This is a genomic window from Patulibacter americanus DSM 16676, assembly GCF_000420025.1.
Classification (GTDB): Bacteria; Actinomycetota; Thermoleophilia; order Solirubrobacterales; family Solirubrobacteraceae; genus Patulibacter; species Patulibacter americanus.
On the sequence record NZ_ATUD01000001.1, the window covers coordinates 1 to 57,671 of the forward strand.

Sequence of the window (57,671 nt, forward strand, 5' to 3'; positions counted from 1 at the left end):
TGACTCTAGCGCATCCGCTTCCGCCGTGCGATGCGACCTCAGTCACATCCGGGCTTCGCGCTGCGCCGCGGTCTCCAGCGGCTCGAGAAAGATACAACTTTTTCGCACCCGTGCGTCGCGACCCCTCCGCGCAGGGCCGATCGCGCCCGAATCTGCCGTTCCGGGACGCCGTACAGCGCAGTATCCTTCGGCTGTTCCGTGATTTGCGAATTTTCTTCCGTGAATCGGCGCTTCTGACCTTCCTGCGCGGCGGCAGGCGTCTCGAAGCGTCTCGTGATCCTGTTCCCGGTGTTCTCGGAGGCAAACGCCCCCGGTCCGCGCTGCCCCGAACGGTCTTCTCACTCCGGCGCCCTCAACGGCTCCTCTCACCCGGCGACCGCGGCAACGCGGTGCCTCGCGAGCCGCCCCCTCCCCGGGAACGGCCGTGGCGCGCCTTCCCCGGGGCCGGCCGTGGGTCGGTCGTGCCGCCCCGGGCCCTCCCTCCGCAGCCTCCGGCCCGCGGACCACCGGCGATCCCCTAGTACGCGCGGCCGCCGCCTTGCCATCGGCTGCGGGACTCGCCGCGCCGGCACACCGGGACCGGCACCGGCACCGGGACCGGCACCGGCATCGGAACCGGCACCCGCAACCGCAGTCACGGGTCGTCGGTCCGCTGGCCTCTCGTCCCGTCGATGGACGGTCGGCCTCAGCTCGCCTCCGTCTCCCCGTCCCCGAGCGTTCCCGGTCCGGCACGGAGCCGACGCCGGCACCCGCGTGCCATGCGTCCCTCTGCGGTTGGGTGGTGCCGTCGAGCGACCGAGCCGCCGGCTCGGCGCGCCACGGCTCTGATGCGCCTCGCGCATCCGTCCGCTGTGCGGTCCGCGGCGCGGACCTCGTCGTCGCGTCTCCCCCGCCAACGCAGCCGGACCCGAGTCTCGGTCGCGCCAGCGCCGTCCCGCGCGCCGTCGGTTGGGCCCGGGACTCGGCTCGAGGGGCAGCGCCGGCGCTAGGCGACCGGGAAGGTGCTGCGCAGCAGCAGGGCGACGTGCTCTGCGACGTCGGGGTCGAGGAGATCGGACCCCGTGGCGACGTCCATCGTCTCGCGCGCCGTCAGGAGCCGGACGCCGCGCAGGTCGATGCGCTGCGACCCCAGGCCGCCCGGGCGGAGCCAGTGCAGGACGCCGTGGACCGGGACGAGGCCCAGACCCGCCCGCTCGAGCGTCGCCCGAACGGTCTCCGCCTGCCACAGGCACACGTCGACGGCGGCGGAGCGGTTGCGTCCGCGGACCCGGAGGTCGATGCCGTTGCTGCGCACCCGGCCCGCGTAGTCCTTGGTGTTCGCCACCACGACGCCACCCGGTCCGATCAGCACGTGATCGATCCGCGCGGGGCTGTGGGGGATGCAGAGGTCGTGCAGGACGTGGACGGCGGGATGGTCGACGCCCAGGGCGCTGAACCGCCGGGCCGCCGTGGGGGCCGCTCCCCCGTGCATCGTCGCTCCGCCATTCCCAGCCGACGGGCCGTACGACGCCGGTCGCTGCCCCGGGACCTGCAGCCAGCCGCCGGTGTCGCTCGGCCGATCGTCGGCCTCGTCCCGCGGGGCCGTCCGGACCACCGGCGGCGCGTCTGGAACGCGGAAGTCGACGGGCAGCGACGGAAGATCCCCCGTGTCCAGGCGGACGCCCTCCCAAGCGGTGGGATCGCCCGCCGTGGGCGCCGGGCCGGCCGCGAAGGCGGCGACCGGCCCGGCGTCCCCGTGCCCCGCGGCCGCGCCGGCGGTCGTGCCGCGCACCGATCCCCCGGTGCTCCGGCGCAGCACCCACGCCGCACCGAGCACCACCGTGGTGAGCAGCGCGAGCGCGCCTGGGCGCAGCGAGATGGACGCTTCCCGGGCCTCGGGGGACGCGGCGGGCGCCCCCGGGATCCGGCCCGCACGGTCGGGCACGACCGTCGAGACCATCCGCTGCACCCGCGGGCGTTGTCCCCCGCGCACGGCGTAGGCGCAGAGGCGCAGGGCCCCCGGACCGCCGAGCGTGACCGCACCCGTCATCGCGAACTGCCGCCGGGAGCGCAGCCGGCGACCCGGAGCCGTGCCGGCGACCCGTCGCCAGCCCACCGCCCTGGACGCCGCCGTTCCCTGCAGCCGGCCGTCGGGGGCGACCGGGGGAACGGGGCAGGGCGCCGTGGCGGGGCGGACGCCCAGCAGCCGCAGCTGCGGGGCGGCGCCGCGCCGTCGCGGCGCGCGGCCGGTGATGCTCACCAGCGCGCGGTCGGCAGGTGCGTCCCCCGTGGGGGCACTGCGCCGCACCGCCATCCGCACGACGATCCGCTCACCCGGAGCGGCCTCGACGTCCTCTGCGGCGTCCGCGTCGCAGAGCACGCCGATCGCCACGGCGATCGCGCACAGCAGCGCAAAGCCCACCAGGGGGCCGAGCGCGCCGAAGGACGCGAGGGTGAGGCGGCGGGTCGTGGGTCGGTGGGGCACGCCCCGACGATCGGCCCGTCCCCCGCCTCACGCAGGAACGGAGCGGCCGGACGGACGCACGTTCGGGCCGCTCGTTTCGCAACCACTCCGCGCCCTGGCGGCGTCCGGGCGCTCTCAGGGCCGCCCGGGTGCAGGGCGCCGGCAACGCGCCGGACCCGTCCGGGCGTGGCGGCCGGCACCGGCCGCCACGCCCGTCCCGCGGTCAGAAGCGGACGCCGAGCTCCCGCGTCGCGCAGCTGTGGCAGCAGTCCGCGCCGTACATCTGCCCGGGCACGAAGCGCTCCCGGCAGCGTCCGCAATCGCGGAGGTGCTCGGCGCGGGCGGCTGCCGCCTCGTCGAGCGCGATCGCGATCTCGCGGCTCAGGTGCTCGGGACGCACGCCGGCGGCGAGGTGGCTCACGTCGCGCATCTCGGAGAAGGCGTCATCCGTGCCGATCCAGCCGACGTCGAGCCAGCCGACGAACAGCCCGGCCCGTGAGCGGGCGACGCCGAGGGTGTGGCCGGCGTCCGTCCACAGCCCGTCCTCCCCGGGGCGAAGGTCGGCCTCTTGGAGGATCTGCTCCACCGCGTCACGGCTGCGCCGGACCACGGGGGACGTTCGGGACACTTCAGGGGACCACCACACGGCCGCAAGACTAGCGGTCGAACGCGCCTCCGACGGGCCGTTTTTGCCCTTCGGACACGTGTCCTACGGCGGGTAGGGGATCCGCCGGACACGCGTGTGAGACAGGGATCGGACGCGTCGGTCCGTCACCCACGGGGCCCGGAACGATCCGGCGGCCACGGTGTACGGCGTGGGGCCGAGCCCCCGGTCAGCGGCGGACCGCGACGCTGGGGCGAGGCGGGACATTTCGCCCCGGCATCGGCGTCAGGCGCGGTGCAGGATCGGCTCGTCCGCGGCCCACACGACCCGGGCGATCTGCTCCGGGACGGGCTCCGTGTCGCGCGGCAGGCTGAGGGCGATGTCCGGCGTCGGCTCGGGCTCCGGCTCGTCCGGCAGCAGTACGAGGGCCGTCACCACGGGAGACGGCCAGCCCTCCACGCGGTCGATCGCCTCGACGCGGAAGCGGGTACCGCGGCCGAGGAACACGATGCCCTTCACGGCGTCGCCGGCGGAGTACCAGAGCGGCATGATCCGCACACCCGGAGGCAGCAGCAGCCGCACGATGGCCCGCCCCGGCTCGGCCTGCGTCATCGCGTGGCCCTGGTAAAGCGTGCAGTCGCAGAAGCCGAGGTCCTGCAGCGTGTCGCCGACGCGCAGCGGGCCGCCCGGGATCCGGTCGACGTCCTGATCCCACACGCGCCAGAGGACGAGTGGGTCCTCGAGCGGGTCCTGCTTGGCCAGGGCGGAGTCGAGCGCGGCGATCGCCTGCAGGAGCTCGAGCGGCGGGGTGGGGCGGTCGGGAGGCGTCATGCGAGTGGTGGTCGGGGACCGCCGGGGAGCTTTGCACCTCGGGTCGGGTCGGCGCGGGGAGCGGGGCGGCGGCCAGGGCGACCGGGGCGCGGGGGCGGTCACGGTCGCCGGGGCCGGGCCGCGGTCGGACGGTCACGGGGACCGGTCCGCGGTCGCGGAGTCGCGGAGGTCGCGGGGTCGCGGGGCGGACCAGGCCAGGCCCGGGCGGGCGCCGCTACGCCGTGGCCCGCCCGCGCGCGCCGCGGTGGAGCAGGGCGAACGTCGTCAGGGCGAGCAGCGCGACGACGGCCGAGAAGACCTCGCCCGCGGTCTTCAGGTTCGTGAGGGCCGCGAGCAGGCCGACGCCGACGACGGGGAGCGAGATCGCGACGTAGGCGACGACGAAGAACGTCGAGGCAACCTCGCCGCGGCGCTCGGCCGGTGTGGCCGAGGTGACCGACGCCAGGCCGGCGCGGAAGCTCAACCCCTGCCCCACGCCGGCGACCATCCCGCCGACGACGAGGAGCGCCATGGTCGTCGTCGTGACCGCGAGGCCGATCAGCACGACGCCGGTGGCGAGGGTGACGACGCCGATCCGCTGGGCGAGGTGCACGGCCACGCGGTCCATCGCGAGCTGGCCCGCCGCGGAGGACAGGAAGACCGCGAACACGACGAGCCCCACGAGCGCACGATGGTGGACGCCGAGCAGCTGCGTCATCACGGAGGGCGCCACTGCCGTGAAGAGCCCGAGGACCGCGAAGCCGGCGAACGCGCCGAGCGCGGCGGGCACGAAGACGCCGCGGACCTCGGCGGGGACGTCCGGCCGCTGCGGGGCGAACCGCGGGTGCTCCGCCCGCCGGCCCGGCTCCGGGATCGCGAGCAGCAGCGCGCCGAGGATCACGATCGCGACGAGGTCGACGACGAAGACGAGGCGCAGCGGCGCGCCGAACTCCTCCGACAGCAGGCCAGCCAGCAGCGGTCCGGCGCCCAGACCGCCCATGTTGACCAGGGTCGAGACGAGCGTCGCCCGCGCGTGGTTGCGCGGCCCGGCGAGCTCGAGCAGCGTCGCCGTCGCGGCGCCCGTGAAGATGCCGGCCGACAGCCCCGAGAGCACGCGACCGACGAACAGCGGCGCGGTGCCGTGGGCGAGCAGGAAGACGAGGGCGCTGAGCGCCGAGAAGGCGAGGCCGCCGAGGAGGACCGGCTTGCGCCCGATCTGGTCCGAGAGCGCGCCGAACAGCAGCAGCGCCGCGATCACCCCGACCGCGTAGGCGGCGAAGATCACCGTGACGAGGAAGGCGGAGAACCCGAACTCCTCGCGGTACAGCCCGTAGAGGGGCGTGGGCAGCGTCGTGCCCATCATCGTCACCGCGAAGGCGAGGGCGACCACCGGGAAGGCGAGCCGGGAGGCGGGACGGGACGTGGACACCGGGGGATCGTGACAAGCGCACGGTGGCGTGTCGTGCGTCGGATGACCGTCGTGCGCGCGGGCCAGGCGGTACGGTCGGCGCGTGACCGACTCGCTCTTCCGCCTCGTGTGCGCGCCCGCCGTGCTGACCGGCTCGCCCGAGGGCTGGGCCGTCGAGATGCTCCAGGGTGGCGAGGTCGCCGTGCTGCTCGGCGCGGACGGGCTCGAGGAGCTCGACGCCGTCGCCCGCACCCTGGACGCGACGACCGTCTCCGTCCTGCGCACCGAGGCGACGCCCGCCGAGCAGGAGCGCACCGTCATGACGCACGCCGACGGCCTCGCGCTCGTGTGGGTCGCCCCCGGGTTCGGCGACGAAGCGCGGGCCTGGGCCGAGAAGCGCGGCCCGATGACGCTGCTGGTCGAGGTCGACGGGGCCCTGCCGGAGGACGAGCGCCACCGCATCGAGCGGTTCGTGACGATCCTCAGCGGCCAGGCGGCGTAGGGCGGCGAACCTCGTCGGTGCCGGGCGGCTGGTGGCCGAGCCGGGAGCCGCCGGGCGGCGGGCGGCGGGCGGCGGGCGGCGGGCGGCGGGCGGCGGGGTCAGCCGCAGAGGCGGTCCGCGACCGCCGTCAGCGTGTCGCCCAGCGGCGCGTTCAGGACGACGTTCGCCTCGCCGTCGCCGCGGGTCGGGCTGAGGGTGACGATGCCGACGGGGGTGCCGTTCTTCGCCGCGCGGCGCACGAAGCGGTAGCCCGAGAACACCGTCAGGGACGAGCCCAGGACGAGCAGCGCCGGCGCCTGGTCCGTGAGTGCGAAGGCGCGGGTGACGCGGTCCTTGGGCACCGACTCCCCGAAGAAGACGACGTCCGGCTTGATCGTGTCCTCGCCGCAGACCAGGCAGCGGGGGACGACGAACCGCTCGACGTCGACCTCGTCCAGCGTCACGTCGCCGTCGGGGCGGATCTCGCCGGTGTCGGCGCCGTAGTCCGGGTTGTCGGCGCGGATCCGCTCGTCGAGCTCCCACCGGTTCGAGCGATCCCCGCAGGTCAGGCACACCACCTGCGAGAGCGTGCCGTGCAGGTCGATGACGTCCTCCGCACCGGCGCGCTGGTGGAGCTCGTCGACGTTCTGGGTGATGATCGCGCCGAGGTGGCCCGCCTGCTGCAGGCGTGCGACGGCGAGGTGGCCGGCGTTCGGACCGGCGGAGGAGAAGTTCTGCCAGCCGACGAAGGCGCGGGCCCAGTAACGCCGCCGCGCCTCGGACGAGCCGACGAAGTCGCGGTACTGCATCGGCGTGACGCGCCGCTTGCCGTCGGGCCCCCGGTAGTCGGGGATGCCGGACTCCGTCGAGAGGCCGGCGCCGGAGAGCACGAGGGTGCCGGGCGCCGTGTCGAGCAGGGCGACGACGGCGTCCAGGGTGCGTTCGGTGGTGTCGACGGCGGACACGGCTCCAGTATTGCGCGGCGCGGATCGCACCCCGGAGGTACGGGGCGGGAGGGCGTTCGGGTTGTGCGGGCGCCGCACGTCGGGCCGCGGGACGTCGGGTCGCGGCGCGTCGGGCCGCGGCGCGCGATCCGTTCCGCTGGTGGGGACGACCGGTGGCGCGTCAGCGGTGGCGGGCGATCCGCCGCTCCAGGCGTTCGTCGGCGATGTCCTGCCACGGGCCGATGTAGATCGCCAGCTCGCGGTAGAGCGGCTTGAGCCGCAGGTTGACCGCGTCGATCCGCGCCTGCTGGCCGCCGCGGTCGGTCAGGAGCACCCACTGGGCGAGGTTGCCGCCGGTGAGGACGGTGGCGGAGCGCAGGTGCGAGAGATCGACGGGCTCCCCCCAACCGCGGACGGTGCGGAAGTACAGGTCGTGCCCGTCGACGACCACGCGGCTGCGGAGCAGGGCGAGGAACAGCCCGCCCAGGCCGACGGTCCAGACGACGCCGAAGATCACGGCACCCGTTCCGCCGGTCAGGGCCACGCCGACCCCGATCGCCACCATCAGGATCCAGCCCACGAGCGCGACGACCCGCGGCCGGCCGACGACCCGGGCGTCCGGACCCGGAGCCGCGGCGACGCCACCGGGCCGGGATGCGAACGGGTCGGCGGTCGGCTGAACACCACGCATCCCCCGCGTGTTGCCGCCGAAGGGCGGGGGCGGTTCGTCGTCCTTCCGCCGTCCGAAGCCGGGACCCATCGCCGCACTATGACGCGCCCCCGTCGAGCTGGGCGAGGATCGCGGGCAGGTAGCCCTCGGCGTGGCCGACGGCGTTGGGGTGGAAGCTCTCGCGCAACGGCGCCGACAGGCCGTTGAGCCACTCGGGGTCGTCGCAGACCGCGTGGCCGTCGAAGGCCGGGATGACGTCGGCGAAGCGGAACCCGGCGGCGTTGGCCCGGTCGCGGAGCACGTCGCGCAGCAGGTCGGCGGTGCCGTTGAGGAGTCGCGACTCGGCGCGGCTGAAGAAGGTGACCGGTCCGCAGTCGATGCCGTTGAGCAGCCGGGGGTAGCCCGCCACGACCACGGTCGCCGCGGGGGCGCGTCTGCGGATCGCGGCGTAGAGCCGGTCCAGGCGCGCGGGGAGCGTGCGGCGGAGGAACCGGCGTGCGCGGTCGACGGGACGGGAGCAGCGCGCCAGCCAGCCGGGCAGGGCGCAGCGGGTGATGACGCCGGTGAACCCCGCGTCGTTGCCCCCGATCGTCAGGGTGATCAGGGCCGTCGCCGACGTGACGGCGGCGAGCTGCTCGCGCTCGACGTCCGGCACCGTCGCCCCGGAGCAGGCCACCGAGCGCAGCGCCGTTCCGGGACGCGCGGCCGCCACGAGCGCGGGGAACGCGGCGTCCGAGCGCCGGCAGGCCACGTCGACGTAGCTCCCGGTTCCGGTGCCGGACGAGTACGAGTCACCGAGGGCGACGTACTCCCCGGCCGCCGCCGGGGTCGATCCCGCCGCCAGGGCGGCCAGGACGAGCGAGGTGACCAGCGCACAGCAGGCCAGCAGCGGGACGACGGGGACGGGCGGGCGGCGGTGGGTGCAGGACATGCGGGCGGGACGGCCGGGGACACGGGAGGTCCCACGCTGGCGCCCGGCGACGTCCCCGAGCCCGTCGGCACCGGTTCGGTGCAGAGACGGGCCGGTGTCGTGGCGGCGGGTGCTGTCGCCCGGCGCACCTGACCCGTCCCGCGGGGCGCTTCCGCCGCCCCACGCCCCGCGCCGGCCCCGCCCTCAGCGGGCCGACGCCGCGAAGGCCAGCATCGCCACCGCGGTGAAGTCGATCGCCGGCTCCACCGTCTGCCAGGCACCGACATCGTCGACGTAGCGGGCACCCTTGCCGTCGAAGCGGCCCCAGCCGTCGGCGGGGGCCGAGGCGCACGGCTTCATCGTGTCGAACCAGTTGAGCTCGTCGAGCAGGGAGGCCTCGTTCGGGCCGTTGACGACCGCGCCCGTGACCTCGCCCTGGCCCGCCAGGTTCGCGACCTGGTGCTCCGGGCAGCGCGGGTAGAGCTCGCCGGCGCCGATCATGAAGCTCGAGCCCCACGCGTTGGCGCCGAGCGCCCATCCGCGCTGGCCCGTGCCGAAGGCGGCGTAGCGGCGATCGCCGGTGGCCTTTTCGTACATGCGTGCCGTGGCGACGAGGCCGAACGTGTGGGGGACGGAGTCGAAGTCCGTGTACGACGCGCCGGCGCGGAACGGATCCTTCGCGGCGACGGCCGCGGCGTCCCCGAGCTGTCGGCGCAGGTCGGCGGTGACCTGCGGGCCCACCGGGTCGCGCAGGCCCAGCAGGTCGACGTGGGCGAGCGCGCTGACGTCGGCGACCTCGAGGGTGCCCTTCGCCCAGGAGGCGATGTACCCCGTGGCCCACCGCGCGGCCTGCGCCTGCCAGTCGGCGGCGCGCGGGTCGCCCAGGCGCTTGCCGGCGAGCGCGAGCTCGACGGCGGCGAACTCCAGGTCGTCCTGCCAGGAGTCCTCGGGGTAGAACGCGGCGGGGACGGCCGTCGAGTTCTCCGTCGCCTTCGTGTCGGCCTGCGCGTAGATCGCGGCGGCCTTGCGGAGCCACACCGCGGCCTGCGCCTCGTCGCGCTCGTTCTGCGCGGCCAGGGCGAACGCCGCGGCCGTGCGACCCGCGAGGCTCGGCGCGATCGGCCCGCCGGGCGTGTTCGCACGGAAGACCGGGCGGTGGCTGATCGTGTAGTCCGGCGACCCGGGCTTGGCCGTGCTCCGATCGTCGTCCTCCGGCAGGCGCCACACGTCGTGGTCGGTGCGGACGGTCTCGTTGCCGTTACCGATCCCGACCTGTGCGTAGAGCGTGCGGGTCTCGTCGTCCCACATCCGGTCGAGCCAGCGCAGGCCGTGCTGCGCCTCGGCGGCGAGGCCGGGAACGTCGGGGGCGGTGCGCTCCGTCACGAGCATCGCGGCGGTCGCGAACGCCGTCGTGCCGGTGAACTTGAGGAAGTCCCCCGCGTCGAACCAGCCACCGGAGACGTCGACGGGGCCGCCCGCGGCGGCGAGCTTCTTGTCCTGCAGGACGTTGCCGTCCGCCGAGTAGCGCGGGGTCTTGTAGACCGTGGCGGTCTCGTCGCGCAGGTGCGACGGCTTGCGTCCCAGCACCTCGGGCAGCACGTCGCGGCCGTCGCGCTGGGCCTGGAAGAACCGCACGTTCTTCGCGATCAGCCCGTCGAACAGCTCGGCGGCCGGGGCCACCGTGAACGCCGGCGAGGTGCCGGTGAGCGTGCCGCCGAGACGCACGCGGTAGCGGCCCGGGGTCTTGACCGCGGAGAGGTCGAGGGGACGGACGGCGTCGTAGCGGCTGTTCCACTTGCCCGTCGACGCGCCGAGCTTGCCGCGCAGGACGACCGTCCCGGCGTCGTCGAGCACCGAGAACTCGCCGCCCGAACCCGTGCGCGGCGCGCCGAGGACGAAGGCCGCCTTGGTCTCGTCCGGCGCGAACCCGACCTGGTCGACGCGCACGATCGCGGAGGTGGCCTTGCCGGCGCGCTGATGCGAGGCGGCGGTGGCCGCCGCGGTACCGGCGCCGAGCAGGACCGGTCCGGCGAGGAGCGCGGCGACGACCCGGCGCCGACGCGTGGCTGAGGGAGTGAGGGGGATCATGGGGCGCAGGGTGGCGAGACCCACATGAGCGGAACGTGAGGCGCCCGGTGGCGGCGGGGCGCGGCGGACCCTTCAGGCCGGCGGGGCGGCCTCGGGCAGCCGCAGCTCGGCCCGCGTCCCCCCGCCCGGCGCCTCGAGCAGCCGCGCGGTGCCCCCGTGCAGCTCGGCGATCCAGCGGACGATCGCCAGGCCCGACCCGGTGCCCTCGCCGCTCCCGACGCCCCGGGCGAACACCGCCTCGCGACGGTCCTCCGGCACGCCCGGTCCGTGGTCGGTCACCGCGACGACGCCCCAGTCCACGGTCACCACGATCTCGTCGCCACTCCCCCGCTCCCGGCCGGCGTCGTCCCGCTCCGCGCCGACGCCGGCCGAGCGCGCGTCGTCCCCGCCGTACCGCAGCGCATTCTCGACGAGGTTGCGGACCGCCTGGGCCAGCAGCTCCGCGTCGCCGCGCACCACCGACGGCGTCGTCTGGACGACGAGCCCACCGGCGGCCGGAAGCTCCTCGACGGTGCGCTCGACGAGCTGGTCGAGTCGCAGGAGCTCGAGGTCCGGCCGGTGCGTTCCCGCCTCGAGCCGGGCGCGGGCGAGCAGGCCGGTGACGAGGCGGCCCAACCGGTCGACCTGCCCGAGCGCCTCGCGGACCGTCGCCGGCGCCCGTTCCGGCGTGCGGGTGCCCGCCTCGAGCGCGAGGCGCAGCACCGACAGCGGGGTGCGGAGCTCGTGGGCGGCCTCGGCCAGGAACTGCTCCTGCCGCTCGAGCGCGCGCAGCGCGGGCCGCGTCGCCCGGCCGGAGAGCCGGTGCCCCACGGCCGCGGCGAGCAGCACGAGCGCGAGGCAGCCGAGGAGCAGCGCCCGCACCAGGCGGTCGTGCCCGGCGCCCGCGGCGGAGGGATCGGCGCCGACGAGGACCATCGCGCCGACGCGGTCGCCGTCCCACACGGGCGCGTAGGCCCACACGAGCCTGCGGCCGGCACGGGTCGGCGACGCTGCGCGCGCCGGCGCCTGGTCCAGGCGCACCTCGGCCAGCATCCGGCGCAGCTCGTACGGCTCCGGCAGCCCGCGCGGGCCGGGTCGGGCGTAGCGGACCCGGTCGTCGGCGACGACGGCCAACGCCGCGTTGCCGCGGGCCAGCTCGTCCTCGCGCAGCGGCTCGAGGTGCAGTCCGTCGTCGTCGTAGTAGACGGCCCGGGCCAAGGCCGTTGCGCGGGCGCGGACGTCGGCGTTCGTCTCCGTCCGCCGCGAATCCGCGTCGATCTGCGCCGCGATGAGCGCGAGGACGAGCAGGCACGCCGCGGTCGTCGCGGCGAACAGCAGCGTCATCGTGCGCCGGACGCGCCGCAGCCGCCGCGCGGCGGGACTCAGGCTCATGCGTCGCCCGCGACCGCCAGCCGGTAGCCGACGCCGCGCACGGTCTCGATGGGATCCGGCGCGCCCAGCCGCCGGCGCAGTTGCCCGATGAGGACGTCGACGACGTTCGACATCGGCTCGCTCAGTTCGTCCCAACAGCGCTCGATCAGGGTCGTTCGGGATACGACGTCGCCCGGCCGCTCGGCGAGCACCTCGAGGACCGAGAACTCCTTGGCGGTGAGCGAGAGCAGGATGCCGCCGCGGGTGACCCGATGGCGCGGCACGTCGATCACCAGGTCGCCGACCGTCGTGATGGTCGGGCGCGCCACCGTTCCGCGCCGGACGAGCGCCCGCACGCGCGCCACGAGCTCGACCATCGCGAACGGCTTGACGAGGTAGTCGTCGGCCCCGTGCTCGAACCCCTCCACCCGCTGGTCGACGCCGTCGAGCGCGGTCAGGACGAGGGTCGGCAGCGGCGACCCGTCCGCGCGCAGGTCGGCCAGGAGGGAGAGGCCGTCGCCGTCGGGCAGCCCGCGGTCGGCCACGAGCGCGTCGTACTCGTGGACGACGAGCCGCCGACGGGCCGCGGCCAGGTCGCGCGCCAGGTCGACCGCGAACGCCGCGTCGCGCAGCCCGGCCGCGACGGCGGGACCGAGCTGCGGATTGTCCTCGAGGACCAGCACGCGCATCGGGCGGGAGGGTACGGCAGGGTGCCGGGTGGGACGGGGACGCCGGGCCCGGGCTAACGCCCGGGGCTCGCCGCCTCGCCCGTCAGGCCGACGCGCCTCCGGTCCGCTCCCGCGCCACGTGGGCCGCGAGCACGTCGCGCACCGTCGTCCACTCGTGCGCGCCGTAGCGGTCGTTGTCGACGTGGTGCAGCTGGGCCTGGCCGCTGAACATGCTCACGAAGTACTGCATGCCCTGCCAGGCCGGGAAGGTCTCGTCGGGGTCCTTCGCCAGGCGCCGGAGGACCTTGCTCATCACCGACAGCGAGCCCGTGGTGCCGGCCCACTGCGGCTTGAACGTCGTGCCCGTCAGCTCGGTCATCGTCTGCGCGACATCCCGGGCCGTGACCCGCGAGCCCGCGACCTCGACCACGCGCGGGGCGTCGGCGTCGAGGGCGACGGAGGCGGTGACGCGGGCGACGTCGTCCTTGGACGTGAAGTCCAGGATCTGATCCGCCGAGGACCAGAACAGCACGCGCTTGCGATCGAAGAGGATCATCGGAGCCTCGCCCGTGAGGATCTCGGCGAACGCCCCGTTGAGGATCGACGTCGCCCGGATCGGCGCCGCGTCGACGTCGGCCGCGAACTCGCGCCGGAGTTCGAAGTTCCGGTTGCTGCCCACGGCGATCGACCGGTAGTCGGCCGAGTAGTCCGAGGGGATGAACCGCGGGACGCCCGCCGCGACAGCGGCGGCCAGGAGCGCCCGCTGCGCGTCGACGATCACGGGGCGGACGCCGCTGACGGCCGACACCACGACGTCGACGCCGGTGACCGCCGTCCTGAGGGCCGCCCCGTCAGAGTAGTCGGCGACGACGACGTCGATGCGCTCCTCGCCGCCGAAGAGCGCGGCGGCCGTCCCGCTGCCGGGGCGCGTGAGGACCCGGAGCCGGACGTCGTGCTGCAGGAGGGCCCGGACGATGCGGCGGCCGAGGTCGCCGGTGGCGCCGGCGATGAGGACGGTGGAAGTCATGGGGAGTCGCTGTTCTTCGTGGGGTGGTGCGGGGATGGGCCGCGCGCGATTGGTGCGGGGATCTGGCGCGCGATCAGTCACGCGACGGTCTGCGGGAGCGCTCGGGAGCGGCAGCGGGAAGCGCGGGCGTGGGCGGCGCGCCGTCGGCGGCCGCCTCGATGTCGCCGGCGCCGAGGGCCACGCGGGCGAGGAGCCGCCGGAGCTGGGTCTGCTCGTCGCCCGCGAGGTGCCGGAGGAGGACGCACTCGGCGTCGCGGAGGCCCTCGCGGGCCGTCGACAGCAGCGCGCGACCGGCGTCGGTGGGGTGCACCTGCCGGACGCGCCGGTCACGCGCGTCGGGCCGCCGCTCAACGAAACCACCGGCCTCGAGCCCGTCGATGACGTAGGTCATCTGCGTCTTGTCGATGCCGAGCCGGTGGGCCAGCGCGAGCTGCGAGGACGGGGACTCCGTCGTGATCGCGACCAGCACCTGGTAGCCGCGGGGCCCTCCGGGGACGTCGGCGACGGCGGCCGTGGCGACCTGCGAGAAGGCGCGGTACGTGACCGGGAGGGCCCAGCCCAGCTCGGTCTCGATGCCCTGGGCGGACCAGTCGATGTCGGGGAGGGGGTCGGCCTCCGTCATTGCTCCCATGGAAAGATCGTATCATTGCAAGACGATATTTCCGAGGGACGGTTTTGCGCTCGGTCAGGCGGACCCGCGTCAGTCCCCCAGGTGCCAGGTGAAGGAGCCGTCCTCGAAGTCCACCCGGGCGGTGAACCGGTAGCCGCGGGAACTGCCGTCGGGGTCCTCGTCCGTCACCGCGATGCAGCTGTACTCGGCCGTCGTGACGGTGAAGTCGTCCTCGGTGCCCTCCGTGTTCTCGCAGCTCGTCGAAGTCGCGCGGTCCTCGAGCAGGCCCTGCGCGTGCTTGTCACGGGCGTCCTTGGTCACCGCCTTGCGCAGCTCGCGGACGGTGAGCGTGCGGATGCTGCGCTGCAGGCGCTCCTCCTCGACCGCGGCGTCCTCCGCGTCGGAGGCCGCCTGCGCCTCCTCCTGCGCCTTGCGCTCCCGCTCCCGACGGGCCGCGTCCTGCGCACGGGCCTCGGCGCGGGCGCGAGCCTCGGCCCGCTGGTCCGCACGGACCTTCAGCGTCGCACCCGTCGCGATCCCGCCGATCAGGAGGACGGCCAGGAGGGCCAGTACGATCCGCTTCGCACGCCGGCTCAGCTGCGGCCCGCGCCGGCCGCGGACATAGCTCGCGCCGCAGTGGGGACAGAAGTCGCCGGTCGTCGCAGCGACGGTCGAGCAGCGGCGGCAGACGCGCTCGGGGAGGACGTCACCGGTCGAACCCCCGGATGGACGGGGCTCCGGCTCGGTGTCGCTGCTGCCAGCGGGGCCGGCGTCCGTCGGCGCCTCCCCGCGGAGATGCTCGTCGTGGCCCTCGGGGTGCTCGTGCTGTTCCATGCCGACCGGGTCGGACCGGCTGCGGGGGATCTGACGATGCTGCCGGGCGAGCCCCCGGGACTCAGCCGGCCAGTCCGAGCGCGCGCCGCAGCCCGGCGTCCACCTGAACCAGCGTCCACGCGGGAAGGGCGCCGACCCGCACCTCGAGCGCGGCCCGGTCGAGCGTGGCGACCTGTGTCACGTTCGCGACGGAGTCGGCGGGAAGACCGGAGAGCTCGGCGGGCAGCGCCACGTTGCCGGGAAGGGCCGCCAGCCGCAGCGTACGCGTGAGCGCGACGACGATCACGGTGTTGATCCGGGACGCATTGAAGGGGTCGGCACTGACGATCAGCACCGGGCGGCGCTGGGCCGGAGCGGAACCCCGGGACTCGCCGAGGTCGGCCCACCAGACCTCCCCCCGGCTCACCACGCGCCGTCGTCCGCCTGGGGCCGTCGGGCGGCGGCGGCCACGAACGCGTCGGTGTCCCCGGCGCCCCCACCGGCGAGGACCGCGTCGATCTGGGCGGTCGTCCCGTCGTCGTCCAGTGCCGCGAGCCAGCGCTCGGCGGCCCGGGAGAAGAACTCGCTGCGCGACATCCCGAGGCGATCCGCGGCCGCGTCCACACGGGCGAATGTCGCATCGGGGACCGAGATCGCCGTCTTCACGGACCCGAGTATAACCCGGTCATACCCGTGCCTCATCGGTGCCGGTTCGACGCCGCGTCGGCCCCCGGGTGGATCGCCCCGGTGGGTGCCGCCACTGCCCACCCCGGCCCATACGGCCGTATTGAGCGCAAGATCGGCCCACCGCAGGAGCACCCCTCGCAGCGCCGCGTAGCCCACCTCGGGCTCGGAGCCGGGAGGAGGGCCACCGACGCCGACGAGGTCCGTACGGGCGATCGCCCCCACGAGGGGCGGCGAGATGTACCTCGACGGCGACGCGCTCGGCGCGCCGCGCCGGGTCGAGGAGCTGAACGCCGAGCTGGCCCGCAGGCCAGCGTGATCCTCGGCGCCGATTTCGTCCCGCTGGCGTCTCCGGCTCTGCGAGGCTCGCCCCGTGCCTCCCGCGTTCATCCCCCGCACCGATATCGACCTGCTGCACCGGGACGTCTGCAAGCGCCCGGGCGGGCCGCAGGCGCGGCTGGACTGGGCGGCGCCGACCGACATCGTCGACCAGGTCGCGACCGCGTTCGCGACCTCGATCGAGCAGCTGGCCCCGTACGACAACGACGAAGGGTTCCGGCACCCGGAGACCACGGCGCTGACGGCGGCCAAGGTCGACGACCTCCGCAGCACGATCAGCGTCGCCCTACGGCTGAGCGACGAGGGCCGGCGCCTCGAGGCCGCGGACGGCAAGGGCCCGTCCTACCGCTACGTCGAGCGCGAGATCCTCCCCCAACGGACCACCGGCGGCGTGCGCTTCAACGATCCCCGCCAGGAGCTCGCCGACGGCGGCCCTGCGAGCTCGGCCATGCGGGTCGACCTGCTACTCGAGGCCGACGACGGCGCCCCGGCCGTCGGCGAGATCAAGATCCGCACGGACAAGGACCCGATCTGCGCGCTCCTCCAGGTGCTTGCGGCCGCCTGCCTGCTCTCGACGCCCCCGCAGCGCGAGCGCCTAGACCTGCACCACGGCCTGCAGACCGTCGGCCCGCTCGACGCGGTGATCCTGCTCGTCGACTACCCCGACTCCCCGCTGATGCAGCGGGTCCTCGACCGGGCGGAGGAGCTCGCGATGGCCCTCGTCGCGGACCCCCGCGTGGGCGGGTACGTCCGCCGGATCGTCGCGTTCGAAGCGACCGCGAACCCCACGGCGGGGGATCCGTTGACGGCGCGGATCGCGTTCCTGGCGGAAGGGAACGGCGGGGGCTGAGGCGGCCAGGGTTCGGATCGAGCGACCACCGGGGCCTCCCCGCCCCGCGGGCGTAGAGCGCGCCGGGGGGCCTCAGGCACCGCCACGCCACACGGGGCGATCCGGCGCCTTCACTTGCCCGATCCGGCGGACGCGTCGGGGCCTCAGCGGGCATCGACGCGGCAAACGACCTGAGCGGCGGGCGTCGATCGCCCGGACCCGTTCGATGCTGGACGTCGCGAAAGCGGACTCGCGGCGAAGACGCGTGAGCTACCTCGCGTCAAGCCTACCGACGGACGGGCCGACCTCGTTGATGCGAACGCCGACGCGCCGGTGCTCATCCACGTATTCCGGAGCGCGGCCTGGTCGCTGGGGAGCAGGTCGTAAGAGAGCGGACGCGTCGCTCCGAGCTATCGGAGGCCCACGCATCGACCCGAGGGCCCACGATTCATGGTGTGCCGGCGCAACGGAGTTCTACGCCGAACCCGCCGTGCTGCACCGCAAGTTTGCGCCAAACTGGACTCATGTTGAACCTCGACCACCGTACGGTCGAGCGCTTTAGTGCAACGGCGGCCATTGTCGAGGTCTGAGGCGCAGGCGGCAAACCGTCCGGGTCGGCTTGCCGGAAGCCGAACCATCAGTCATCCCCGACATCGCCAGGGCGCCGGCTCCCCGCTGTCGGGTCGTCTTCGGTCGCGATTCCGGCGCTGTCGGCAACCCGGTGAAGGAGCTGGAGCGCCGCCGCGACCTTGTCGTCGAACAACGGATCAGCGAGATCGTCAGGGCCGGCCACCCCGTCGGCAAGCAGGTCGTCGAGGATCGGCGGACTCGAGATCCAGGATCGGCGCGCATCGCTGTCCGCGACGGCCGCGGGTGCCACGGCGTCGAGGGCCGCGACGAAGAGCTGCGCGTTGGCCGCCGTCGAGAGCCGGTTGATCTGCCGTCCGACGAGGCGCTTGCCGTCCGTCCTTCGCGAATGGAGGAAATCCAGCAGGGCGGCGCAGAACGCATGGTTCCGGGTGGCGCTGATCTTCAGAAGGGTGTTCGGGATCTCCTGCAGTTTGAGCGCTTCGCTCGCGGGCCCGTAGTCGGACCCGCGTCTGAAGAGCTCCGTCGTCCACCACAGCCGAGAGAAGGCATTCGTCGCGGCCCCCCCGATGAAGCGGGCGCGCTGGTCCGGATACCGCCAGCGCACGTAGTCGGGGCAGTCAACGATCGACAGATGCAGCCACATCCCACGTTCGCCCGCCTCGCGTCGGGTCAGCCGGAGTGCCGCATGGACACGGGGCCCGAGCCACCGGTCGGATGCCGCGGCATCGTCTCCGAACATCTTCCTCGCGTGCTCGAAGAGGTCGACCACGTCGTCCGTCGCGACGTCGACGCGGCCGACGTCAGAGACGAGCCCCTCGACATCCGGCTCTTCGGACCCGATGACGAAGGCGTCGGTCAGCCGGGCACCCACGGCCGGGGCAAGCACCTTCATCCGTTCACAGCTGCCTTCAGGCTCTTTCGGAGTTGCGCCCCGGCCTTCATGTGGCGGGACACTGCAAGTTGCACCATGGCATGAGTCACGGCGGCCTCCTCGCCGTCGAGGTCCCGTCGGATTTGTTTCATGGCCTCTTCCAACGGTTTGTCGGGGTACACGGCCGGCAGTGCCCATCGCAAGACGTCGGCTCGCCACTCGATCGAGGGCAGCCGGTGCTCCCCGGTCTCCTCGTCCACGTTGATCGCTGCGGTCGAAACTGCGATGGCACTGGTCCATGCGGCCGCGACGATTCGATGCATCTCAGACTCTCGAAGGGCACGCTCGATCGGAGGCACGCGGTCGCCTCCGTCGAGTAGCTGTCGGAGTCCGTCGACACCTGCATTCAGGTGGATGATCGGCGTCTCACCGGTCAGGTCTAGGAAGAAGCTCTCGGTTGCGGCAGCTTCCGGAACAGATGTGTCACGGTCATCGCCCTCGAATGCCGACCATTTCACCGAGAATGTTCCTTGGAACGGTGGCCGGACCGTCGCGTCGGCGTACAACGCCCACGGTTCGGAGACCCCGAGACGTCTCGCAGGGCGCCCCCCGACGTCTCCGGTGAGCAGACACTCGACGGCCACCTTGCCGCGCAGATCGTCCGCGTCGAGCGTCACCGCGCCACGCCAGTGATCCTGCTCTCCCGGGTCTCGCTCCAAGGGGAACCCGTAGCGAACCAGAGTTGCGACACAGGCGACGCGGACCACCATCCGGACGTCCTCGCGACCAGTCACCAGAGCCGCTGCGTCGGCCGGCTGGATCCGGGCGCTCACGTCGAAGGTCACCCTTCGCCACGCCTGCGGAGCACCGCTCAGGTCCATGTGGCGAAGGTGCCCCTCCAGGAACTCGGGGCGAGGAACTCCGTCGACCGTCAGGGCATCGACGGACAGGTCGAGGGGCTCGTTCAACGTCGGATGGGGCAACAACGTGGTCATTCGGCCACCTCTTGCGTGTCACGCAGCGCGACGTCGATGGCGACATCCTCTGGGCGTCCCGGTAGCGACAACGAGTCGATCTCGACCCGGAAGCGACACTTCTTCTTGCCCGACGAGACCGTCACGGTTTCTCCAGTGACATCGCAGTTCTTCACGGCCTCCAGGGACGACATCTCGACGTCGACAGCCCCAGATTCGCCGACCACCCGGACCACCGGCCGGAATGTCCAACATTGCCCGGCACGCACGCTTGCGACCACCGAGGCCTCGATCTTCCAGACACCGTCGTCGACCCCACCCTCGGCCTTTGTCACGCGGGGCTCGCCACTCGGTCGCGTCGGGGCCTTGATGGCCAGCATCCGGCTCAGGGCCTCCGGGCCGTCCTCACCGTCGGACGACGTCGGGGCGACCAGGTCCCTCAACGTCGAGCGGACGCTCCCCCGGAGCTGTTCGAGTGAGGCGCCGCCCCCGCGACGGTACGACGCCTTCATGTCCGGGGTGAGGGTCCACATGTCGTGAGACGGGGGCTCCGCACTGCGAAGGAACTGCTCGGCCACGTCCGCCGCCTCGTCGTCGGTCGCTGCCCCGCAGAGGAGGACGGCATGGAACGGACGTGCACCGATGCGGAGGTTTGGGAGGCGCCAGTACTCGACGACCATGCCGAGACCGCGGACCAGGGCGACCGAGTTGGCCGCGGCCTGCTCCGTCTCCGGGTCCGCGCGGCGGACGAGAAGCTCGGCCCGGTGGACCGTCTCGGCGTGTGCCTGGTCCTGACGGTCGGGGACCGTGAGCTCGGCGCGCCGCGCCACGACACCACCGACCTCCACGAGGGACTCGTCCAGTGCCCCGGCCCGGCGCGCCTCGAGCAACGCGACGTAGGGGCCGACCTCCTGGCCCAGCGGAAGGTCGACCTCGGTGCGCGGACCCAGGGGTCCTGCGTCGTAGTAGCCGACGGTCGGCCGGAGAAGGTCCCGCCCGATCGCTGGCCAGAAGTGCACCGCGAGGGCTCGTGCGAGGACGTGAGCCATCGACGCCACGTCGTCGGGCCCGTCGTTCGACGGGTCCTGGAATCCAAGGACGAGGATCGACGTCCCGGTCGTCCCGGTCGGGCGGTCGAGGAGCATGTCGGCGGCGCGGGACCCCATGTCCCAGGCCGAGACCGCCTGATCCTCCGAGTCTCGGGCCCCGAACCATCCTGGGCCGGCAAACCGTCCCCCGGTGGTCTCGTGCCAGGCGAGCTCACACCGACCGAAGAACCGCCCGAGCCGATGTTCGGGATTCTCGGGTTCCGCTTCGGCGAGGTCCGAATGGAAGAGGACGGTGGACAACGACGAGCAGCGCCACAGGACGGCCTTCCCCAGTCCGAAGGCCCCCCCTGCGGTACTGGCCTTGTTCGAGTCCAGATTGTTGCGGCACAATGCAGCGAAGTTGCTGTTGGTGCCACGCTCGGCGCCGACCAGGCCTCGGGAGTCGAGTTCTTGGATGCTCAGGACGATCAACTCGTCCTCATCGGCGAGACGGTCGAGGCCGACCCGTAGCTCTCGCCCGAACTTCTGAGTCTCGTCGGCAGACGCATCGAGGTGGGGTTGCAGCTCCGGCCAGCCGATCTCATCCTCGAAGGCGCGAAGGGCGTTGCCGGTCAAGCGGTACAGCGCAAAGTCCACGTCGACGTGGTCGCCCTTCCTGACGTCCAAGACGTTCTGGCAGACCTCCCGGGTGAACACCTCCAGGGTCGGATCGAACGCCCACACGTTCGCGTTGCCGAAATCCCTGCCGCCGTCGGGATTCTCGGGTCGGAACTGCCAATGGATCTCGGTCATGTGAACCTCGGAGTCGAGCGGTGACGGGAGGTCGGGCGAGGCGGATGCCTCTCCGCTCCATAGCTGTAGCGTGGAGGCCCGGGATGCCCGACGACCTCGTCAACGCCGCGCGACCGGCCGCCTCCTCGCCGGACGTGCAGACGCGAATGAGCCGGCTCGGGCAACGCGACACGAAGCCGGAGGTGCTGCTCCGGCAGGCATTGCACCGTCGGGGCCTCCGGTTCAGACTGCAACGGCGCACGGATTTCGACCGTCGCCGCCGGATCGACATCGTCTTCCCTCGGGAGAAGGTCGCGATCTTCGTCGACGGATGCTTCTGGCATCGGTGTCCCCGACACGCCACCGTCCCCCGTGCGAACGCCGAGTTCTGGGATGCGAAACTGAGCAGAAACGTTGAACGCGACCGCGACACCGACGAGCGGCTGGGCGAGCTCGGATGGACCGTCCTGCGATTCTGGGAGCACGAGCAACCGGAGGTCGCCGCGCAGCGCATCGAGCTGGTCGTCCGCGAGCTTCGCGGGGGGCGGTGACGAAGTCATCGAGCGAGCACCTCGATCTCTTCGACGGTGCGACGGAGCTCCTGGGCCAGCACGCTCGGGAACGTCCTTTCGAACAGCGTGACGAGCTCTCTCATGTACCAGTGCAGGTCGGCCTGTTCGACGCCCATCCGGGTCCAGGTCGTCGCCCCGTACCGGTGGAGGTCCCGCAGAAGCGTCCGGGCGTTGTCCAGCTTCTCAGCGAGAGCGACCCGGCGCACCGAGGTCGAGCCGAGCTCGAGGAGCCGGAGGTGCTCCAACTTCGTGGCCCGGAACGAGTCGAGACCCACAGGATCGGTGCAGCCGATGACCGTGGTGGCGACCGCCTCGCCGAACTGGCGGCGGATCGTCTCTGCCGTGTCCGGCCCTCCGTCCTCGACCGCGTCGTGCAGCAGCGCCGCGATGGCCTCGAGTTCGGTCCCGCCGTCCTCGAGAACCAGTGCCGAGGTCGCCAGGAGATGGCCGAGGTACGGGATCGGCGTACCGCGGCGGGTCTGGTCACCGTGCTGGATCTTGGCGAACACGAGCGCCTCGGAGAACGACCCGCCCAGAGTCACCGCGTCCGCAGGCCGAACAGGCCGGTCCCGCTCCCCGACACGTGGGATGGCGGGGATGGGCGGCAGCACCGCGATGTCCAAGGACACCGGTGACACCGACCCGGGAAGGTCTTCCTCGACCGTCACGTCTCCGGGAGCCGTCTCCCCACCGGGAGCGGCCTCAGGGTCGCCGGTGGCGGTCGCGTCCCCGTCGGCATCGGTCGGGGCGTCGGGCTCGCCCGCGACATCGACGGTCTCGACCGCACCATCGTCATCGCCGACTTCAGAGGTGGCCTCGACCTCCTCGACCGAGGAGGCCTTCACTTCCGAAGCGGGACCGTCATCCGACGGCGAACCATGATCGACCCCGACGGCGCCCGGCGTGTCCTCGGCGACTTCGGCGTTCTCCACGTCGTCCGCGGCACCGTCGTCCTCGGCGGCACCCTCGTTCGTCTCGCCTTGCGGCGGTACAGCCGGGGTGTCGAGGTCGAGATCGAGATCAAGATCGAGATCGTCCGGCTGGTCGACCGCGACGTCCGCATCGCCGGCGCCGGACGAAGTGGCGGAAACGTCCGAGGCCGAAGCGGGCGGGAGGGCCTCGTCGACCGGCTCTCCCCCGGGAAGGGGCGCCGGCAACGCAAGGCTGTGGACGACGACGAGTTGTTGCGTGGCCCGCGACAGACCCACGTAGAGCTCGCTCCAGCCCGCACGCGAGTCTGTGACGATCTGCCGGGGCTCGACAAGGACGACCCGATCGAATTCCAGGCCCTTCGCCTCGGCACTCGAGAGCAGCGTCACCCGCCGTTCCAGCTGGTCCGTCGAGATGTCGCCGACCGAGATCCCGGTCGTGGCCAGGGCCCCGCGGACCGTCACGAGCAGGGCGGGCGGCACGATCACGCCGACGGAGCGATCGTCGGCCGCCAACTCTGTCACCGCCGACGCGACGGCGGACCCGAGGTCGAGCTCGTCCACCCTCCGGAACAGCGGCTCCGTGATGGACTCCCGCACCGGCTGCGTCGGCGGAAGCTCGGGCGCGATCACGGGCAGAACCGCATTCGCGAGCTCCATGATGCTTCGCGGCACGCGGTAGCCGTACGTGAGCAGCCCTTCCCGCACTCCCCGTCCCGTCGGAAGATGCGCCGTGATCTCGCTCCAGTCGCGATATCTGGTCGGACCCGTTGCCTGGGCGATGTCGCCGACCAGGGTCAAGTCTCCCTCGTTCGAGCGCCGGGCGATCATCCTCAGCTGCATCGGTGTGAGGTCTTGTGCCTCGTCCACGATCACGTAGCCGTACAACTTGACGCTTCCCTGCACCAGCGCAGTGATCTCGTCGAGGAGCGGCATGTCGTCCCGGGTCCAGGGGTGCACGCCGACCGTGCGGACACCACGACGGAGCAGGCTGCTGATCTCGGCCTCGGTGAGGATTCCCTCCGCGGTGGTGCGCAGGCGGAGCTCGGTGGTGAGGAGGTCGTGCAGGATTTGCGCGGCCGACGACGCCGGCCACATCCGCTCGAGGAAGTTGTTCCACCCGCGGTCGGTGTTCAGAAAACGCTGGAGCGCTGCAGTGTCCACCGTGCGCCGCCGCAAGCCCCGGGAGAAGCGCTCGCGGAGCAGCGTCTCGACCGCCGTACGCATCGCAGCGACGAACTGGCGCCTGCCCTCGGCGTAGGGGCGCTCCCGTCGACGCTCCCGATCGAGGATCTCGTTCGCGGCCTCGGCGGTCAGCCGCACCGTCACCCCCTGGGTCGTGACGGTCTGCGGCGCGACGGCCTCCCGGGTCCTCAGGGCCACGGCCCGGGCGACGACCTCGGCCATCCGGGCGTCGCCCTTCAGGGTCGCGACCTCCGGGCCGTCCTCACCCCTCGCCTGCGCCTCACCCGTCTCGGCGAGACGATCGATCGCGAGCTGGTCGACCGTGTCCTCGCCCATCCCGGGCACCACGTCTGCGATGTAGGCCATGAACGCGGCATTCGGTCCCACGACAAGGACCCTCCCGAGATCCTCGTTGTTCCTGACGAGGAACACCGCGCGGTGCAACGCGACTGCGGTCTTGCCCGTACCCGGGCCGCCCTGGACGACGAGAACGCCTTCCCGCGGCTCTTCGATGAGCTTGTACTGGTCCGCGACGATGGTGGCGACCATCGCCTGCATCCGCGGCTCCCTGGCGCGCTCCAGCTCTGCTGCCACGCGGTCCAGGGCGTCGCGCTTTCGGCCGGTCGGAGCCTCCTCCCCGTCCGCCTCCTCGCCGAACGTCTCGTCGTCGATGCCGAGCAGCTGACGCTCGAGCAGGTCGAAGCTCCTGCGCCGCATCAGCCCCTGGGGGTCTTGCTCGTCCGCGGCGTAGAACGGCTTCGCGATCTTCATCGTCCAATCGACGACGAGCACCTTCTCCTGATCGTTCTTCACGGTGCAGGGGCCGATGTAGACGACCTTGCGCTTGCCCGTCTCGAAGTCCAGGCGGCCGAACATCAGGCGCTCGTCGTCCACGGCCTGGAGCTTCGAGAGGCGTTCGCGCGCAGCCTCACGGAGGGCGTGGGCGGCGACGCGGTCCCCGCCGCCGTTCTTCGTCCCGTCGACGATCTGCCGTTGTTCCTCCAGGTACGCCACGTGGGCGTCACAGGCCGCCTCGAGGTAGGTCTGCTCCGCGGCGTGGTCGGGATGGGGGTTGATCATTGGTGCGCTTTCCAGGGATCCGAGGTGGCGGGCCGGGACGACCGTCGTTCCACCACTGCTTCTTGTCGGCAGGCGCCCCGTCGGGGCTTTAGGACTTTTCAGTCGTCACTCACGGTCGACTTCTGACTGCTGTCGCACGAACTCGACCGCCCGGGTCTCGAAGTCCCCTCGGGCCCGCTCGTCGAGGACGACGGCGAGGAGCGCGCGTGGACGGGAGCACCCTACGTAGAGGGCACGGAGGGTCTCGCGGTCCGAGATCTCCTTGACGCCGACCACCACCGCGGCCTGCGACTCGAGACCCTTGAAGTCGGCGGCCGTCGCCAGGCGGACGGACTCGCCGTGGCCATCGACCCCACGGACGAGCTTCGGCGCGTCGGGGGGCCACCGGCGTTCCAGCCGATCGGCGACCCGGTCGTCGGTCGCGATCACGGTGACGTCCCGCGGTTCGATCCCGCGTCGTCGCCAGGCATCGACGACCGTGGCGACCGCTCCGGCCTCGTCCTTCGCATCGAGCACGTAACGGACCACGACGTCCGGTCCGCTCCGTGCCGAGGTCTCGTCTGGCGTCACAGCCGCGAGCAATGCCGTCATCTCGTTGATCTCCGGCGTGTTGCGGCAGTTCTCGAAGAGCTGGAACTGCGTGGTGGCAGCACCGGACACCCGGTCGTACTGCAGCCGGTCGACGGCCTCGAAGACGTTCTGCTTGTGATCGAGGAAGACTCTCCACCGTCCTCGCGCCAGGCCCCCCTCGAGCAGGACGTCGAGGAGGTCCAGTGCACCCTCGACCATGAGGTCCTGGCCCTCGTCGACGACCAGGGCGTCGTAGGACCCGATCCGTTCGAGCTCCGAGACCGCCTCCATCGCCTGTTCCGGCAGGAACACGTCCAGCACATCCCGGTCCTCGGCATCAGGGATGAGCGCGCGTCGGTCGGCGGCGTCCACGAGCTCGTCGAGGAGTTCGCGGTACGACCGGACATCGACGCCGTCCGTCTCCACGGAACGAGCGATATGCCGCGCCAGCGCCGCAGACCTGCAGCACAACAGGACCCGCTGGCCCGACCGCGCGAAGCGGGCGGCCTCGTCGGCGGCCAACATGGTCTTGCCAGTTCCGGCCCCGCCTCGCACGAGAGCGCGCTCCTGGTCCCGCATTCCCCGCAGGACGCGCCCTTGCGCGCGGGTCAGCTCGACGAGTTCGGCGTCCACCTCGGCCATGCGGGCCCGAAGCGTCGGGATCAGGTCGAAGGACGGCGCCAGGAACCGCACCACGGCTGCGCGCTCGGCACGCGAGAGCTGCTCGTCCCCCCGACCGTGAAACGCGTGCCAGTGCGTCGCCAGCCGTTCGAGGTAGTCCCTCATCGGACGGCGCAGATCGTCGTCGTCGTAGATGAGGTCGTGGTCGATGCCGGCACCTCGCGCCTTGAATCGGACGTCGGGGAAGACCACGCCGTGGCCGACCACGGTCCGGCGGACCGGCGGGACGGCCGTGATGAGCTCGCCGTGGAGCGCCGCCGCACCTCCGCCCGCCTGCTGGAACGGGCTCTCCTTCAGGGCGTTGCCGTTCGTGGACCACGAGCCGCCCTCGGCGGTGACCTGACCGCCCTTCACCTCGAGGCAGAGGACGCCGAAGGGCCCCACGACCACGAAGTCGAGCTCGGCCCACGGCTTGGTCCTGTGCGAACTGAGACCGACGGAGTGGACGGCGAGCCAGTCGTCGGGCGTCTCGTCGCGGAGCCGGCGGTAGACGAGTGCCTCCGCGGCACTGCCGTTCTTGTCGGACCACGTGTCGGGATACATCCGGGCCATCGGTCAGAGCCCCCGGAAGAAGCCGACGTCGGCGTCGTCGCGCGTCCCGACGAGCGTGGCCCGATCGAGGAAGCTGTTCATCTCCTCGCAGCTGGTCTCGGGCAGCAACGAGCAGCTGTGGCAGGCGGCGAGGTTCAGGGAGTCCGCCCCTCCCGCCTCGCTCTCGATACAGACCGGATCCGAGGAACACCAGGCCATCCGTGCGACCCCTTCTCGGACGAACCTCTCGAAGCGGTCGGGTGCGCCCTGGGCGATCAACCCGCCGAGACTGCCCGCGGAGTCGGTCGTGGCGGTGTAGATCAGGAGCCCCAGTGCCCCGTCCTCGTGATAGAGGCGCTCGCGGAGCGACCCGGCCGGGTAGCCCGCGTCGAGCGACAGCTGCCCGATGAGCGCGTGGGCGAGGGCGTGGATCAGCAGGAACTCGGCGGTGACGTCACGGTCCGGCTCGGTGCCCCAGGCCTCGTGGCGCTCGATGTTCCGGCGGGCGAGCACCTGCGCCCGTTCGGCGACGGCGGGGCACCCTGCCCAGTCGGCGACCCGGTCGGCGTCGAGCCTCAGGAAGATGCCCTCCCCCTTGACCTCGATGGCCGGAAGCCAGTCGACGTCCTCGTTCAGGAGGGAGACGATGTTCGACCGCTCGCCGCCGGCGCCGCGGGGCGGCAGGATCCGCGAGAAGCCCGAGAGGGCCCGCACCTCGCGCAGGCGCGTGACGAGCTGGACCTGGCTGATCCAGTCGCGGAGCGTGGCAGGCACCTCGGCGGCGCGCGTGGCGAAGTCGACGTCATCGGTCGTCTCGGGGCGCCCGCGCACGAGCGCGTCGTACTCCTCGCGACGCAGGTGGGGCTCCCCGCTGGGCTCGCCGGCCTCCTGCAGCTTGCGCTCCTGGAAGATCGCGACGAGCTCCTCGGACGTGAACCCGGTCTTCTCGTCAAGCCGCATCGACGTGATGACGGGACCGACGGCCTCGACCGGGAGGTGGCGCAGGGTGGGCCAGTGGCCGTCCAGGGCCCGGGAGGCTGAACGGGACCACGGGGGGATCGAGAGCGCCGAGCGCGTCTGGGAGAACCACACCGACGACGCACCACGCTGGAGGGCGCGCGGCGTCTGGTCGCAGGACTCGCGGTCGAAGGTCTTCCAAGGGCGTCGGCCCTGGCACGACGTCACGTTCCGCAGCGCGTACCGGTCGAAGGCGTCCTCCATGGTCCGCTGGGCGCCGCATGAACACTTGATGACGATGCCCTTCAGGGATGCCGTCTGCCCGGTCGACCGGAGTTCGAGGTCGTGCCGCCCCTCGGTCTTGGCCGCCCCACGGTGAACCCACCGCTCGTACGGGAAGTCGTCGATGTGGCCCTTCTCGCAGGCGATGACGAACCTGGACGGGACGAGCGCCGTGAGGCAGTCGGGGCAGTGGTTCAGGTCGGCGTGCGTGAAGTCCCGGTGGGGCGCGAGGCGTCGGCAACCCGGGCAGGACTGGAACGCCGGGAACCGGACGACGGGGACGTCGGGGCGGTCGTCGGTCGACGGCGGTTGGACGAAGCCGTGGATCCGCAGTTCTCTCTCGAGCCGGGGCTCATGCAGGTCCGGTCGGCCGACGTCCCAGCGCTCCAGGGCGGCGACCATGAACGCCTCATCGCCGACGGGGACGACGGACCCCACCCCGTAGGTGGTGACCAGCTGGCTCCGCCGGACGTGGCCCTTGATCTTCGGCACGGTCAGACCCTCACGAGGTAGAGGTTGCTCTCGCCGTCGACGTCACGCAGCGAGCTCGGGGTGGGAAAGCCCTCTCCCTCGGCCTCGTCGGCGGACGAGAGGAGCGAGTTGACGGCGTCACGCGGGTTCGCGTAGACGAGCTTCGGGGCCTCACGTGCCCGCGCGACCCACTTGTCGAGGACGGCCTCGAACTCCTTCCGGACCGAAGGCCCCGAGCCCGGCTCGACACGCTCCGCACGGTCGGTGATCTGGTCCGCGAACGCCCGGAGCTCGGGCAGGTGCTTCTCGACGTCACGGGCTGCGGCGTTCTCCCGGAGGGCGGGCACCGCCGTGCGGGCGAGGGCCAGCAGGACCGCGTGCAGCGCCCGGTCGCGGGCGCGGGGGCTGAACGGCGTGACACTGGTGGACTCGACTTGGCGATAGAGGGCCGCGTGGTACGCGGTGAAGCTCTCGTAGTGCGAGCGGTCCCTGCTCCGACCGGCGTTGTAGAGCGTGAGCACGATGCCCGGGTGCTGGCGGCCGACCCGGCTGGTCGCTTGGATGTACTCCGCCGTGGCCTGTGGCTGGCCCATGACGACCATGAGTCCGAGCCGATCGATGTCGACGCCGACCGAGATCATGTTGGTCGCGAGGACGTAGTCGAGCGCCTCCTCGTGGGGGTACGCGACGTCCAACGACTGCAGGTGCCCGGGGATGACGGACGAGGGCTCCCTGCTGGTCAGCTCGATCTGCTTGTCGAGCTCGCGGGGCTCGTCGCCGGCGGCGACTAGCTGCATCCGGTCGCGCACGTCGTCGAGCACCTGGATCCGGGCGCCACCGAGGACCCGCAGGCTGTTGAAGTAGCCGACGAGGGTCCAGTAGGGATCCCGATCCGCGTCGGCCGCGTCGACGTCCTGGGCACCCTGGAGCAGGGCCGCGTAGGCGCGGATCATGAGGGTGCTCTGGCTCGTCCCGGGGGCCATCGCCCCGACGTAGAGCCGCGCCGGCTTCGATCCCCGGTCGGCCGTCACGGAGAAGAACGAGTCACCCGCGTCGAGGCCCGGCGGAGGGAACTGCCGCATCTCCCGGTCGAAGAGCGCCTTGGTCTGGTCGGCCGCCCGTCGGATGGTCGCCGTCGACGCGATGACCTTGGGCCGCACCCCGCGATCGGTGCAGAGCAGGTCGATCGCGCTCTCGTACAGCCCGGCGAGCGTCCCCAGCGGACCTGAGATGAGGTGCAGCTCGTCCTGGACGATCAATTCGGGTGGTTTCACCGCCGAGCCGACGCCGAAGAGCTCGAACGCCCCCTTGACCCACGGCAACGTCGCGAACTTGTCGGCCGTCCCGATGACGAGGGTGGGCCGTTCGCGATACAGATCCTCGTCGACCACGTGGATCGGGAGTCCGCTGTTGAAGCGGCAGTGCTTGTCCCGGCAGCTGATGACCAATCGAGGATCCGACTTCGCGATCCAGTAGGCGCGGTGGTCGAGCTTCGTCCCGCACCACGGGCAGGCCCGCACCTGTACGGGATTACCGGCCTCAACCTCCTGGTTGACCCGGAGGCGGTCAAGGGCGGTCCGGGCCTCCTGGACCGTCGAGGGCGTCCCGTTCCGGCCCACCCACAGTCCGATGGAGATCGGGACGCGACCGAGACCGCCCTCGTCCTGTCGGATGGCCTCGAGCGCGCACATCAGTGCCGACGCCCGCTCGAACTGCTGGATGGTGAGCAGGCGCAGGGTGTAGCGCATCAGGACCGTCACGCCCCCGCCTGCGTCGCCATGCCGCAACCGGCGCAACATGACCGTGATGCCGATGAGACCGAGGTAGGCCTCCGTCTTGCCACCACCGGTGGGGAACCACAGGAGGTCGAGGACGTCCCGGTCGCGGTGCTCCGGGTCGACGGTCCCGGAGAGGTTCAGGAGGATGAACGCGATCTGGAAGGGGCGCCAACGATGTCCCTCGCCGTGTTCGGGGGCCGGGCCCTCCTTCCCGCCGGAGATCCAGGCCGCCCTGGCCCTCTGCCGCCCCATCGCGAGGTTGGAGAGTCGAAAGGCCCGCCAGACGTCATCGACGGTGTCGATCAGGTCGATGCCCTCGTGGATCCGGGCCAGGGCGTCGCGGCACTCCTTCAGATGGTCGCCCGCGATGCCTTGGAGTTCCCCGGCGAGCGCCTCTCGGTCGGCTCCGCGAGCGTCGATCCAGCGCTCGTAGTCGTCGGCCAGCCGACGGAGCGCCGCGACGGTGGCGGCCCGGTCCTCTGAGGCAAGCCGTTCCATGCCGAGTCCGGAGGTGTCGATGGTCTGGTTGCTGTCCGCGAGAGGTAGCTCGTACGCGGGCACCGCGGCTGTCCGGATCGTCTCTGCGCGGTGCCGATCGACACCGAGGTCCCACTCCACCGACGTCCCATGGCCGACGGCGAAGTTCCGCACGTCGCGGTAGATCAGGCGGTAGCTCTCGAGGTCCGCGTCGTTGACCGGCAGCGCCGCTGCGTCGCGCTCCACGAACGGCGCGTCATCGCCCTCGGCCGTCAGCCGGACCTGGAAGTACGAGTTCGAGTCTTTCTCGAACTTCGGGGCCAGGCGCCGGTTGATCGCCACGATCGTGACGGGGACCCCGTCGGAACCATCCGCCTCGCGCGTGCGCACGTACAGGCCCAGACCCGCCTCGAGCTCGACCTCGCTGTCCCCGGCCGGACGACGGAGATCGATCTCATGGTCGAACGACAGGGGGATGCGGGTCCATCGAGGCTCGGACTCCGAACCCTGGTTCTCATAGCGCGCCGCCTCGACGCGGACCTTGACGAGGGATGCCCGGCGATCGACGGCGAAGGTCATCCCGAGCGACGACGGGTAGCGGGAGTTGGCGAGGCTGACAGGCGGGTCCGCGTAGGTCGCCTCCCCGTCGTCGTCATGCTCGTCGACCTCGTCCTCGGGCTCAACCTCGGCTGCGGTGCGCGGGTAGAGGACGCCTGCCACGTAGGTCGAGAACGGGGCATCAACAAGGGTCTCGTCCTCTGCGGATGGGCCGACGAGGTCGGCGCGGAGCCGGTCGATCAGGTCGTCCCTGACGGCATACTTCGCATCGAACCCCTGGCTCATACGGCCTTCTCCCACTCGAATTCTCCGAGCCCCACCAGGCGGGGACGGAGCCACAGCCCGGAGGCGCCGAGGCCCGCCGCGTCACATGCCTCGGCTGTTCCCGCAACGGTCTCTACGCCCTCGATACGCAGCCTCGTGACCCGCGCAGGCGCTGCACCCTTCGTCCGACGGACCAGATCCGTGCCGAACGCGACGCCCGTCACCCCGATCACTCCGGAGTCGTGACGCACCGCATAGCACGGGAGGTCACCGGTTCCGAAGTCCTGGTCGTCGACACGCTCGAGATCGACCACATCCGCCGGACGGACCTGGTCGACGAGGCGCAGTTGCAGCTCCCCGGGATCGGAGTCGATGCCGAAGACGCCCCCCGGGTCCGGTGAATGCACATCCCCACCGAGCGCCTCGATACCGAAGGTCTGCCACGGGCTGCGACCGCGCTTGAACAGCCGGCCGCCGCGACCCTCCTCGCGGTACCACCGCGTCCGATGTTGCGGTCGCGACGCGTGGTAGACGAACCGTCTCGCCCTGCTCAACGCGACGAAGAGGACCCGCTGGTCGAGCTCGGCGTCCTCGTCGCGTCGGGCCCAGTCGACGATGACGCACTGGTCGAACTCCAGGCCCTTGGCCCGGTGGATCGTCGAGACCACGATCCGCGCGTCCGGTTCCTCGGTCAGCTCCGGAGGCACGTGGCCGGTGCGGACCGCGTCCGCGACCGCGCTCGATCGCGCAGCCTGTTGGCGTGCCCCCCGGTCCAGCCGCTGCAATTGACGCCAGGCCTCGTCGGGTCCCGGAACGGGCAACGGCCCCGTGCGCAACCCTTCGAGTCGAGCATCGAGTTGACCCCGTGCGACTCGCGTCGACCGCCCCACGGCGGCGGCGACCCAGCCGGCGACCGGTCGGTCCGAAGCACTCCTGCGCACCCGATGGGGCACCTCGCTCTCGTGCAGCAGATCGGACAGTGCCAGCGCCGTCGCGTTGTCCCGGCAGAGCACCCCCGTCCGCCCCTGGTACGAGGAGACGAGCTCAGCCAGGCCCTCGAAGGCCCCGACGGTCTCGCACGCCACGAACATGTCGTCTGCCGGGAGTTCGAGGCCCTCGCCGGCCAGGAGACGTTCCCGCACGACCGCGACGTCCCGCGCCAGGTCGCCCCCCGCCCGATGATTGCCTTCGAGCAGGATCTCTGTCTCGGCGAGACGTCCCAGGTCATCGATGAAGTCGTCAGACTCGACGACGCGCTCATGGTCATAGATCGCCTGGGCCGGGTCGCCGAACGCCGTGAACCCACCCTCGAGGCGCTCGAGCAGTGCTCCGACGAACCGCGCTCGGGGCCCGACGAGATCTTGGACCTCATCGACGAACACGTGCCGCAGCGACGTCAAGGTCTCGTCGGCATCGCCACTCTGCACGAGGGCGGTGGCGCGGTCGATCCGGGCGTCGAACGTGCCACGGACCTCGACCTCGGCGTGGCGCGAGAGCAGGCGGCCAGCGAACGCGTCGAACGTCTCGGGAAAGATGCGCCCGATCCCGGTCGCCTCACGCTGCCTGCGCCGGAGCTCGCCCACCACGGCCCGCGTGAAGCTGAGGACGAGCACCTCGTCGGCCCCGACATCGTCCCGCACGGCCAGCTGTTCCGCTCGTTGCAGGAGCGTCCACGTCTTGCCGGCCCCGGGACCCGCGACCACGAACGCCCTGGCGCCGACGGGCAGCGCGATCACCTGCGCCTGTGCGCCGACGGCCGTCTCCGGTGCGCTCATGCGACGCCGGCACTCCCGACGCCGGCGTCCCAGAGATGCTCGAAGCCCCGGAATGCGAGCTCCTCGCCGAAGTTCTCCACCGTGTCGGCGACGTTGACGATCAGGCACTCGGGAGAGCCGCCGTTCTTCGGCCCACGCAGGCCACGACCGACCATCTGCTGGTAGACGTTCGGCGAGTAGGTCGGCCGCGCGACGTAGACGGCGCGCACCATCGGGGCGTCGAAGCCCTCCTGGAATACGGCGTAGTTGGTGATGACCTTCAGGCGACCGGCCTTGAACTCCTCGACGTAGTGCCGCCGAGCGGCGGGCGGAGTCCGACCCGAGACAGTGGCAGCTGGAATGCCACGTGACGTGAGCAATCCCGCCATCACCGCGGCGTGCTCGAGTGAGGCGCAGAAGACCAGCGTGGTCCAGTCGTCCGGCTGCGACTCGATCGAGTGCAGGAGCTCTCGGTTCCGGGCCAGGTTGTTGGCGAGTCGGTCGCCTGCCGACGACGGCAGCAGACGGGTCCGCTTGAGCTCGGCGAACTCCTTGTCGTCCAGGGCGATGTCGGTGCCCTTCAGGACCCGGTGCTCGGCGCGAGACAGGACGCCCATCTCCTGGAGCGCCTCGTATGGATCCCGCTCGCCGAAGGCAGCACGATCGAGGCGGCGCTTGCCGAAGCGGTTGACGAGGCGTTCGGTGTCGACCTCGCTGATACCGCGGTACGGGGTTGCCGTCAGGCCGATCAGCGGAGCCCGTTCCTTCCGTCGGTCCATTCCCTGCCATTCGAGGAGCTGCGTGTACGACGGGCTGATCGCGAAGTGGGCCTCATCGATGACGATGCAGGTCGCGCGGGAGAGCCATTCGTAGTGCTGCTTCTCGAAGACGCCGCTGCCGAGCTTGTCGATGGTCGCGACGACGACATGGGCGCCCTCGGCGGGCGGCTCGGCCTCGTTGTTGCGCCAGAGCCGGCTGATGGTCAGACGGGTCTGGGGCCCACGATCCCGCCACAGTTCGCTCCAGGCCTGGACAGCCTGCTCGCACAGCTCGTCGCGTTGGGCGACCCACAGGATCGGAGAGCCGAGGGTACCGTCGCGGACTGCCTCGATCAACGCCTCGATGGCGACGCGGGTCTTGCCGGCGCCCGTGGGCAGCGACACGATCCCGCGCGGGCGACCTTCCTTGGGGTCGATCGTCAGCAGGGCGTGGATCTCGTCGACGACCGCCCGCTGATACTCGTGGAGGTCGTTCAGACCCGGGGGGCCACTCACCTCCAGGACCGGCTCGCGCTGGGCAGCGGGGAAGCCAGCGTGCTCGTCTTCGAACTTCAGCCGACGGACGAACTCCAGGGCTTCTCGCGACGCCGACCACCGACGCGGCGGTTGCAGACCTGCGTCCTCAAAGTCACTCGCAAAGACCTTCAGTGTCTCGACGCCATGTACTGCGAACGCGAGGCGCGCCAGGGCGACGTGGTCCGGGGTCCCGGCGAGGTCCTGCGTCGCCGTCAGCAGCGAGGCCGGGAGCTCCGTCCGAAGACGCTCCTCGGACACCACGATCGAGAGCTTGGTCGCCTCGTCCGGTGCGTTCCGGACCTCGAGCTGGCGGCGTCGGATCTCGCCGTCGAGCTTGTTCTCGATGATCCTGGTGATCCGCGCTCGGTCCAAGTCGAGGCCGAGCCGGGGACCGAGATGCACGAGGATCTGCTCGAGCTCCAGCCCGTCGTCGAGGAACGCCACTCCGTCGGCGACGTGCACGAGCGTGGCCTCGGACTCGCGGCCTCCGGCGCCCGAGGTCTCGATGCGGAGCTCACTGCAACGCGCGACGACGGTGGTCCCGAAGGCCTCGGGCAACATCGGGCGCAGTGCGGGGAACAGGTCGACGAGTGCGATGCGTGGAACGCTCTCGATGGCCACGACCGTCGTCGCGATCTCGTCGTCGCCGCGGATCAGGCTCCACCGCTCGACGAGCATCTCGGCGTCGTCCTCTGCGACCTCGAGCAGTGCCTGGCCCCCTGCCCGCAGGACCGAGGCGGTCTTCTTCGAGGAGGTGACCCGGACCTCCGCCGCGTCGCTCTCGACGGCGACGCCGTCCCCGGGTACGAGCAGATGCGTAGGGCGGTCTGCACCCGCCCGGGCAGCCGCGATGTAGAAGCGTTGCGCCAGTCCGACATCGAGTGTCGCCGCCAGACGGCCGAAGGCCTCGACCCACTGCGCGTCCGAGAGGTCCTCGAGGGTTTCCGGCAGGTTCAACGCCGCCGAGGCCTCCATCGGGATCCGCGCCACCGGCAGAACCTGCCGCCACGACTGCAGCCTCGGACCGACCCACGACGCCGGCCCAACCAGCCCGGCGCTGGTCTGCGCCAACCCATTGCGTCGGACGGCGTCGATGACCGGGTGGTCGACGGTGATCGACGGATAGCGGTTCTGGGGGTAGCTCACCTCGGTCGCGGGGAACGTGCCCTGTGCCTCGAGCAACGCGCGTGTGAAGGCGACCTTGCCGTCATCGTCCAGATACGCCAGAGGGGAAATCGGGCCTGCCACGGCACGGGTGGAGATCTCGATCCGGGTCGGGTCCGGGTTGGCCTTGCCTGCCTTGGCGACGAAGTGCATGCGCGTCCGCTCGAGGAAGTCCCGCATGGCGGGCTCGTGCTCCGAGGCTGCACCGCCCGCGGGCGCGGTGACCGCACCGAGGAGGCGGATGAGATTCAGGTGCTCCCGGTGGTGGTGCACGTCGACGGTGACGTCGGGCGCCGCGTCGGCCCGTGCGATCTGTCCGGGCAGGAGGGTCATCGGCAGACGGATGAACCGGCCGGAGACCACCTTTACGCTGATCAGGTCGGAGCCTATTCCGGCCGCCGCAAGAAGCTGAAGCGCATCGTTCGGGGCCGAACGACCGGCGAGGCTCCAGAAGCTGTCCCAGTCGGCGCGGGACGACTTGGGCCGGAACGTCTGCAGGAAGATCTCGAGCTCAAGTGCCGCATCGACGGGCAGGATCCCGAGCGCCTCGAGGGCCGGCCGGGCCTTCTTGTGTCGCGCCAGCACGGGGTGGACCAGCCGGACGGACGGAGTCAGCGTCGGGCTGTCCCCGGGCAAGACGAGATCGGCCGGGGCCGCCAGGACCCCTTCTGCGTCGACGACGAACGGAGTCTCGCGGATGCGTTGCCGGAACTCGACGGTCCCGACGGCCTGCGCCGCGACCAGGACGGCGAAGCCAGAGGCCTGCAACGGCGGCTCGCCGGGCTTGAAGTCTGGGATCAATGCCTGGATCCACTGACCCGTGGTGGCCGTCGCGCCGTCGGTGGACGCCGCGATGAAGCGCTCGGCGCGAGATCGTCTCGTCTGATTGGCATCGACACTGGGGTGAGCCCAGTCGGTCGGCCGCCCCGGAACCTTCGCCCAAAGATGGAGCGCCGCTTTCGGCAGGTCCTTCGGATGGAGCGTGAGGTCGTCGGGCGGTGCGAGCCTGCCCTGCTGATCCGGGATCGATGGGTGGTGCGGAGCCCGGTCGTTCAGACGCTCGGTGACGAACCCGTCTGCCCAGTTGCGCTCCTCGCGGCCTCGCGCCGGGAGGATGTCGAGGACGCTCCCGGGATCGTCGTCGACGACAAGAGTTTCGAGGTTCTCGAGGACGAGGTCGCAGGCGTGTTCGAGAATCTCGGTATTGAACGGGCCCTCGATCACCCTTGTGCGATCGTCGTTCAACTTCCACGGCGCATTCAGGACTCCCGAGAGCGTCGTGTCCTCGAGCGTCGGGAAGTAGGCCCACAGACCGCCGATCCTCTGACGCGAGCGAATGGGCACGGCCCACTGCAGGCTGATCGACTTTCGATTGGCCATCGCACCACCGTCCCGAGCGGCTGAGGTCGAGGGCGCGAACTGTTTTGTGAAGACCCGCCACTCGTCCGTCTCTGCACCCTCCTTCAGCAAGTGCCGGTGGTCGCCGGCCCGCTCGAGGGTGATGGCCCGACGATGCTTCTTGACCCTGTCGTCGAGGACGAGTTCCGAGATGTGGGGGGAAAACACGAGGAACTGCGACTTGAACTGCTCCAGGTCCCCATGCAGCCAGTCCCCGCGTCCGCGGTCGAGCGGCAGACGGACGACCGTCGTGGCCCACTCGAAGAGGGCGGCCAGGATCGGGTCCCCGGCCGCTGCCGCCGGCGCGTCGAGGTTGCGGGCCAGGCGCAGGATGGGCACGTCCACGACGTCGGAGAGCACGGAACGGACCGACTCGGCCGCGAAGGTCGGGTCGAACCCGAACGACCCCGACCTGGAGAAGAACTCGGGCCGGTCGGACACACCCAGGACGGACTTGAAGCCCAGCCCGAATCGCCCGATCTCGGGACCGCGCTTGGCGCTGCGGTAGGCGCTGAGGATGGCTCCCGCGCCCTTCGGCGTCACCGGCCTGCCGTGGTTCGCGCAGTAGAGATGCTCGTCGGTGAGGATGACCTCGACCCGGCCCGGGTCGTCGATCATCTCGTCCGCACCGTTCTGGATGAGCTCCCAGACCTGACGACGGCCGTATCCGCCGTCGGTCTGTATCCGCTCGGCGTTGGCGTGTTCCTCTACGAGTGCCGGGTTCGCCGCATAGGCGGCGAGGCACTGCTGGTTGAGGTCATTGATGTGTGACGCGACCGCACCATCAGGTCCGGTCCACGGAGTGGGACCCCCGGGCATGACCGCCATCCTTCACGACTCCTCGGTTGGAAGCAAACGGAGCCTTTCATGACTCGCTTCCGTCCGGGTCGTGTGTTCACCCGGGAATCTGACAGCGGTCACCGCACCAGAGTCACGGGGACGCCGCCAGCGTCGAGCAGGCCTCGGGTGACGGCGTCCTGGGCGATGACCTCTGCGATGCACCTGGCCAGGGGCGGCGGTACGGCGTTCCCGATCTGACGGCCGACGTGCGACATGGACATGTGTTCCGGAAACTCGAACTCGTCGTCGAACCCCATGAGGAGGGCTCCCTCACGGATCGTGATGGGACGATCTGCCTCGGGGTGGAGGTACCGGCCCTTCTCGGGCTTGTAGAACTCGGTTCGGATCGTCGGAGCCGGCCTTTCCCAGTCCATACGTCCGAAGACGTCCGTCGTCCCCGTCGTCTTGTTGCGCCAGCACGGGGGCACGAGATCGTGGAGGCCCTCCGCTTCCAGGGACCGCTGCATGTCGAAACGGTTGCCGTTGCGTGGAACGTGGGAATAGCGGAGCCGGGAGACGTCGGTCGGGTTGCGCGACCGGTGCCAGCGCTCACCGTCGGGTTCGGACGGGAGGTGTCCGATGGCGTCGTGGACCGTGAGCCACGGCGGGAGGTCCGTGAACAGGTCCTCGGGCGCCGCGTGAGTGGGTGTCGGCAGCGCCAGGTCCCCCTTGAGACTGCCGATCACGATGGTCCGGCGGCGGGCCTGTGGGACGCCGTAGTCGGCGGTCAGCAACACGTCCTCCGCGATGAACCACCCCTCGCCGACGGCCTCGGCCTTGAACGTCGCGTACTCGGGCGAGGCCAGCAGCTGCCGGACGTTCTCCATCACGAAGTACCGGGCGCCGGTGGCCCGCAGGGCACGGGCGTACTCCTGCCAGAGCTGCCGCCGCAGGTCGCCCTCGCGATTGCGGTTCAACGACGAAAACCCCTGGCAGGGCGGGCCGCCGATCACCACGTCGGCCGGCTCGAAGTCCTCGTCCGGGATGAGCCGGATGTCCCGCACGTCGACGTGGTCGCCAAAGTTCAGCGCGTAGGTCTCGGCCGCGAAGGGGTCGTGCTCAACCGCCATCACGGGTTCGAAGACCGGGGCGTCGGAGCCGTCCACCCTTGCCTGCCTGAAGCCCTCCGTCATGCCACCACAACCCGCAAAGACGTCGACCAGGCGCAGCACCACGCGAACGTTACGCATACGTCCGGCGGCAGCATGCACGACGTCTCGCCTCGCCACGCCCGGGCGAGATCGGCTCCGCAGTCGAAAGCCCCGAGGCCTTTCGTGCCGCGCGCACGGAGGTTGCAACTGGCGCGTCCGTCGACCACCGTATGAGCCATGCCCCTTGTCCTCGCGATGAGCGAGACCACCGAATCCGGCCACGCCTACGCAGACGTTCCATATGTGTCGTACGAGTACCCGCGGAGATACCGCAACCTGGTGACAGAAGGTGAAGCGTTCGTCTACTACCGCGGCAGGCGGATGGCAGACGGAGGGACCCAGCCACAGGTCTATCTGGGGACCGGTGTCGTGGGACCGATACGCGAATCGCCCGACGGCGACCGACTGATCTGCGCCGTTCTGGACGGCATGCCGTTTGCCGCGCCGCTCCCGTTCAAATCGGGCGAAGGCGCTTATCTCGAGCCAGGGGGGACACGCCGCGGCTTTTTTCAGCCCGGCGTCCGCCGAATCGAGCAGACAGATTTCGAGACGCTTCTCAGAGCCGCCGATGTTGAGGCCAGAAGGCTGGCGAGCAGCGACCGTGGGCCTGCGCCGAACACCGGTCATGGGTCGAGCGGCTACGCCACCCCAGAGGACGCCCGCGCGGTCGAGGCCTATTCGCGCAGGGTGGCAGCGGCGTGGATTGAGGAAACCTACAGCGCTTCTGTAGTTCAGATGCCCCAGAACAATCCCGGCTTCGATCTCCGAGTCACCGGGGCTCCATTTGTCTTCGTCGAGGTCAAAGGCACCCGAAGGCCAGCGCCCTGGTTCTTCGTGAGCGAGGGCGAGAGATTGTTCGCGCAGGCGAAAGCGGCCGACTACCTCTTCGTGGTGGTCTATGGCATCGATCTTTACGAGAAGAGCCACGCCTCACTCGTTCACAGCACCGCCCTGCCACCCCTCAAACCGGCGCAATGGGTCGGACTGCTCGACGACAGCGGCTCCGGCGCAACCTGAGAGGTGGTCGACGCTGAGACGGGAGCCGGACCCGTGCGACGGCGTCGAGACCGGCGCCTCCCGGCGGACCAGTACGAGACCGCCATCAAGATTGGGGGCCAGGACCTGCGTGGTCTGCGCCACCAGCTGCTGGAGGACGTCCTCGGCGTCGTAGGCTGCTCCTGAAGCGCGGCGTACTCCCCGCCCTGGCGGAGGTAGATGGAGGCCATCGGCCGGTCACCGTCCCGTTCCGGGTGGAGGCACCTCGGACCCGGCTCGTCCGGCACCCGTCTTCACGGCCGCAGAATCCGACGCGGCCCGGCTACCGCGGCTCGGCGCCGCTGAACGACGAACTCCAGCTCTCGGCGTCGCCGTACACCCGTCTAGGGTGCGTCAAGAGTGTGGTGGGCCCCTCGACTGGCCGCCGAACCGATGCTGATGAGAGCAGACATGCAGCCATACGATGCGAAGGCCCAGCGGGAGATCGAGGAGTGGCACGACCGCTCGCCGTTGCTCCCCCGGCCCGAGCTTCCCGAGCGCGTTCAACAGGCCGGCAAGGATCTCGTGGCGCGCGGCAAGGACGGATTCGACCACCTGCCTGGCAGCGACCAGCTCCGGGAGGCGATCGACAGCGCCATGAGCGGAGTGGTCTCGACGATCGGGACCACCGCCGCAGCGTCCGTGAACCAGCGAGCAATCCTCCGTCGGTACAAGCGGGGTGAGCACCTCGTCGACCGGATCGACGCGATCGGCTCGTTGGATCTCGAGGTGTCCGACAGGGCGTTTCCCCGTCGGAAGAAGCTCGCCTACATGCTCGGGTCCGCGGGGCAGGGCGGGGCCGCGGGCGCCGCGGCGTCGGTGTCCGAGTTCGGTGCGGTCTTCGGCGGCGTGTTCGGCGCCGGTGCCGGCGCCGTTCCGGGTACGTTGGCCCTGGCGGGCGTCATTGTCGCGGACGCGGCGGCCACGCTCGGATCGGCAGCAAGGATCGTGGCCGAAACGGCAGCGCACTACGGGTATGACCCCAACGATCCCGCCGAGGAACTCTTTCTTACCAGCGTGCTGGGCGCCGCCATGGCGGGGACGCAAGGCGCGAAGATCGCTGCCCACCGCGAGCTCAACCACGTTGCCGGCCTCCTGGCCCGCAGGGCCCCAAAAGCGGCCCTGAAGAAGGTGAACCTCGGGAGGGTTCTGCCGAAGGTCTGGCCGCGACTCATCGAACGAACCACCCATCGCCAGATGGGCAAGCTGATCCCCGCCGCCGGGATCGTCGCTGGCGCCGGCCTGAACGCCTCTCTGATGAAGCGCGTGTCCGACGAGGCGTACTTCGCCTACCGCGAACGACGACTCTTCGACCGCTACGGCGAGCGGGACAGCGCGATCTCCGATCCCCCGGTCGATGGAGAGGTGGTCGACGGGACGCTGGTCCTCGACCTGCTCGACGAGGACGATGACGACCCGACCCAAACCATCGAGTCCGCGCAGTGAGCAGCAACGATCAGATCGAGCTGCGCCTAGCGGGACGGGAGGTCCCGTCGATGTTCCACCTCCTCGGCCACCACGAGGACGACATGACCTACGCCCTCGGATGGGCGTTGTCACGATCGCCACGGCTCGCGCGACGCTTCATGGAACTCGCGTTCGGATCCGACGCCGCTACCCCAACGACAATCAAGCTCCAAGAGTCCCAGCCGGGCCACGGCCGGACCGACGTCGAGCTCGAGAACGACCACGAGCACCTCATCATCGAAGCCAAGCGGGGCTGGGACGTCCCACGAGAGGGACAGCTCGAGCAGTACACCCCCCGCCTGGCTGACGGCAAGGCACCGCGCATCGTTGTCCTGACCGAAGCGACCGCCGAACACGCAGCTGCACACCACCTCCCCACCGACGTCGCTGGCGCTCCCGTCAGCTACGTCGCGTGGCGTCGAGTCGCGGACTTCGCTCGCGACGCCCTCACCGCATCACGACGACCCGTCGAACGCGCCGTCCTCAGCGACCTACACACCTACGTCCGGAGCTTCGCGACCATGCGCGACGTCACCTCGAACCTCGTCTACGTCGTCTCCTGGGGACGGAGAAGCTCGGTATGTCCGGGCTGTCGTTCGCCGACGTCGTCATGGAGCGCGACCTCTACTTCTGCCCTGTCGGGAACGGCTGGCCGAAGGACCCGCCGACCTATTTCGGCTTCCGCTTCGACGGCCGGCTGCAGCGCGTCTCCTACGTCCGCAGCTACCAAGTCATCGCGGACCTGCAGCGGCAGGGCATTCCCGGACTCCCCGAGCTCGAAGGCAACCTCGAGTGGACCGGTAAAGACGGCGGGCCTCTGGGGCACTGGCTGTTCGACCTCGATCCCGCGATCCCTATCCCTCACGAAGTCCGCTCGGGCCGTCACGCCCGTAACCGCCACGTCACCGCCGCCCTGGACCTGCTCCTCACCAGCGACACCGTCCTGCAGGCCGCTGAACGCACCCGCGCACGCCTCGACGGTACCGGCGAAGCGGCCCCGGCTGGCGCCGGCGTGGACACCTCGACCCCGGCAACTGCGCAGACCGGTCCTAGCGCGCTGAGCTGGAGCGACCTCGGGGTCTCCCTCCAACACGACCCCATCGACCGTGAAGACCGCCCGGACCGCAACCCCGACAGCTGCAAGATCGTCAGCTGCGGCCCGCGGCTCCTGACCACCTCACCGAGCGGCATGTCGCTTCGCGGCTCGCGGTGGATCGTCGCCTCGAGCCTGACCGCGGCGGCGGCGAGCACTTCGTCGCCGCCGAGCTCATCAAGAGCTATGCCTCCGGCGGCCGGTCCGGGATCCTGCGAATCCTGGACGCCAGCCACGACCTCGAGGAGATCGTCGACGCAATCCGCTCCGAGCTCGACATGCACTTGCGGTCCGAGGAAGGGATCCCGGAGAACCGCAACGTCCCGGACATCGGTTTCCTCTCGGTCGAAGCGGTCGCTGACGGCCTCAACAACGGCACCGTCACCGGCGACCCGTCCTGGCAAGACCTTGATGAGCATGCTCGCTACTTCATGCCCGAAGGACCCGAGGACGGCTGGCCCCCGGCCGACGAGCCTTGCACCCTGACCTGGTCCGCCTGAAGCGTCGCCAGGTCTCCGCCCAGACGGGCAGGTGGTCCCTGCGCGCTGGACGCTACGGGTGATCGGGGGCTCAAGACCCATGCTCTCAATCAACGGATCAGCCACGGTGCCGTCCGGCACGTGTTGCCACGATCAGCCCGTGGCTGATCCGTCGACCGCTCCCTCCGCCTCCGGGACGGCTCCCTCGTCGGCCACGCCCGTCGAGCGAGTCGGGGTCCGGCCCGAGGATCTGACGGTCGTTGGAGCGGTGACCCCCTAATGGCGCCGCCCGCCGCCGCCCGCCGGCGGCTCGGCCCGCGACTGCTCCATGCGGGCGGCGGCGTAGCGGCGGCCGAGAGCACTGATCGCGAGGCCCGCGCCGAGGGCCAGCCCGACGAGCGGACTCTCGAGGAGGGTGCCGGCGACGAAGCCCACTACGAAACCGATCAGTGTCGGGACCACCATCGAGCGGTCGAAGGCAGCACGGCGGGACGGGGGCATAGCGGCGAGGGTACCCGCGGCGTCCGTCCAGGCGACGCGCCGCGGCCTCGTCCGTCCGCACCTCTGCCGCCGCCTCCCCTAGGCGGCGTTTTCCCCCTCGCCGCCCTTGCCGCGCTCCTCCCGCTCCCGCTTCGCCTCGCGCGCCTGCTGGGCCTCCCACGACATCCGCTTGCGCTGCTTCGCGTTGAAGAGCGACTCGTTGCGCTTCGCCGACCGCGCCGGTCCATGAGCGCGTCGGCCGAACCCGCGAGGAGCCCGCTCGCGGCGTCGCGGTCGCCGCGTCGCAGGGCGTCCGACGCCTCCTTGCGCGACTTCTGGGCGCGCTGGTACTCGAACTCGGTGCGGACGGTGGCGTTGGGGATGCGGCCCGCGGCCTCGTCGCCCGGGACGACGCCGACGTGGACGGGCACGTCGACGGTCTGGGTCTTGAGGGTCGCGACGTCGGTCCAGCGCAGGCGCAGGTCGCAGACGCGGGCCAGGCCCAGGTCGGCCTTCGCCGGGATCGCGACGCGCAGGAGCAGCTTGCGGTCCTCGCCGCTCATGAAGTTGCCCAGCTCGACGCGGAAGCCGCCGTCGACCTCGCTCACCGGCAGGTCGTTGTAGAGCGTGACGGAGCGGACGTCGGCGCTCGGCTTCACCGTCAGCGTCGCGGCCTGGACGACCTGGTCGAGCAGGCCGTCGACCTCGGACGCCAGCGCCGCCGCGGTCGCGTCGGCCTCCTCGGCGAAGTGCGCGTTGCCCGTGCCGCCGGCGGCGATCTCCGACAGCAGCACCTCGTCGTAGCCCAGGCCGATGCCGATGGTGCTGAGCGTCATGCCGTCGCGCCGGGCGCCCGTGGCCAGGTCGCGCAGGACGTCGGGGTCGGTGGCGCCGTTGTTCGCGTGGCCGTCGGAGAGCAGCAGCACGGTCGCGCCGCCGTCCCCCTTGGCGTCGCGGGCCTCCTCAATGCCGCGGATGAGGCCCGCGGAGAGGTTCGTGCTGCCGCGCACGTGGACGCGGTCGATGGCGCGCAGGACCGCGTCGCGGTCGGTCAATGGGCCGCACGGCACGTCGACCCGGACCTCGTTGTCGAACGTGACGAGACCGAACTGGTCCTTCGGGTCGAGCCGTCCCACGAGCTCGCGCAGCCCGCGCTTGGCGGCCTCGAGGCGCCCGCCGCCCATCGATCCGCTGCGGTCCAGCACGACCTGCAGCGTGTGCGCCGGCCTCGCCGCCTGGGCCTCGGACTGCGGGGCCTGCAGCTCGAGCAGCACGGACAGCTCGTCCTCGGCCTCGACGGCGACAACCTCGACGTCCAGCAGTGCGCTCAGGTGCATGACGATCCTCCTCGGTGGCGGCGACGGGCCGGGCGGACCGTCGTGAGGAGAGGGTCGGGACGACGCGACCAAACCTGACAGCGGTTTCAGCCCGCGCCGGCGGGCCTGAGACCCCCGGAGGCGCTCTTGCCATCGGGCGAACCCGGCATTCACCGGCCACCGGGGGCTGTGGGTCCATCGGGATACGTCGTCCTCCTCGTAGCCGAACCCGGCTGAGGGTCGACATCAGACCGGCACGGTTCGACGGTTGTCTCGCGCCTGGCAGGTAGCGATCGTCTATCGAATCTCGATGCCGTCTCCTCGCCCCTCCCGCCTGCAAGCCTCGTCCGTTACCACTCCCGTCGTGGGGGCGTGCACCTGGGATGAACCGCCGCGCCCAACTGCTACGTTCCGTAGCACCATGGCCGACCGAACGATCCCCCAGCGCGAGCTGCGCAACAACGTCGGCGAGGTACTGCGGGCGGTGGAGGCCGGCGAATCGTTCACAGTGACCGTGCGCGGGCGTCCGGTCGCGCGGCTCGTGCCGCCGGGTGACGGCCCGCGGGTCGACGTCGACCGGACGACACTCCTGCGAATCCTCGCCGCCCCCGTCGACGACGAGTTGGCCGCCGAGCTCGACGCGGCCGAGGCCCCGGTGGACAACCCCTGGCCCGCTACGTGAGCGGCTCCCTGTTGGACACGAGCGTGCTCATCGCCGGCACCGACGCGGTCGGGGCGGTGCTGCCGACCTCAGCCGCGATCTCCGTCGTCACGCTGGGGGAGCTGCACGCCGGGGTGAGGCTCGCCAGGACGCCGACGGCGGAGCGCATGCGCCGCGAGCGACTCGCGCTCGTGCGTGGAGCGTTCATGGCGCTCCCCGTCGACGACCCCACCGCCGAGCACTACGGCGAGGTCCTCGCCCTCGCACGGGTGCAGGGACGGACCGCGAAGGCAACCGACCTCCTCATCATCGCGACAGCGCTGGCCACCGATCGCCAACTCGTGACGCTCGACCATGCTCAGGGGCGGCTGGCCGAAGCAGCCGGCGTGATCGTTTCCGGCGTCTGACGTCGCCCCTCAGAACGAACTCTTGCTCTCCAGCTTGTCCGTATTGACGTCGAAGCAGAACTGGTAGCCCGAGACGAGCTCGTCCTTCTTGCCGTAGTGGATGCAGCTCGAGCCGACGGGCTTGTCGAGGCCGTCGATCTCGGTCGAGAACTCGTCGGCGCTCTGGGGGTCGCCGAGCTCGGCCTCCACGTCGGCCTTGCGGTCGCCCGTCTTGACCTGGCGGTACTGCTGCTCGGTGATGGCTGTGCGGTCGCTGTCCTCCTGAACCTCGTTCGCGGCGCCGCCGATGAGGGCCGCGCAGCCGGCCACGAGGAGGACGACGGCGAGGATGACGCCGAGGGCGATGTTGACGATGGTCTTCATGGTGCGGTCCTTGGGACGGGGCACGCCGGTCCGGACGTGCGGCGGACCGGCGAAGGGGTGCCGGCGGGGGTCGAGTCGCGCGGCGCGTCGCCGATCTGACACCTCCCGCCCACGGGCGCCGTGCCCACGCGTGTTCCGTACGCCCTCGCGGACCGGGATTGCACGGCGAATCCCTCCGTGCCGCACCGCACTTCAGATCCAGCGCGCCCGGCCGAAGACGGCTTGCGGTGGCCTGACCCGGAGCGGTCCGGCCCCCGTCCCGAAGTCGCCGTCTCCCACCCCGGAACCCCATGAACCCGTTCAAATCGCTCAGCACGAAGCTGAGCGCCCTCACCGTCGTCTGCGCCATCGTGCTCGGCGTCGCCCTGTCCGTGCTCGCCGTGCGGGCGCTCGACCACGCCACCGACGATTCGCGCGACCGGCAGGCGACCGCCGCCACCACGGCCGCGCGGACGCTCGGTAACGCCGCGATGTTGCAGGGCGACCGTCTGCGGGCCCGGCTCGAGGCCGCCGCGGCCGGCGCTCCCACGGCGCAGGCCGCCGCCCAGGGCACCGGGCGCGTTCCCGGCTCCGAGGCCGTCGCCGCCGTTGACGCCCAGGGGCGCACCGCGTCGGGCGCGCGTCTGGCCGTCGCCTCGCAGCTGGATGCCGCGAAGTCCTCCACGGGCGTCGCCGAGGTCATCGCCGCCGACCTGCAGGCCCTCGGCCTCGCCGACCGCGCGAAGATCGCCGTCGTCGAGAGCCCGATGGGGCGCAAGATCCCCGAGACGGAGATCACGAACGCGCTGGCGGTCGTGTCGTCCGTTCCCACGCGCGACGGCGGGCGCCTCATCGGCGTGCGCCTCGTTACCCGCGACGCGGCGCTCGTCGACCAGAACAGCCGCCTGATGGGCGACAGCGGGCTGAACACGATCTTCCTCGGCGACGTGCGCGTGATCACCACGGCGCGCAACGCGAAGGGCGCGCGGTCGATCGGCACGACGATGAGCCCCGCGGTCCACGACGTGGTCTACGGGCAGAACAAGGCGTTCACGGGCGAGGCGATGGTCGTCGACAAGCCCTACATCAGCCACTACGAGCCGATCCGCGACAGCGGCGGCAAGGTCATCGGCGCCTGGTACTCCGGCTACCCGAAGGGCACGCTCGAGGCCAAGGCCGCCGACGCGCGGCGCAACATGCTGCTCGCCGCGATCGTGCTGCTCGCGATCGTCGGCGCGGTCGCCGTGCTCGTCACCCGCCGGATGCTCGCGCCGCTGACCGACCTGACGCACCGCCTCGACGCGATCGCGGAGGGCACGATCCCCGAGGGCGCGCCCGTCGTGCGCTCGGACGACGAGCTCGGCCGGATGGCCGCCGCCTACGAGCACATGGTCGCCTACGTGCGCGAGATGGCCGAGGTCGCCCGTCGCATCGCCGCCGGCGACCTGCGCGACGACGTGCAGCCGCGGTCGGAGAAGGACCTGCTCGGCACCGCGTTCCAGACGATGACCGAGCGCCTGCGCCACCTGCTCGGCCGCGTGTCCTCCAGCGCGAGCACGCTGTCGGCCGCGACGCAGGAGATGGCGACGACGTCTGACGAGGCCGGCCGCGCCGTGTCCGAGATCGCCGAGGCCGTGTCCGACGTGGCCCAGGGCGCCGAGCGTCAGGTGCGCTCCGTCGAGGCTGCCCGCATGGCGAGCGCCGAGGTCAGCGAGGCGACGCGCTCGTCCGCCCAGTCCGCGCAGGAGACGGCGACCGCCGCCACCGAGGCGCGCCGCATTGCCGGTGAGGGCGAGAGCGCCGTGTCCGACGCGACCGCGGCGATGCGCGAGGTGCGCACGTCGTCCGACGAGGTCCGCGGCGCGATGCAGCAGCTCGCGGAGAAGAACGACCAGATCGGCGGCATCGTCGAGGCCATCACCGGCATCGCCGGGCAGACGAACCTGCTGGCACTCAACGCCGCGATCGAGGCCGCGCGCGCGGGCGAGCAGGGCCGCGGGTTCGCGGTCGTCGCGGAGGAGGTCCGCAAGCTCGCCGTCGAGTCGCAGGACGCCGCGAAGTCGATTGCGCAGCTCGTGCAGGAGATCCACGGCGAGACGACCCGCGCCGTGGCCGTCGTCGAGGAGAGCGCGGCGCGGTCCGAGGGTGGCGCCGCCACCGTCGACCGGGCCCGCGACGCGTTCGCGCGGATCGGTGCGTCCGTCGACGACATGGGCGAGCGTGTCGACGCGATCGCCGTCGTGGTCGACCAGATCGCCGCGTCGTCCCAGCGCGTCGAGGCCGACATGACCGAGGTCGCCGCCGTCGCCGAGCAGTCCAGCGCGTCGAGCGAGGAGCTCTCGGCCTCGACGCAGCAGACGAGCGCGTCGGCCCAGGAGATCGCCGCGAACGCCCAGCGGCTCGCGGGAACCGCCGCCGAGCTCGAGCAGCTCGTGAACGAGTTCACGCTGACGCGGTAGGGACCGACGCGGCGCGCCCGGCCAAGACGGCCGGGCGCGTCGGAATGGTTCCCCGGACCGACCGAGCGACCCCGGTGCGCCGGGCGACCCGGCCCCGGGCGGTCGTCGACTCGGGGAGGATGCGCGGTCCATGCCCGCCGCGTCGCCGCCCGTCACGACCATCCAGGCGCCCCCCGCGGTGACCGCGCCCGCCCCGGCCCCGGCGGCGCCGCCCGCCCCCGCGGCCGCACCAGCCCCCGCACCGACCCCGTCCCCTGGCCCCGCCCCCACCCCGCCCTCCCGGCGCGGCACGACCCGCGCCCCCGCGGCCGTCGCGCCCGGCGGCCTGCTCCGCCTCCGCGCCCGCGGCGTCGCGCTCCCCGCCCAGGCCCAGCAACGGGTCGGCCGCAAGTGGGTCCGCCGCGGCGACCCGATCGGCTCGGCGAGCGGGTCGACGTCCTTCCGCATCGGGACGAACCTCGGCCGCGAGACGTTCCGGCTCGTCGGGGCCGACGGCGTCCCGACCCGCGCGCGCCGCGTGCGCGTCCGCCCGCTCACCCTCGCCTCGGTGGGCGACATCAACCTCGCCCCCGCGCCGCTGGGCGCGATCGCCGGCGGGAACGTCGACGCGCCGTGGCGGAGTGTCGGGCCCGTGCTGAAGCGGGCCGACCTGGCGCTCGGCAACCTCGAGTGCGCGATCAGCCTGGGCGGGTCGCCGTTCCCGAAGCAGTACCGGTTCCGGGGGAGCCCGCGGGCGTTGCGGGCCGCGACGCGGCTGGCGGGGTTCGACGTGCTGAACCTCGCCAACAACCACACGGGCGACTACGGGCAGGGCGCGCTCTTCGACACGATCCGCAACGTCGGGCGCGCGGGCGCATCGGCCGTCGGCGCGGGTGCCTCCACCGCCTCCGCCTACCGCCCCGTCGTGCGGACGAAGCTCGGGCTGAAGGTCGCGTTCGTGGCGTTCAACGAGATCCTGCCGCCCGAGTTCCGGGCCACGGACACGCGGCCCGGCGTGGCGTGGTCGACCCCCGAGGCGGTGCGCGCGACCGTGCGGCGCGCCGCGGGGCAGGCCGACGTGGTCGTGGCCGCGTTCCACTGGGGCGACGAGCTGGCCACGCGGCCCAGCGGGCGGCAGGTCGCACTGGCGAAGACGGCACTCGACGCCGGCGCGACCGCGGTCGTCGGCGCGCACCCGCACGTGCTGCAGCCCATCGTCCGCTCCGGGGGCCGGGTCGTCGCCTACAGCCTGGGCAACTTCGTCTTCCCGTCTGGCTCCCCGGGCACGACGCGGACGGGGATCCTCGAGCTGCGGCTCGGGGCCGGGCGCGTCCTGAGCCACCGGTTCCGTCCCGCGACGATCCGCGGCGCCACGCCCGTGCTGCGGTAGGACGACGCCGATGGCCCGCCTCATCGTCGACGGCTCGAACGTCATGGGGTCGCGGCCCGACGGCTGGTGGCGCGACCGCGACGGCGCGCGGATCCGGCTGACCGTCGAGATCGACGAGGCCGCCGACGCGCTCTGCGCCGCGCTGCTCGGCGACCCGCGGGCCGACGTCGTCGTGGTGCACGACGGGCCGCCGATCGAGATGCAGCTCCTGCGCGTCTTCGTGCGGTTCGCCGGGCACGCCGACGACCTGATCACGGAGCTCGCCGCGCCCGGGGACGTCGTCGTGACGTCGGACCGGGAGCTCGTCGGGCGGGTCGAGGCACGGGGTGCCTCGGCGGTCGGGTCCGGCCGGCTCGTGCGGGCGCTGCGGGACGCCGGCTGACCCCGGGCCGCTCGCCGACGGCCGGTCGGTCGGTCCGTCCATCAGGTCGCCGTCGCCCGACGGTCCGCGGGGTCCGGTCCGCCCTCGACGCCTGTCGGATCACCCGATCGGGCGACTTCACCCCGAGACCGCCGGGCCGATCACCCGGGCATGGCTCACCGGCTCGCGCGCATCCTCGTCGCCCTCGGGGCCGCCGCTGCGCTGGGCACCGCCGCCGCGCCCGCGCACGCCGCCACCTCGTGCCCCGGCGCGGACGCCGCGCCGATGCTGATCGGGGCCGAGCGCAGTGCCGCGGCGCTCGGGTGCCTCGTCAACCACGAGCGCCAGGCCGCCGGGCTGGGGCCCCTGACGGCCGAGCCGCGCGTGGTCCAGGCCGCCCTCGGGCACGCCGCCGACATGGCCGCGCGGGCGTTCTTCAGCCACACGAACCCCGACGGGATCACCTTCGACCAGCGCGTCACGAACGCCGGGCTGAGCTGGGCGGCCGTCGGCGAGAACATCGCCCGGGGGCAGGACACGCCCCGCGAGGCTCTCGCGGCGTGGCTCAAGAGCCCGAAGCACTGCGAGAACCTGATGAACCCGACCTACACGTCGGTCGGCCACGGGGTCGTCATCGGGCTCGCCGGCCCCTGGTGGGTGCAGGACTTCGCGCGGCCGATGGGCGTGCCCGCGCCGCCGGCGGCCGGCGCCGCCTGCCCCCGCACCCTCGCCCAGCCGCAGCCGGCCGGCGCGCTGGACGGCCCGCCCGACGACTCCGCGTTCCCCGCCCCGGCGGCACCGGCGCCCGCGCCGGCCGTCAAGCCGGCGGCCCCGAAGCCCACGACGCCCAAGCCCGCCGCGCCGGCCCAGCCGGACGAGGCAACTGCGCCCTTCGACGCGGCGCCCGCGCCCCTGAAGGCCACGGCACGCCGGATCGGGCGGACGCTCCGCCTGCGGGTCGTCGTGCCACGCACGTCTGTCAGCCGCGCCCGGGTGGCCGTCCGCGTGACGCAGGCGCGCGGGACCGCTCGCACCGTGACCGCCCGCTGGGCCTCGGGCCGCGCCCACACCGTGCGGGTCAAGCTGGCGACGGCCGCCGACGGCCGGGCCGTGGTGCGGGTCGCCGGCCGGACGACCACCGTCCGCTTCGGCTGACGCCGCCTCCGAGGGTCGCGCCGCGGCCGGTCGGCCGGGCCCGCGGCGCAGTGACCTCCGCTGTCCGTACGTCCATCGCGTCTCGGGGCGTTGAGAAACGGTGCCGCCAGCCCGGAGTCCGGAGCGCCTTGCCGCACCCGGTCCTGTGATCGTTTTGAAACGAACCGGCCCCCGAGGACCGGACGCATAGCCGAGCATCTGACGGTCGCGACACTGAAGTGAGACGCGCCGTCTCGCGCAGTTTTTCCTGCAAAGACGCGCTTTATGTAGTCTCTGTGTCCACTCTCCACTCGGATCGCTGCGTCTAGAACACCCGACCTGCCGTTCAACGGTTTGCAATGCAACCTGTTGGAACGTGTTCGATTCTGCGCGAAAGTGGCGCCCGGCTTTTCGCCGTGTTGGCCATCGTCCTCGCACTGGCCGTCGTCCCCGCCGCCTCCGCCTCGGCCGCCTGTGCCGACGCCGACGCCTGGCCCGCCGACATCGGTGGGGCGCGGACCACCGCGGCCGTGAGCTGCCTGACGAACGAGTACCGGGCGTCCCTCGGCCTGCCGGGCTACGCGGTGGACGCGCGGGTGACGCAGGCCGCCCAGGCGCACGCCGACGACATGGCGACGCGCGGCTACTACGCGCACTCGACGCCCGAGGGCGCCGCCTTCACCACGTGGCTCGACACCGCGGGGGTGAGCTGGCAGGCCGCCGGCGAGAACATCGCGCGGCAGAACACGACGGCCCGCGACGTCGTGCAGGCGTGGATCGCCAGCCCTGCGCACGAGGCCAACCTCCGCGCCCCGAACTTCACGCAGGCCGGCTACGCCATCGCGTTCTCGGGCCAGTACGCGTTCGTCTGGGTCCAGGAGTTCGTCCGCCCGACCCCCGTCGCGCAGGCCGCGGCCTCGGCATCCGCTGCGGACACCGACACGGAGGACGAGGACGGCTACGACCTGGCCGCCGCCGCCCGGGAGATCGCCGCGAAGGCCTCGGCCTCGCGCTCCGGACGCACGCTGCGCCTGCGGATCACCGTGCCGAAGCAGCGCGCGTCGCGGACCCGTGTCACGGCCGTCGTCAGCCAACGCGGCCGGGTCGTGCGCCGGCTGTCCACCATCGGGACCACGGGCCACAACCAGATCCTCCGAGCACGGCTGCCGAAGGCGGCCGCCGGTCGTGTGGTGGTGATGGTCGGGACGAAGACCGTCGTCGCGCGGTTCCGCTGAGCGGGAGGTCCCTCCCCCATCCGGCCCGTCCGCGAGGCGGCGCCGCTCGTTCCCGGTAGGGACCTGCCGTCGTCGGGTACGCACGGGCCGAGGCCGACGACGGACGGCGCCCCGCCCCTGGCGAACGGGCGCCGACGGACCGTCGGCCGTGACCGAACCCTCGTCCCCAGGAGCACCCCATGTCCCCGCAGCCCCCGCAGCAGCAGACCCCTCCCGGAACCACCGGCGCGATGACGCCGAAGCCCGACCACGGCGAGGAGAGCTACAAGGGCTCCGGCAAGCTGACGGGCAAGTCGGCGGTCATCACCGGCGCCGACTCCGGCATCGGCCGCGCCGTCGCGATCGCGTTCGCCCGCGAGGGCGCCGACGTCCTGATCTCGTACCTGAACGAGCACGAGGACGCGAAGGAGACGCAGAAGTGGGTCGAGGACGCCGGCCGCAAGGCCGTGGTCGTCCCCGGCGACCTGCAGGACCCCGCGCACTGCCGGTCGATCATCGCCACGGCCGTCGAGGAGTTCGGCAAGGTCGACATCCTCGTGAACAACGCGGCGTTCCAGATGTCGCACGAGACGCTCGAGGAGATTCCGGACGAGGAGTGGGACCGGACGATCGCCACGAACATCTCGGCGTACTTCCACCTCGCCAAGGCCGTGCTTCCGCACATGCCCAAGGGCGGCTCGATCATCGGGTCCTCGTCCATCAACTCGGACAACCCGCGGCCCGACCTCCTGCCGTACGACGTCACGAAGGCCGGCGTCGCGAACTTCTCCGCCGGGCTCGCCCAGATGGTCGGGCCGCGGGGCATCCGCGTCAACAGCGTCGCCCCGGGCCCGATCTGGACGCCGCTGATCCCGGCGACAATGCCCGAGGACCAGGTGGAGAGCTTCGGCGAGCAGACGCCGCTCGGCCGCCCCGGGCAGCCCGCCGAGCTCGCCCCGGTCTACGTGCTGCTCGCCTCGGACGACGGCTCCTACGTCTCCGGCGCGCGCGTCGCGGTCACCGGCGGCACGCCGATCCTCTAAGGGGACGCCCGCGGCCCGTCCTCCACCGCGGACGGGCCGCGGGCCGACCACGACCGACCGGCCCCGGCGTAGGCTCGGAGGCGCCGATGCCCGAGACCTACACGGACCACCCGCGGCTGACGGCGCGCTTCGACGAGGCGTTGCTGTACGCCACGGCCCACCACCGGCGCCAGCTGCGCAAGGGCACGACGATCCCCTACGCCGCGCACCTGCTGGCCGTGGCGTCGATCGTGCTCGAGATGGAGTCGCCGGAGGACGAGGCGATCGCCGCGCTGCTGCACGACGTCGTCGAGGACGGCGGCGGGATGACGGCCCTGCGCGAGATCGAGGAGCGCTTCGGCGCCGACGTCGCCCGGATCGTGCTCGCCAACAGTGACTCCACGACGGGCGAGGGCGACCGGGGCCCGTGGCGACGCCGCAAGGAGGACTACGTCGCCGCGATCGCCCACAAGGGGCCCGACGAGCTGCGCGTCTCGCTCGCCGACAAGCTCCACAACGCCCGCTCCATCGCGATGGACCACCGCCAGGTCGGCGAGGAGCTGTGGTCGCGGTTCGCCACCGGCAACGGCGACGACGTGCGCTGGTACTACCGCGCGCTGCTCGAGGCGTTCACCGCCCGCCGCGAGGACCTCGGCGACGGGGGACTGCGGGTGCTCGAGGAGCTCGGGCGGACCGTCGAGGAGCTGGGGTGAGGCGGCGGGGGGTCCCGACGCGTCGGGACCCCCCTTGACCGAACGGCCGACCGCCAGGCGGGGAGGACCAGGAGGCCCGCCCCCACCCCCCGACCCCTCAGACCCGCTTGGCCCCCACGTAGTACTTCGACCAGTAGCCCGACGAGAACGAATGCTCCATCACGCCGTGCGAGGTCGCCGAGATCACCGACGTCGAGCTGGTCGCCACGCCCACGTGCGAGGCGCCGGCGCCCGCCGTGGAGAAGAACACGAGGTCGCCCGCCTGGATGTTGGCGCGGGAGACGGCCGTGCCCACGCCGTACTGGGCGAAGCTCGTCCGGGGCAGCGAGATCCCGGCCTTCTTGAACGCGTAGACCATGAGGCCCGAGCAGTCGAAGGAGGACGGGCCGTTGCCGCCCGAGGCGTAGGGCGCCCCGGTCTTGGCCGCGGCGGCCGCGACCGCGGAGGACGCCGAGGCGCTGCCGGCACCCGCGCCCGCGTCGCTCTGCGCGCGGTCGGAGGCGTGGCCGCCCGCGGCCGTCACGCCCATGCTGGCGAGCGTCGCCGGGCCCGGGACGCCGTCGGCCTCGAGCCCGTTGGCGCGCTGGTAGGCCTTGAGCGCCTTCGTGGTCTGCGGGCCCCACTCGCCGTCGGCGGTGACCCCGATCTTCGCCTGGACCTTGCGGATTGTCGCGGCGGAGAGGTCGACGTCCTCCGACGACGCCGTGCGGCTCTTGGACCGCGTGCTCTTCGGGGTCTTCGCCGTCGTGCCGACGCCGATCGCCTTTGCGGTCGCCGGGCCCACGACGCCGTCGACCGTCAGGCCGTGGGAGCGCTGGAACGCCCGGACGGCCTTGTACGTCGCCCGGCCGAACTCACCGTCGGCGCCGACGCCGAGCGCGCGCTGGAGCGCCTTGACCTTCGACCCGCTGTCGCCGCGCTTGAGGACGCCGGTGCTCACGCGGGCGGCCTGCGCCGTACCCGCGGTCACGGCCTCCGTCGCCGGCACGGCGAGCGTCACGCCCACCAGGGCGACCGCCAGGCGCGACCGTGCGCCCTGCTTCACGCCGACCTTGCGGGCGGCGGATGACTCGCGTCGGATCCGCGAGCGGACCTGCGACCGCTCGCAGAACTCGCCCTCGCCGAGATCGCGGTTCCCCGGGCGCGGGGCCTCGAAGGCCCAGGCCTCATCGGGCACCCCGACCCGCCACAGCTCGGTCGTGCTGCCCCTCATCGTCGTTGCCATCTGTGTGCTCCTGCGTGTGCGGCCTACGAGGTGAGCTGACGGGCTCGCGCGTTGCGCTACGCCGCAGATGACGGCGATTCGCCCCAGGGTCGACGATGACCCGAGTGGTTCCCCCGCTCCGCCCGCCCTCGAGGGGCGCGGCGAACTCGGCCTGAGTGGTTGTGTCCGGGTGCTGGAACACGACCCCGGCGCGGTCGATGCGGTCCCGAATGTGGCGTGGCGCACGGGACCCCGTACGCGCGCAGGAAGGGCACCGCGAGCGTCGTAGGCGGCCCGTTCGTCCACGAATCGGCCCAATCGGCGTGCCGGGCGCCAGGACGCGCTTCACTCCGTTCTATGACCGCCGTTCTCGCGCCCACGCCGGGCACCGCCGGGACGACACCCTCCCCCACCCCCGTATCGATCCGTCGGCAGCGCACCCCCGCCGCGCCGCGTCGGCGCACGCTGCTCGCCGCCCCCGTCCTCGCGCTCGCGCTCGCCGCCGGCGGTGCAGGCGGGCCCGCTGTCGGCCCGACCGCCGCGTCCGCCGCCACGACCTGCGCCGGCGCCACGTCGAGCGTCCGCGCACAGGGCCCGACGAAGGCCGCCGACGCCGTCCGTTGCCTCGTCAACGTGGAGCGGAAGGCGGCCGGGTTGCGCCCGCTGAAGGCCGACGCGCGCCTGGCCCGTGCCGCCCGCGCGCATGCCGCCGACATGGACCGCCGGGACTACTTCGAGCACGTCTCGCCCGGCGGGGCGTCGTTCGACGACCGCGTGAGCGCCCGCGGCTACCGCTGGTCCACCGTGGGCGAGAACATCGCGGCGGGCCAGACGACGCCGCGCGACGTCGTCCGCGCGTGGATCCGCAGCAAGGGCCACTGCCAGAACATCATGAGCCGTGCGTACACCGAGATCGGCGTGGGCGTCGTGGCGGGCGGGCCGGCGCCCTACGGCGGGCCGACGTGGGTGCAGGACTTCGCCCGGCCGCGCGGCACGAAGGCGCCCGGCGGGCCGTCCGTGCGCTGCTCGCGCAAGCCGGTCGTCTGACGCCCCGCGGGGCGCGTCCGGCGCCGCTCGGCTGGCCGGGTGAGACGGCCGCCTACGCCGTTTGGTCGCCCTCCGCCAGGGGTACCGATCAGGTGATGCCGACCCCGCCCCGCACCCCCGACGGCCACCACGTGATCATCGACGGGCGGAAGTGGCGGGCGACCGACCCCAGCCTGCCCGAGGACGTCCGCCAGGAGCGCGTCCGCGAGCTCATGGCGGCCCGCCGCGATGTCGGCACCGCGAAGCGCAAGCACGACCCCGTCCTCGAGCGTTCGGCCCGCGACCGGGTGCACGCCGCGAAGGTCGCGCTCGGGGAACGCGGGCCGAAGTGGTGGGAGCAGGGGGTGGCCCGATGAGCGACCGCGACCGCATCCTCGTCACCGGCGCGACCGGGTTCATCGGCTCCCAGCTCATCGAGCGGCTCGCTGCGCGCGACAAGGCGACGCTGCGCGCCCTCGTCCGCACCGCCTCGCACTTCGAGCAGCCGGGCGGCCCCGAGGTCGAGGTCGTCGAGGCCGACCTGCAGGACCCGGGGACGCTTCAGGCGGCCCTGCCCGACGTCGACGTCGCGTTCTACCTCGTCCACTCCATGGACACGAAGGGCGACCTCGCGGAGCAGGACCGCACCGCCGCCCAGAACTACGTCGCCGCCGCGAAGGCCGCGGGCGTGCGCCGCACGATCTACATGGGCGCGGTCGGCTACGACCCCGACGGCGGCTCGTCCGAGCACCTCAACAGCCGCCACGAGGTCGAGGAGATCCTGGCCGCCGGCACGCCCGAGTTCGTCGCGGTCCGCGCCTCGATGGTCGTCGGCTCGGGCTCCGGCTCGTTCAAGACACTCGCCGAGATGGTCGCCCGCCTGCCGGTGCTCGCCACCTCGACGTGGCGCGACACCCCCTCGCAGCCCATCGCGATCGAGGACGTCCTGCAGTGCCTCGTCGCCGCGGTCTACGCGCCGCCCGGTCGCTACGAGATCGCGGGGCCGGACACGCTGACC

48 protein-coding genes and 1 riboswitch (1 of these 49 running past the window's edge) are annotated in these 57,671 nt (G+C 72.1%); of the genes, 19 read left to right on the forward strand and 29 right to left on the reverse strand.

The annotated features are described in order from the left end of the window. Positions 1-985 precede the first annotated feature (985 nt). From F593_RS0100005 to F593_RS21125, 4 genes are all read right to left on the reverse strand, one after another. Entirely contained in the window at positions 986-2,464 is a 1,479-nt protein-coding gene (locus F593_RS0100005; protein ID WP_022926711.1) for a nuclease-related domain-containing protein, read from the reverse strand. A 202-nt stretch (positions 2,465-2,666) separates the two neighbouring features. Further along, a complete protein-coding gene (locus tag F593_RS21120; protein ID WP_157251428.1) occupies positions 2,667-3,029 on the reverse strand; it encodes a hypothetical protein in 363 nt (120 codons plus the stop codon). Positions 3,030-3,332: 303 nt separating this feature from the next. Next, positions 3,333-3,878 carry a hypothetical protein gene (locus F593_RS0100015; RefSeq protein ID WP_022926713.1) on the reverse strand — a complete coding sequence of 182 codons (546 nt, stop codon included), beginning with the start codon at positions 3,876-3,878 and terminating at the stop codon, positions 3,333-3,335. Between the two features lie 214 nt (positions 3,879-4,092). After that, positions 4,093-5,286 carry an MFS transporter gene (locus tag F593_RS21125; protein ID WP_022926714.1) on the reverse strand — a complete coding sequence of 398 codons (1,194 nt, stop codon included), beginning with the start codon at positions 5,284-5,286 and terminating at the stop codon, positions 4,093-4,095. Between the two features lie 82 nt (positions 5,287-5,368). On the opposite strand from F593_RS21125, the gene F593_RS0100025 reads away from it, so the two are divergent. Next, complete coding sequence (locus F593_RS0100025; RefSeq protein ID WP_022926715.1) at positions 5,369-5,767, forward strand: hypothetical protein; 399 nt, start codon at positions 5,369-5,371, stop codon at positions 5,765-5,767. A 98-nt stretch (positions 5,768-5,865) separates the two neighbouring features. On the opposite strand, the gene F593_RS0100030 is transcribed toward F593_RS0100025, so the two are convergent. From F593_RS0100030 to F593_RS0100080, 11 genes are all read right to left on the reverse strand, one after another. Beyond that, the gene (locus tag F593_RS0100030) at positions 5,866-6,711 is read right to left on the reverse strand and encodes an NAD-dependent protein deacetylase (RefSeq protein WP_022926716.1); all 846 of its coding nucleotides are present in this window, start codon (positions 6,709-6,711) and stop codon (positions 5,866-5,868) included. A 160-nt stretch (positions 6,712-6,871) separates the two neighbouring features. Continuing rightward, positions 6,872-7,450 carry a hypothetical protein gene (locus tag F593_RS0100035; protein WP_022926717.1) on the reverse strand — a complete coding sequence of 193 codons (579 nt, stop codon included), beginning with the start codon at positions 7,448-7,450 and terminating at the stop codon, positions 6,872-6,874. A gap of 7 nt (positions 7,451-7,457) precedes the next feature. After that, positions 7,458-8,291 carry an SGNH/GDSL hydrolase family protein gene (locus F593_RS21130; protein WP_022926718.1) on the reverse strand — a complete coding sequence of 278 codons (834 nt, stop codon included), beginning with the start codon at positions 8,289-8,291 and terminating at the stop codon, positions 7,458-7,460. Between the two features lie 183 nt (positions 8,292-8,474). Continuing rightward, on the reverse strand, positions 8,475-10,358 hold the full coding sequence (locus F593_RS0100045; RefSeq protein WP_022926719.1) for a glycoside hydrolase family 9 protein: 1,884 nt from the start codon (positions 10,356-10,358) through the stop codon (positions 8,475-8,477). Between the two features lie 72 nt (positions 10,359-10,430). Further along, positions 10,431-11,729 carry a sensor histidine kinase gene (locus F593_RS27365; protein WP_022926720.1) on the reverse strand — a complete coding sequence of 433 codons (1,299 nt, stop codon included), beginning with the start codon at positions 11,727-11,729 and terminating at the stop codon, positions 10,431-10,433. Beyond that, complete coding sequence (locus F593_RS0100055) at positions 11,726-12,397, reverse strand: response regulator transcription factor (protein WP_022926721.1); 672 nt, start codon at positions 12,395-12,397, stop codon at positions 11,726-11,728. Before F593_RS0100055 ends, F593_RS27365 begins: the two co-directional genes overlap by 4 nt. Positions 12,398-12,479: 82 nt before the next feature. Then, positions 12,480-13,403, reverse strand: coding sequence for an NmrA family NAD(P)-binding protein (locus tag F593_RS0100060; RefSeq protein WP_022926722.1), 924 nt, complete (start codon positions 13,401-13,403; stop codon positions 12,480-12,482). Positions 13,404-13,476: 73 nt separating this feature from the next. Beyond that, a complete protein-coding gene (locus F593_RS0100065; protein ID WP_033205186.1) occupies positions 13,477-14,034 on the reverse strand; it encodes a MarR family winged helix-turn-helix transcriptional regulator in 558 nt (185 codons plus the stop codon). A gap of 69 nt (positions 14,035-14,103) precedes the next feature. After that, the gene (locus F593_RS0100070; protein WP_022926724.1) at positions 14,104-14,847 is read right to left on the reverse strand and encodes a hypothetical protein; all 744 of its coding nucleotides are present in this window, start codon (positions 14,845-14,847) and stop codon (positions 14,104-14,106) included. Positions 14,848-14,908: 61 nt separating this feature from the next. Next, positions 14,909-15,256: a type II toxin-antitoxin system PemK/MazF family toxin gene (locus F593_RS0100075; protein WP_033205189.1), complete on the reverse strand. Its 348-nt coding sequence runs from the start codon at positions 15,254-15,256 to the stop codon at positions 14,909-14,911. Continuing rightward, positions 15,250-15,492 carry a ribbon-helix-helix domain-containing protein gene (locus F593_RS0100080; RefSeq protein WP_022926726.1) on the reverse strand — a complete coding sequence of 81 codons (243 nt, stop codon included), beginning with the start codon at positions 15,490-15,492 and terminating at the stop codon, positions 15,250-15,252. Before F593_RS0100080 ends, F593_RS0100075 begins: the two co-directional genes overlap by 7 nt. A 391-nt stretch (positions 15,493-15,883) precedes the next feature. Here F593_RS0100080 and F593_RS0100090 point away from each other — a divergent pair, with 391 nt between their 5' ends. Next, a complete protein-coding gene (locus tag F593_RS0100090; RefSeq protein ID WP_022926727.1) occupies positions 15,884-16,699 on the forward strand; it encodes a hypothetical protein in 816 nt (271 codons plus the stop codon). Positions 16,700-17,315: 616 nt separating this feature from the next. Here the strand turns inward: F593_RS0100090 and F593_RS27465 are convergent. The 3 genes from F593_RS27465 to F593_RS0100105 are packed head-to-tail and all read right to left on the reverse strand — an operon-like array spanning position 17,316 to position 20,955. After that, positions 17,316-18,161: a DUF6339 family protein gene (locus F593_RS27465; protein ID WP_022926728.1), complete on the reverse strand. Its 846-nt coding sequence runs from the start codon at positions 18,159-18,161 to the stop codon at positions 17,316-17,318. Continuing rightward, a complete protein-coding gene (locus F593_RS0100100) occupies positions 18,158-19,135 on the reverse strand; it encodes a hypothetical protein (protein ID WP_022926729.1) in 978 nt (325 codons plus the stop codon). The genes F593_RS27465 and F593_RS0100100 overlap by 4 nt, the downstream gene beginning before the upstream one ends. Then, positions 19,132-20,955 carry a hypothetical protein gene (locus F593_RS0100105; RefSeq protein WP_022926730.1) on the reverse strand — a complete coding sequence of 608 codons (1,824 nt, stop codon included), beginning with the start codon at positions 20,953-20,955 and terminating at the stop codon, positions 19,132-19,134. The genes F593_RS0100100 and F593_RS0100105 overlap by 4 nt, the downstream gene beginning before the upstream one ends. Before the next feature lie 83 nt (positions 20,956-21,038). On the opposite strand from F593_RS0100105, the gene F593_RS0100110 reads away from it, so the two are divergent. Then, a complete protein-coding gene (locus F593_RS0100110) occupies positions 21,039-21,485 on the forward strand; it encodes a very short patch repair endonuclease (protein ID WP_022926731.1) in 447 nt (148 codons plus the stop codon). A 5-nt stretch (positions 21,486-21,490) separates the two neighbouring features. Here F593_RS0100110 and F593_RS0100115 read toward each other — a convergent pair whose 3' ends face one another. From F593_RS0100115 to F593_RS21150, 7 genes are all read right to left on the reverse strand, one after another. After that, on the reverse strand, positions 21,491-24,700 hold the full coding sequence (locus tag F593_RS0100115; RefSeq protein ID WP_022926732.1) for an HD domain-containing protein: 3,210 nt from the start codon (positions 24,698-24,700) through the stop codon (positions 21,491-21,493). 105 nt (positions 24,701-24,805) lie between these two features. Then, positions 24,806-26,494 carry a nuclease-related domain-containing DEAD/DEAH box helicase gene (locus F593_RS0100120; RefSeq protein ID WP_169449137.1) on the reverse strand — a complete coding sequence of 563 codons (1,689 nt, stop codon included), beginning with the start codon at positions 26,492-26,494 and terminating at the stop codon, positions 24,806-24,808. 12 nt (positions 26,495-26,506) lie between these two features. Further along, on the reverse strand, positions 26,507-28,213 hold the full coding sequence (gene drmB, locus F593_RS21145) for a DUF1998 domain-containing protein (RefSeq protein WP_022926734.1): 1,707 nt from the start codon (positions 28,211-28,213) through the stop codon (positions 26,507-26,509). A 2-nt stretch (positions 28,214-28,215) separates the two neighbouring features. Beyond that, positions 28,216-31,290, reverse strand: coding sequence for a helicase-related protein (locus F593_RS0100130; protein WP_022926735.1), 3,075 nt, complete (start codon positions 31,288-31,290; stop codon positions 28,216-28,218). After that, positions 31,287-33,044, reverse strand: a complete 1,758-nt coding sequence (locus tag F593_RS0100135) for a UvrD-helicase domain-containing protein (RefSeq protein WP_022926736.1) — start codon at positions 33,042-33,044, stop codon at positions 31,287-31,289. The genes F593_RS0100130 and F593_RS0100135 overlap by 4 nt, the downstream gene beginning before the upstream one ends. Further along, positions 33,041-37,699: a DEAD/DEAH box helicase gene (locus F593_RS0100140; RefSeq protein WP_022926737.1), complete on the reverse strand. Its 4,659-nt coding sequence runs from the start codon at positions 37,697-37,699 to the stop codon at positions 33,041-33,043. Before F593_RS0100140 ends, F593_RS0100135 begins: the two co-directional genes overlap by 4 nt. A 98-nt stretch (positions 37,700-37,797) precedes the next feature. Further along, entirely contained in the window at positions 37,798-38,892 is a 1,095-nt protein-coding gene (locus F593_RS21150) for a DNA cytosine methyltransferase (protein ID WP_022926738.1), read from the reverse strand. Positions 38,893-39,048: 156 nt separating this feature from the next. Between F593_RS21150 and F593_RS0100150 the strand changes: the two genes are divergently transcribed. The 4 genes from F593_RS0100150 (at position 39,049) to F593_RS0100175 (ending at position 42,966) form a co-directional block, all read left to right on the forward strand. Then, complete coding sequence (locus F593_RS0100150) at positions 39,049-39,888, forward strand: protein NO VEIN domain-containing protein (protein ID WP_022926739.1); 840 nt, start codon at positions 39,049-39,051, stop codon at positions 39,886-39,888. Between the two features lie 33 nt (positions 39,889-39,921). After that, a complete protein-coding gene (locus F593_RS31010) occupies positions 39,922-40,053 on the forward strand; it encodes a hypothetical protein (RefSeq protein ID WP_022926740.1) in 132 nt (43 codons plus the stop codon). Between the two features lie 264 nt (positions 40,054-40,317). Next, the gene (locus F593_RS0100160; RefSeq protein ID WP_033205195.1) at positions 40,318-41,352 is read left to right on the forward strand and encodes an EcsC family protein; all 1,035 of its coding nucleotides are present in this window, start codon (positions 40,318-40,320) and stop codon (positions 41,350-41,352) included. Between the two features lie 1,230 nt (positions 41,353-42,582). Then, entirely contained in the window at positions 42,583-42,966 is a 384-nt protein-coding gene (locus F593_RS0100175) for a hypothetical protein (RefSeq protein ID WP_022926744.1), read from the forward strand. 255 nt (positions 42,967-43,221) lie between these two features. Here the strand turns inward: F593_RS0100175 and F593_RS29605 are convergent, their stop codons facing one another. Together F593_RS29605 and F593_RS21155 are read right to left on the reverse strand one after the other, a co-directional pair. Next, the gene (locus F593_RS29605; protein ID WP_169449138.1) at positions 43,222-43,410 is read right to left on the reverse strand and encodes a hypothetical protein; all 189 of its coding nucleotides are present in this window, start codon (positions 43,408-43,410) and stop codon (positions 43,222-43,224) included. Next, positions 43,392-44,762, reverse strand: a complete 1,371-nt coding sequence (locus F593_RS21155) for a vWA domain-containing protein (RefSeq protein WP_022926746.1) — start codon at positions 44,760-44,762, stop codon at positions 43,392-43,394. Before F593_RS21155 ends, F593_RS29605 begins: the two co-directional genes overlap by 19 nt. Before the next feature lie 400 nt (positions 44,763-45,162). Between F593_RS21155 and F593_RS31015 the strand changes: the two genes are divergently transcribed. Continuing rightward, positions 45,163-45,423, forward strand: coding sequence for a type II toxin-antitoxin system Phd/YefM family antitoxin (locus F593_RS31015; RefSeq protein ID WP_022926747.1), 261 nt, complete (start codon positions 45,163-45,165; stop codon positions 45,421-45,423). Then, positions 45,420-45,809 carry a PIN domain-containing protein gene (locus F593_RS21165; RefSeq protein ID WP_022926748.1) on the forward strand — a complete coding sequence of 130 codons (390 nt, stop codon included), beginning with the start codon at positions 45,420-45,422 and terminating at the stop codon, positions 45,807-45,809. The genes F593_RS31015 and F593_RS21165 overlap by 4 nt, the downstream gene beginning before the upstream one ends. Before the next feature lie 9 nt (positions 45,810-45,818). Here F593_RS21165 and F593_RS0100200 read toward each other — a convergent pair whose 3' ends face one another. After that, a complete protein-coding gene (locus F593_RS0100200; protein ID WP_022926749.1) occupies positions 45,819-46,172 on the reverse strand; it encodes a hypothetical protein in 354 nt (117 codons plus the stop codon). Positions 46,173-46,462: 290 nt separating this feature from the next. Here F593_RS0100200 and F593_RS27470 point away from each other — a divergent pair, with 290 nt between their 5' ends. The 7 genes from F593_RS27470 to F593_RS0100235 all read left to right on the forward strand — a co-directional run bounded on the left by F593_RS27470 (position 46,463) and on the right by F593_RS0100235 (position 54,423). After that, positions 46,463-48,610 (forward strand): methyl-accepting chemotaxis protein, encoded by a 2,148-nt coding sequence (locus tag F593_RS27470; RefSeq protein ID WP_022926750.1) that lies wholly within the window; start codon positions 46,463-46,465, stop codon positions 48,608-48,610. A gap of 130 nt (positions 48,611-48,740) precedes the next feature. Then, a complete protein-coding gene (locus tag F593_RS27475) occupies positions 48,741-49,979 on the forward strand; it encodes a CapA family protein (RefSeq protein ID WP_022926751.1) in 1,239 nt (412 codons plus the stop codon). A gap of 10 nt (positions 49,980-49,989) precedes the next feature. Beyond that, positions 49,990-50,361, forward strand: coding sequence for a hypothetical protein (locus tag F593_RS0100215; protein ID WP_022926752.1), 372 nt, complete (start codon positions 49,990-49,992; stop codon positions 50,359-50,361). Between the two features lie 150 nt (positions 50,362-50,511). Beyond that, the gene (locus F593_RS27480) at positions 50,512-51,495 is read left to right on the forward strand and encodes a CAP domain-containing protein (RefSeq protein ID WP_022926753.1); all 984 of its coding nucleotides are present in this window, start codon (positions 50,512-50,514) and stop codon (positions 51,493-51,495) included. Between the two features lie 395 nt (positions 51,496-51,890). Continuing rightward, the gene (locus tag F593_RS0100225; protein ID WP_022926754.1) at positions 51,891-52,709 is read left to right on the forward strand and encodes a CAP domain-containing protein; all 819 of its coding nucleotides are present in this window, start codon (positions 51,891-51,893) and stop codon (positions 52,707-52,709) included. Between the two features lie 179 nt (positions 52,710-52,888). Then, positions 52,889-53,731 carry an SDR family oxidoreductase gene (locus F593_RS0100230; RefSeq protein ID WP_022926755.1) on the forward strand — a complete coding sequence of 281 codons (843 nt, stop codon included), beginning with the start codon at positions 52,889-52,891 and terminating at the stop codon, positions 53,729-53,731. An 86-nt stretch (positions 53,732-53,817) separates the two neighbouring features. Beyond that, on the forward strand, positions 53,818-54,423 hold the full coding sequence (locus tag F593_RS0100235; protein WP_022926756.1) for an HD domain-containing protein: 606 nt from the start codon (positions 53,818-53,820) through the stop codon (positions 54,421-54,423). A 97-nt stretch (positions 54,424-54,520) separates the two neighbouring features. Here the strand turns inward: F593_RS0100235 and F593_RS0100240 are convergent, their stop codons facing one another. Next, positions 54,521-55,648 (reverse strand): peptidoglycan-binding protein, encoded by a 1,128-nt coding sequence (locus tag F593_RS0100240; RefSeq protein ID WP_157251434.1) that lies wholly within the window; start codon positions 55,646-55,648, stop codon positions 54,521-54,523. Positions 55,649-55,653: 5 nt separating this feature from the next. Beyond that, positions 55,654-55,810: riboswitch (cyclic di-AMP (ydaO/yuaA leader) on the reverse strand. 174 nt (positions 55,811-55,984) lie between these two features. Between F593_RS0100240 and F593_RS29015 the strand changes: the two genes are divergently transcribed. The 3 genes from F593_RS29015 to F593_RS21195 all read left to right on the forward strand — a co-directional run. Continuing rightward, complete coding sequence (locus F593_RS29015; RefSeq protein ID WP_084629194.1) at positions 55,985-56,674, forward strand: CAP domain-containing protein; 690 nt, start codon at positions 55,985-55,987, stop codon at positions 56,672-56,674. A 95-nt stretch (positions 56,675-56,769) separates the two neighbouring features. Beyond that, entirely contained in the window at positions 56,770-57,030 is a 261-nt protein-coding gene (locus tag F593_RS21190) for a hypothetical protein (RefSeq protein WP_022926758.1), read from the forward strand. Then, positions 57,027-57,671, forward strand: the 5' portion of a protein-coding gene (locus F593_RS21195; RefSeq protein WP_022926759.1) for an NAD(P)H-binding protein. Its footprint extends 267 nt past the window's final position; 645 of the gene's 912 nt are visible here — the first part of the coding sequence; the start codon lies at positions 57,027-57,029; its stop codon lies off the right edge, out of view. Before F593_RS21190 ends, F593_RS21195 begins: the two co-directional genes overlap by 4 nt.

What these genes read in the sequence shown, in the direction of transcription:
- F593_RS0100015 (WP_022926713.1), bottom strand. Translation starts at nt 3,878, where the DNA reads ATGACGCCTCCCGACCGCCCCACCCCGCCGCTCGAGCTCCTGCAGGCG.
- F593_RS0100035 (WP_022926717.1), bottom strand. Translation starts at nt 7,450, where the DNA reads ATGGGTCCCGGCTTCGGACGGCGGAAGGACGACGAACCGCCCCCGCCC.
- F593_RS21130 (WP_022926718.1), bottom strand. Translation starts at nt 8,291, where the DNA reads ATGTCCTGCACCCACCGCCGCCCGCCCGTCCCCGTCGTCCCGCTGCTG.
- F593_RS0100045 (WP_022926719.1), bottom strand. Translation starts at nt 10,358, where the DNA reads ATGATCCCCCTCACTCCCTCAGCCACGCGTCGGCGCCGGGTCGTCGCC.
- F593_RS27365 (WP_022926720.1), bottom strand. Translation starts at nt 11,729, where the DNA reads ATGAGCCTGAGTCCCGCCGCGCGGCGGCTGCGGCGCGTCCGGCGCACG.
- F593_RS0100055 (WP_022926721.1), bottom strand. Translation starts at nt 12,397, where the DNA reads ATGCGCGTGCTGGTCCTCGAGGACAATCCGCAGCTCGGTCCCGCCGTC.
- F593_RS0100060 (WP_022926722.1), bottom strand. Translation starts at nt 13,403, where the DNA reads ATGACTTCCACCGTCCTCATCGCCGGCGCCACCGGCGACCTCGGCCGC.
- F593_RS0100065 (WP_033205186.1), bottom strand. Translation starts at nt 14,034, where the DNA reads ATGGGAGCAATGACGGAGGCCGACCCCCTCCCCGACATCGACTGGTCC.
- F593_RS0100070 (WP_022926724.1), bottom strand. Translation starts at nt 14,847, where the DNA reads ATGGAACAGCACGAGCACCCCGAGGGCCACGACGAGCATCTCCGCGGG.
- F593_RS27465 (WP_022926728.1), bottom strand. Translation starts at nt 18,161, where the DNA reads ATGAAGGTGCTTGCCCCGGCCGTGGGTGCCCGGCTGACCGACGCCTTC.
- F593_RS0100100 (WP_022926729.1), bottom strand. Translation starts at nt 19,135, where the DNA reads ATGACCACGTTGTTGCCCCATCCGACGTTGAACGAGCCCCTCGACCTG.
- F593_RS0100105 (WP_022926730.1), bottom strand. Translation starts at nt 20,955, where the DNA reads ATGACCGAGATCCATTGGCAGTTCCGACCCGAGAATCCCGACGGCGGC.
- F593_RS0100110 (WP_022926731.1), top strand. Translation starts at nt 21,039, where the DNA reads ATGCCCGACGACCTCGTCAACGCCGCGCGACCGGCCGCCTCCTCGCCG.
- F593_RS0100115 (WP_022926732.1), bottom strand. Translation starts at nt 24,700, where the DNA reads ATGATCAACCCCCATCCCGACCACGCCGCGGAGCAGACCTACCTCGAG.
- F593_RS0100120 (WP_169449137.1), bottom strand. Translation starts at nt 26,494, where the DNA reads ATGTATCCCGACACGTGGTCCGACAAGAACGGCAGTGCCGCGGAGGCA.
- F593_RS0100130 (WP_022926735.1), bottom strand. Translation starts at nt 31,290, where the DNA reads ATGAGCCAGGGGTTCGATGCGAAGTATGCCGTCAGGGACGACCTGATC.
- F593_RS0100135 (WP_022926736.1), bottom strand. Translation starts at nt 33,044, where the DNA reads ATGAGCGCACCGGAGACGGCCGTCGGCGCACAGGCGCAGGTGATCGCG.
- F593_RS0100140 (WP_022926737.1), bottom strand. Translation starts at nt 37,699, where the DNA reads ATGCCCGGGGGTCCCACTCCGTGGACCGGACCTGATGGTGCGGTCGCG.
- F593_RS0100150 (WP_022926739.1), top strand. Translation starts at nt 39,049, where the DNA reads ATGCCCCTTGTCCTCGCGATGAGCGAGACCACCGAATCCGGCCACGCC.
- F593_RS0100160 (WP_033205195.1), top strand. Translation starts at nt 40,318, where the DNA reads ATGCAGCCATACGATGCGAAGGCCCAGCGGGAGATCGAGGAGTGGCAC.
- F593_RS29605 (WP_169449138.1), bottom strand. Translation starts at nt 43,410, where the DNA reads ATGGTGGTCCCGACACTGATCGGTTTCGTAGTGGGCTTCGTCGCCGGC.
- F593_RS21155 (WP_022926746.1), bottom strand. Translation starts at nt 44,762, where the DNA reads ATGCACCTGAGCGCACTGCTGGACGTCGAGGTTGTCGCCGTCGAGGCC.
- F593_RS31015 (WP_022926747.1), top strand. Translation starts at nt 45,163, where the DNA reads ATGGCCGACCGAACGATCCCCCAGCGCGAGCTGCGCAACAACGTCGGC.
- F593_RS0100200 (WP_022926749.1), bottom strand. Translation starts at nt 46,172, where the DNA reads ATGAAGACCATCGTCAACATCGCCCTCGGCGTCATCCTCGCCGTCGTC.
- F593_RS27470 (WP_022926750.1), top strand. Translation starts at nt 46,463, where the DNA reads ATGAACCCGTTCAAATCGCTCAGCACGAAGCTGAGCGCCCTCACCGTC.
- F593_RS27475 (WP_022926751.1), top strand. Translation starts at nt 48,741, where the DNA reads ATGCCCGCCGCGTCGCCGCCCGTCACGACCATCCAGGCGCCCCCCGCG.
- F593_RS0100215 (WP_022926752.1), top strand. Translation starts at nt 49,990, where the DNA reads ATGGCCCGCCTCATCGTCGACGGCTCGAACGTCATGGGGTCGCGGCCC.
- F593_RS27480 (WP_022926753.1), top strand. Translation starts at nt 50,512, where the DNA reads ATGGCTCACCGGCTCGCGCGCATCCTCGTCGCCCTCGGGGCCGCCGCT.
- F593_RS0100230 (WP_022926755.1), top strand. Translation starts at nt 52,889, where the DNA reads ATGTCCCCGCAGCCCCCGCAGCAGCAGACCCCTCCCGGAACCACCGGC.
- F593_RS0100235 (WP_022926756.1), top strand. Translation starts at nt 53,818, where the DNA reads ATGCCCGAGACCTACACGGACCACCCGCGGCTGACGGCGCGCTTCGAC.
- F593_RS0100240 (WP_157251434.1), bottom strand. Translation starts at nt 55,648, where the DNA reads ATGGCAACGACGATGAGGGGCAGCACGACCGAGCTGTGGCGGGTCGGG.
- F593_RS29015 (WP_084629194.1), top strand. Translation starts at nt 55,985, where the DNA reads ATGACCGCCGTTCTCGCGCCCACGCCGGGCACCGCCGGGACGACACCC.
- F593_RS21190 (WP_022926758.1), top strand. Translation starts at nt 56,770, where the DNA reads ATGCCGACCCCGCCCCGCACCCCCGACGGCCACCACGTGATCATCGAC.